The following is a 57,671-nucleotide window of genomic DNA, read 5'->3' on the forward strand; positions in this document are numbered from 1 at the left end:
GAACCGCCGTATACCGAACGGTACGTACGGTGGTGTGAGAGGTCGGTAGATAAAATAATTATCTACCTCCTACTCGATTATGTAAAAGTTATTTGATAGGAGTAATGTTTTTTCTTATTAAATCCATAAAAGTTTCTGGAGTGACAATAGTAACCTTAGGATTCTTATTTAACTTTTTTACAACTTTATTAAGATCATCTAAGCTTTTACTCCAAGCATGAACATAAACAAAGGTGTAACTATTAGGGTTATTAATACCAATTTCACCACGACTAATTCTATCATTAATGTTTTTAACAAGTTCATCTTCGCTTTCAATGCCATTCCAAAGTAAATCTCTACAGGATATTATGGGTTTATTATTTGAGTAAGTAATTTCTCCTTTATAATTATTATGTTTGTGATAATCGAGATAAAATAAGCCCTGAATATCATTCTTAGCAGTAAAGTTATCCCAAAGTTTAGTGTTATAGAAAGAAGAATCATCTAGGATTAATAAATATTTTTCATCTACATTTTTCATATAATTATTTAATCTATCTATATAAATTTTAAGTGCATTACTATCAAATTTACTGGGGTACATATATCCAGTTCCAGATGGAGGCACTAAAAAATAATCATTATAATATCCAGAAGAAGCATTTTCATAATATAATTTATAAACAGTAGGTGCTAGATAATATAATGATGGACTTAATGACCAACCTAAATTAAATTTCCCTCTATAAGAAGAACCATACCATTTAGGAGAACTATAATTTGTGCCAAGATTCCATTGTTGATTATCACCATCAGATATAATAAATGTTACATAATGGGTGTCTTTTTTTATGGGAGTGTTTTGTAATGCTTTTTGAGTAATTGGAACAGAAGGGAAAGCATTTAATACCGTTAAATTATAAGAATAATCTGCAGCTACAATACTAACGCCATATTTTGAAGCTGTACTTACATTTATAAATTCATCGGGGCCCCAACCGAGACAAGTTGAATCTTTTTCAGCAGATGAAAAAATTTTTTCTCTAAGAGAAAAATCCTTGATACTATCTTCATAAAATATTAAAGATTTTGTCATTATGCCATAATCTCTTAGTGCAGTATCTTTATCAGGAGATAGCTCTATTATTATTGAATGATTTAAACCCAAACTCCACAAGTTATCATAAGCCCAATATTTATCTGTGTTTCTTAAATCATCTTTTAGTTTAGTTATACCATGTTCTATTACTTTATCTTGGATGGTTTCATCAATTGCAATAGAATTAGTTAATGAAGCAAGGGAACAAGCATTGTTTATAGAAGGATCAGTTATGGATTTATTAGCATAAAGAATATATCCATAAACATAACTTTTAAACTTATCAAGTAACTCCCAAGGATTTGAAATGGTCTCGTAAAAAATTCCATAATTATTTTTTAAGTCATCTAACCAAATTTGATAATCAGGTTCAGAGGAATTAAGAGTGTATATTTGAGATGAAGAATTGCTATTAACTAAACCTTGTAGGGTAGCAATCATGGTTCTTTCAGCTGAAGTCATATTATCTTGAGAAATAACGTATAGGCTTGTTGGAGTTATTTCATTTTTTATGAAATTGGATTTGTTTTTATTTAAAGAACACATTGGAAAAGAACTAGAGGATAAAGTTTTTTTCCAATCACTCCATTTTAGTTTGTGGATATTATCATTTTCTTTACTATATTTATAGAAGTTTTTTAAGAAATTTATTCTTTCATCATTATAAAAAGATATAGTTTCCTTTTCATTAAAATTTGCTAAATGTAGCTGCCTTTTTATAATATCATCTATCATAACGTTTTTTGAGTTAGTAATAATATCATACATAATCATAAATGTAGTTGTTCTTCCTATACCTTCCTTGCAGTGAAAGTGAAACCATGAATTTTTAGGTTTTGAATTTACTGTATCTACAAAGAAATTAACCATATCATCTGTTGGTATTTTTCCATCAGTAACAGGAATACGAATATATGATAGTGATGAAGAATCAACAAGCTGATTTTCAGAAACCACTTTTGTCGGAGTTATGGTTATTTCAGGATGATTAAAAAATGAAATAGGTGTATCTAATTTTATATTACTTAATCTATTATTTTCGTCTAATATAACTTTTTCTTTTGATAATCCCATGTTAGCATTGTTATTATAATTAGCAAAGCTTATAGGAATTTCGTTGATGAATCCGTGAGATTCTTGTCTTAGATCAATAATTGTTATAGGAAGAGAAGTATCTATGGCATTAATGATTAATGGTAGATTATACTCTGAAAATTGGTGACTGCCAGAAATATTTAATGCACCTAAGCCCTTAAGATTAAAATCTTTATTGCTTTGAAAGCTTGTTAAATTTGAAGTTTTACGAAAATTTTGTGGCATATCATTATATTTTAAAGTATCTAAAATCAGATTTACATTGTTAGAATCTAAAGATAAACTGCATGCTTTTGTTAGTATAGTTTCTAACTTTAGATAGTTAAAGGTAATTAATAATATTAATAAAGAAGATATAAATAGTTTTGTTTTTTTCTTCAAGTATGGTCACCCCATCTACAATTTTTTGCTAAGTTAATAATGATAATACAGATATAATATTTACTTTTTGAACAACTTCTATACAAGAAGAAATTAATAAGCTTTACATATTAAAAATAACTTAATAAGCATGGTTGACATATCAACTATTTTTCAGTATATTAGTATGAGTGACATTTTCAGGACGATGCAGATGTTGTATATAGAAACATTTACTAGAAAAAGCAGAATAAATTAAAACAATAACTAAGGAGTTGAATATGAATAAAGAAACAAAAGAATTAGGCTATGAAAGTGTAGGAAGTTTATTGTTGAAGTTCTCAATACCTTCAATAATAGGAATGCTTGTTAATGCATTATATAGTATTGTAGATAGGTTTTTTGTTGGTAGGGGAGTTGGATCATTAGCCCTTTCTGGAGTTGCAGTAACATTCCCTATATCAAATGTTATTATGGCTTTTGGAATGCTTGTTGGAGTGGGTGCAGGGGCTGTAGTTTCAATAAAGCTTGGACAAAATAAACATAAGGAAGCTGAAAAGATTGTAGGTAATGCCCTAACTCTTGTAATTATTTTTTCAGTATTGATAACTATTTTTGGAATTATATTTTTAGAGCCAATCCTTAATATATTTGGTGCTAGTGCAGAGACTATGCCTGATGCGAAAAAATTTGCATTTATAATACTGTTAGGTGTAGTACTTCAAAATATAGGATTTGGTATGAACCCTATAATAAGATCAGAAGGTGATCCTAAAACTGCCATGAAAACAATGCTTATTGGAGCAGTACTTAACTTTTTAATAAATCCATTATTTATATTTGTGTTTAAATTAGGAGTGAGAGGATCAGCACTTGCAACAATATGCTCACAGGCTGTTTGTTCCGTATGGATATTATATTATTTTGTCAAAGGTAAGAGTTTATTAAAAGTTAAAAAGGAAAACTTGAAGTTATTTAAAGTTCATGTAAAAGAAATAATATCAATAGGGATGTCTCCTTTTGCAATGCAGATAGCTGCTAGTTTAATTACAATTACATTTAATAGAAGCCTTTCAAAATATGGCGGAGACATTGCTATAGGAGCTTTTTCTTTAATTAACAGTGTTAGTATGCTTATATTAATGCCTGTGTTCGGAATTAACCAAGGAGCTCAGCCAATAATAGGATATAATTATGGTGCTAAAAATTATGATAGAGTTAAACTTACATTAAAGTATGCATCAATTGCAGCTACTATAATTTGCTTATTTGGGTTTATTGTTGTTGAATTATTCCCAGCACAAATTATAAGTATTTTTAATGAAAGTGACGAAAGTCTTGTGGATATTGGTGCTAAGGGAATATCTATATTCCTTTCTATGCTTCCGGTAATTGGAGTGCAAGCTATATGTACAAATTATTTTCAAGCTATAGGAAAAGCAAAAATATCTATGTTTTTAAGTCTTTTGAGACAAGTTATTGTACTTTTACCACTTATACTGATCCTTCCTAAGTTTTTAAATTTAACTGGAGTTTGGATATCAGGACCAGCATCAGATTTTATTTCTGTAATTATTACAATTTTATTTATACTCCATGAAATGAGATTGCTTAATAAGGAAAAGAAGAATCTTGTAGAGGAATATGCAAAATAATTTTTATAAGGATAGGATAAGTTTAAAGTTATCTTATCCTTATTTTTATAAAAAAAATTGTCATAATTTTATTAAATCAAAGAAAATTGAAGAAAAGGAAAGAATATTATAAAAAAATAGACTTTAATTACAATATATATATAAATATAAAGGTAGCATATTAGGAAAAAGTTACATATAATATTATTAAAGTTAAGATAAAGTCGATGATAAGAGAGAGTAAATATTGGAGTTTAGTTTCCAGAGAACTTGGGATGGTGTGAACCAAGTACTGTAGCCTTTGTTGAATGGGTCTTTGAGACGACACTTGGAAAGTTTTAGTACAGGTGTACGGAGAGTCTACCGTTAAAAAGACAGGGTATCGATTAACTTCCGTACCTGATAAAGATGTGTAACATAGGTGGCATAGCGAAATTGTGGTATTTCGTCCTTTTGGATGAAATACCTTTTTTTATTTATAGTCACTTGTTATATAAATTTGGGTGGCAACACGAGTCACTTCGTCCCAATGTGTGGATGAAGTGGCTTTTTTTATTAAATTATAAGTAATTAGGGGGTTATGTATATGATTAGTACCACAGAATGCGATTTTAAAAAGAAAAAAGGTGATAGAAAAATATTTTCATTTATAAGTGAATATAGAGGAGATGAAATTACTCCTATCACTCTATTTAATGGATTAAAGGGCACTCGTAGATTTATTTTTGAAGGAGGAAGCAGGGAAGAACACTTTGGTAGATATTCTTTTTTAGGGGAAAATCCATATAAAGAAATTCAAGGAGAAACTCTAAAAGAAGTAAACGAGATAAAAAAAGAAGTTTCTTTAGAGTTTGATGAAAAGGGAAATCCTTTTACATTTAAAGGTGGAGCTATTGGATATATGGGGTATGATTCTATAGGCTTATATGAAAGAAAACTTAAGTTTGAAAATGATGATGATCTAAATGTTCCAACCATCAGGTTTAATTTTTATAAAAGATATATATGTTATGATCACTTAACTCATAAGGTTTATGTAGTAGATAGCATACTTAAAGATGATAATAGGAGTTTTCAAGAAATTAGAGAAGAACAAGATGAGTATTTTGAAAAAATTGCAAACAATTATTTTATAATAACAGAAAAAAGAGAACCTAAGAAGGATATAGAATTAAGATTTTCTGTAAGCAGAGAAGATCATAAGAAAAATATAGAGAAAGTTAAAGAATACATCAGAAAAGGAGATATTTTTCAAGTAGTTATATCAAGAAGAATGTATTGTGATACAGAAAAGTCACCACTTGAAATATACAGAAGACTTAGAGAAGAAAACCCTTCACCATATATGTTTTTAATAGATTATGAAGATTATCAAGTTATAGGCTCGTCTCCAGAAAGTTTAGTATCAGTAAGAGACAAGGTGGTTACCACCAATCCTATAGCTGGAACTAGAAAAAGAGGACTTACTTCTGAAGAGGACTTAGAGCTTGAAAAAGAATTAATAGAAGATGAAAAAGAAAGAGCAGAACATGTAATGTTAGTTGATTTAGGGCGTAATGATATAGGCAAGATAAGTAAAGTAGGAACAGTTGAAGTAAAAGATTTTATGAATATAGAAAGATTTTCCCATGTAATGCATATTACAACAAAGGTTGTTGGAGAACTTGAAGAAGGTAAAGATTGTTTTGATGCATTAGCATCATGTCTTCCAGCAGGAACTCTATCTGGAGCACCTAAGATTAGAGCTATGGAAATTATAGAAGAGCTTGAAAATAAAAAAAGAGGAATTTATGCAGGATCGGTTGGTTACTTTTCTTATGGTGGTGATATGGATATGTGTATAGCGATAAGAACCCTTGTTTTAAAAGATGGAATTGCCCACTTACAAGCTGGTGGTGGACTTGTATATGATTCAGTTCCAGAAAATGAATGTTTAGAAATTGAAAATAAGCTTATGGCACTAAAGGAGGCATTGAGATGATAGTTTTAATAGATAATTATGATTCATTTACCTTTAATCTTTATCAATATTTAAGTGAATTTACAGAAGTGAAAGTTTTTAGAAACGATGAAATTACAATAGAAGAAATAAAAAATCTTAAACCAGAGGGGATAGTAATATCACCAGGGCCTGGAAGACCAGAAGATGCTGGTATATCAATAGAGGTAATTAAAAATTTAGGTGTGGAGATTCCTGTTCTTGGAATATGTTTAGGGCATCAAGCTATTGCATCAGCCTTTGGAGGCGGAGTTGTTAGAGCTAAAAAGATATTTCATGGTAAAAGCTCAAAGATACAAATAAGGGGAAATGATATTTTTGAAGGAATTAGTAGAAAACTTGAAGTTATGAGATATCATTCGCTAGTTGTAGAGAAAGAAAGCTTGCCAGAAGAAATTGAGGTTATTGGAGAAACCGTAGATGATGAAGTGATTATGGCCATTAAGCATAAGAAATTACCTATATATGGCCTTCAATTTCATCCAGAATCTATATTTACGCCAAAAGGGAAAAGAATGTTAAAGAATTTCGTGGAGGGGATTTGTAATGAAAATTGATGAAGGGATTTTAAAGATTATAAATGGTGAAAATCTAACAGAAGAAGAAACAAGGGCTATAATAAATGAAATTATGAGAGGTGAAGCTAATTCAACTAAGGTTGGAGGATTTCTAATTGGGCTTAGAGTAAAAGGTGAGACTTCTGATGAAGTTTTAGGAGCAGTTAAGGCACTAAGAGATAATATGATAACTGTTGATATGGAAAATAGAGAACATCTAATAGATACTTGTGGAACTGGTGGAGATGGAGGTAAAACCTTCAATATATCAACAGCTGTAGCTATAGTTGCAGCTAGTGGAGGGGTAAAGGTAGCTAAACATGGAAATAGAGCAGTATCTAGTAAAAGCGGGAGTGCAGATGTATTAACTGAGCTTGGCATAAAGGTTGATTATACAAAAGATGAAAGTAAAAAGATTATAGAAGAAAAAGGAATGGCATTTTTATTTGCACCACAATATCATAAGGCTATGAAAAATGTTGCAAAGGAAAGAAAAGAATTGGCTACAAGAACATTATTTAATTTAATAGGACCATTAGCAAATCCAGCACCTATTACTGGGCAATTGCTTGGTGTTTATGATGGTAATTTAGTGAAAATGGCAGGTGAGGTTTTATTAAATTTAGGACTTGAAAGAGCTATGGTAGTTCACGGTGATGATGGATTAGATGAAATAACTACAACTACTACAACAACTGTATGTGAAGTAAATAATGGAGTGATAAAAGAATATAAAATAGATCCTGTTAGGTATGGAATAGAAAAGGTGGGAATTAAGGAAATAGAAGGTGGAAGTCCAAAAGAAAATTCGGAGATTATTATAAATATTTTAAAGGGTGAAAAAGGACCTAAAAGAGATATTGTAGTATTAAATGCAGCTGCAGCATTTTATGTAGCTAAGGTTACCAATTCAATAGAAGAAGGAATAGAACTTGCAAATAGCCTTCTCGATTCAGGTAAAGCTTTCGAAAAGCTAAGGGAAATACAAGTTTAGAGGAGGAAGGTTATGATATTAGATAAGATCTGCAGGGAAAAGTATAAGAGAGTTGAAGAGAGAAAAAAACTTATATTAATAGATAAGTTATATGAAAAAGCAGGTGAATTAATCTCAGCAGAAAACAATTTTAAAAATGTCTTGGGAGGAGATAACTTTTCTATTATAGGAGAATTTAAAAAAGCTTCTCCTTCTAAAGGGATAATAGTTCCAGACTTCGATATAGAAAAAATAGCTCATATTTATAGTGAATTTAAGATTGATGCTTATTCAGTGTTAACAGAAGAAGATTTTTTTATGGGATCAGATGAATATTTGAAAAAGGTTAAGGCATTAAGTGATAGACCCATACTTAGGAAAGATTTTATTATAGACTTTTATCAAATATATGAAGCAAAAATTTTAGGAGCATCAGGAATATTATTAATTGCAGCAGTTTTAGGAGAAAAGTTGAAAGAGTTTTATGAAGAATGTAGAAAGTTTAATTTATATCCTTTAGTTGAAGTTCATAATAGAGAAGAATTAGATCTTGCATTAGAGTGTAATAGTGAAATTGTTGGCATAAATAATAGAGATTTAAAGAACTTTAATACCACTTTAAAGACAACAGAAGATCTTATTAAACATGTCCCAAAGGGAAAAATAATAATTTCTGAAAGTGGCATGAAGACTATTAGCGATTTACAGAAAGTTAAAGATTTTGGAGCAAATGGGGCTTTAGTTGGAGAAATGTTTATGAGAAATATTCATGATGAAGAGTTTAAAGAAAGATTTAATATCTTTAAGGGTGAGTAAGATGAAGATAAAGATATGTGGAATAACGTCAGAAAAGGAAATAGAGTTTTTAAATGATTTACAGCCTGACTATATAGGATTTGTATTTGCAAAGAGCAAAAGGATTGTAAGTAAGGAAAAAAGCAAACTTCTATATGATAAGTTGGACAAAAAAATAAAGGCAGTAGGTGTGTTTAGAAATAATGAAATAGAGTATGTAAAAGATATATTAAAGTTAGTTCCTCTAAACGTTGTTCAACTACATGGAGATGAAGATGAAGATTTTCTTAGCAAGTTAAGAGAAGATTTTAAGGGGGAAATATGGAAAGGCGTTTGTATTAACGATGAGAATGATATTAAAGATATTAACAAAATAGAGGTTGATTCATTAGTGCTAGATGGAAGTAATCCTGGTGAAGGAAAGATATTTCCTTGGAAATATATGGATAATAAATTACTAGAAAAGAAATTATTCTTAGCAGGTGGAATTAATGAAGATAATGTACTAGCGGCTATAGAAGAGATAAATCCTTATGGAATAGACCTATCTTCTGGAGTTGAATCAATTATAGACGGAAAAAGAATTAAGGATGAAATAAAAGTTAAAAGATTAATAGATAAAGTGAGGGAAAGATATGAAAGGTAGATTTAATGAATTTGGAGGACAGTTTGTACCAGAAACTTTAATGAATGCTTTAAATGAATTAGAAGAAGAATTCAAAAAAGCTATAAAGGATGAAAAGTTTTTAGAGGAATATATGTATTATCTTAAGGATTATACAGGAAGACCAAGTCCACTATACTATGCTGAAAATATGACAGAGGATTTAGGTGGAGCAAAGATTTATTTGAAAAGAGAAGATTTAAATCATACTGGAGCTCATAAGATTAATAATACTATAGGGCAAATCCTTTTAGCAAAGAGAATGGGAAAGAAAAAGGTGATAGCTGAAACAGGCGCAGGACAACATGGTGTTGCAACTGCAACGGTTGCAGCTAAGTTCAAAATGGAATGTAAGATATTTATGGGAGAAGAGGATATAAGAAGACAAGCTTTGAATGTTAAGAAGATGGAACTTTTAGGCGCAGAAGTTATTTCAGTAAAAAGCGGGAATGGAACTTTAAAAGATTCTGTTAACGAGGCAATAAGATACTGGGTTTCTAATATAGAAGATACTTATTATATTATGGGAACAGTAGCAGGACCACATCCTTATCCTATAATGGTTAGAGATTTTCAAAGGATAATAGGAGACGAAGCCAAAAAGCAAATACTAGAAAAGGAAGGAAGACTTCCAGATTATATAGTAGCACCAGTTGGTGGTGGAAGTAATGCTATGGGAATATTCTATTCATTTATAGAAGATAAAGATGTAAAACTAATTGGTGTTGAAGGTGCTGGAAAAGGTATAGAAACAGGAGAACATGCAGCAGCTTTAACTGCAAAAGAAACTGGAGTATTACATGGGATGATGAGCTATGTACTAAAAGATGATGATGGACAAATTAAAGAAGCTTATTCTATTTCAGCAGGACTTGATTATCCATCAGTTGGGCCAGAACATGCCTATCTTTCTTCAATAAAAAGAGCTTATTATGATAGTGTAACTGATAGTGAAGCCGTTGATGCATTTTTATATTTAACAAAGATAGAAGGTATAGTTCCTGCTTTAGAATCATCTCATGGATTAGCATATGCAAAGAAATTAGCCCCTACCTTATCAAAGAATGAAATAATTATTGTAAATATTTCAGGTAGAGGGGATAAGGATATGGATACAATAATTAAGTATTTGGAGGATAGTCATGAATAGAATAGATTTAGTATTTGATAAATTAAAGAAAGAAAATAAGAAGGCATTAATACCATTTATATCTTGCAGTGATCCTTCATTAGAAGAGACTGTAGATAATGTATTAAAGTTAGAGAAATCAGGAGCTAGTATTATTGAAATAGGAATTCCTTTTAGTGATCCCCTAGCGGATGGACCTGTAATTCAAGATTCATATTGCAGAGCTTTAAGAAATGGTTTTAAGGTTAAGGAGATTTTTGCTTGTGGGAAAAGAGTTCGTGAAAAGAGTGAAGTTCCATTAGTAATAATGGTTTATTATAATTTAGTTTATGCTAGAGGAATTGATAAATTCTTAAAGGAAGCAAGCGAGGCTGGCTTTGATGGTTTGATAATTCCAGATATTCCTCTTGAGGAAAGAGGGGAGTTAAAAGAAAAATGTGAAGCTTTTGAAATATATTTAATACCGCTTGTAGCTCCAACTTCTAAGGAAAGAATAGAAAAGATAATTAAGGGAGCTAATGGATTTATATATTGTGTATCTTCTAATGGAACAACTGGCGAGAGAAGTGGGTTAAGTGAAGGCATCAGTGATTATTTAAATATGGTTCGTGCAAACACAGAGGCACCTATATGTTTAGGCTTTGGAATATCTTCAAGAGAGGTCGTAAAGGAAGTTAAGGATTATTGTGATGGGGTTATTATTGGAAGTGCTGTTGTTAGGAGGCTTGGTGAAAATAGAGAGCAGGCTTTCGAGTTTGTTCAAGATATAAGTGAAGAACTTTAATAGCGTATTCTAATATTGTAATATTCTTATATTCTTAAGAATATGCTGGTAAAATGCGTGCTTAAGAAGATTTAATGCAGTTTTGGTTCAGAGATAAACCTCCAAGAAAATCTAATGGACGATTTTCTTGGAGGTTTGTAGTTTGTATGTCCAGTAATGTTGTTTTCGTAGTAGTAGCAATACATTGTAAATTAAACCATAGTATCCTCAACATATATTGCCTTTGTAGTCCACCCCTTTTCAATTTTTGATTGAGCAATAGAAACTGCATTTGAAGCAATAAATTCCTAAACTGTAAACTTAATATTTTTGCTATTATAAGTGTATAACTAAAAATAAAAAAGCTTTATACAATTTTAGTGGACTGAATTAGTAAAGAGATATAAAATACAAATTATAGAAAATATATAAGGAGGAATTGCTAATGCAAAAAGTTCTAAAAGAGAGAAAAGATGTAGACCAAGCACTTACTTGGGATTTATCTGCTATTTATTCTACAGATGAAGAATTTCAATCAGCTGTAAAAGAGATGAAAGAGCTTTCTATGAAAATAGAAAAAGATTATAAAGGCAAATTGAATACAGCAAAGAAGATTAATGAATGCTTAGATGAACTAAGAAAATTATACAAGATTAAGGATCTTACAAATTCTTATGCAGAGCTTTCGGTTTCAGTTGATTATACCAATAATGAAAATCAGGATAAATATTCCAAAAATATCAATATAACATCAGATATTGAAAGCAAATTAAGTTTTATAGAAAGCGAAATCATCCAAGCTGATGATAAAGTTTTAGATGATGCAATAAATGCATCAAAAGAAAATAGTAATTATTTAAAGGATAAAAAAAGAGAAAAGGTATATGCACTTCACCCTGAAGTAGAAAGAGTATTAGCTGCTTTATCTGGAACTTTAGAAGCACCTTATAAAGTTTATGAGCAGGCTAAGCATGCAGATATGAACTTTAAGAGTTTCGCCGTAGATGGAAAGACATATCCTCTTGGATATGCACTTTTTGAAAATGAATATGAATATGAAAATGATACAAAGGTTAGAAGAGCTGCTTTCAAAGCCTTTTCAGATAAAATAAGACAATATCAATATACTACAGCAGCAGCTTATGGAGTTCAAGTACAGAAAGAAAAAAATATAGCTACATTAAGAGGTTTTGATTCTGTTATAGATAGTTTATTGTTTTCTCAAAAGGTTGATATAGACTTATACAACAGGCAGATAGATATTATAACTGAAAAACTAGCACCTCATATGAGAAAGTATGCAAAACTTCTCAAGAAAATACATAAACTTGATGAAATGACTTTTGCAGACTTGAAGATTGCAGTGGATCCAGAATATGATCCTAATGTGACAATTGAAGAATCTAAAAAATATATTGAGGGTGCTTTGGCTATATTAGGTGATGACTACTTAGAAATGGTCAAAAGAGCTTATAACGAAAGATGGATTGACTTTGCACAAAATAATGGAAAATCCACAGGAGGATTTTGCGCAAGTCCTTATGGAAGCAACTCCTTTATATTGTTATCATGGAGTGAAAAGATGGCAGAGGTATTTACCTTAGCTCATGAACTTGGTCATGCAGGTCACTTTAAATTATGTAACGAAAGTCAAAATATATTTGATGTAAATGTTTCTACATATTTCGTAGAAGCGCCATCTACTATGAATGAGCTTCTTATGGCAAATTATCTTTTACAGACTAATAAGGATAAAAGGTTTAGAAGATGGGTTTTATCTTCAATGATTAGTCATACTTATTATCATAATTTTGTAACTCACCTTTTAGAAGCAGCTTATCAAAGAGAGGTATATAGAATAATTGATAAAGGAGGAAGTGTTCAGGCTTCAACTCTTAGCAAAATAAAAAAAGAAGTCCTTGAAAAGTTCTGGGGAGATGATGTGAAGATGATTGATGGAGCAGAGTTAACTTGGATGAGGCAGCCTCATTATTATATGGGACTTTATTCTTATACTTATAGTGCAGGACTTACAATAGCAACAGAAGTGAGCAAGAGAATATTAAAAGAAGGCAAGACAGCTATAGATGATTGGAGAAAAGTACTTAAAGAAGGAGGAACAAAGACACCTATAGAACTTGCAAAAATGGCTGGAGTAGATATAACTACAGATAAGCCTCTTGTTGATACTGTTGATTATATTGGTAGTATAATTGATGAAATAATTAGGCTTACTGAAGAAATTGAAGCTTAACTTGTAATAATTTCATTTGTTTGATATAATCTTAAAGGTGAAAATTAGCATTTAGTCAGTTCGAAAGCCTCCTGACTTAAAACAAAACTACGGTTAAATAATTAAGAATGATAAAGATTTGAATTGATTTTTGTTAATAGAATCTTTTATTTTTGTTGAGTTTATTTATCGTAGGAGATATTTCCTACGATTTTTTTGTTGTAATGTTTTTGGAGAGCTTTATATATAATGTTGATTTTCTAATATCATCAATAAAATGGAGTGGTTTATTTGAATAATAATATGACAACACAGAGATTAGTTAAAACAGCTATTATAGCAGCAATTTATGCAATATTAACACTTGTACTAGCTCCCATAAGCTATGGAGCTATTCAAATTAGAATATCAGAAATAATGGTGTTATTAGCACTTTTTGATCCGTTTTATATAGGTGGTCTTACACTAGGATGTTTTATTGCAAATATTCTTGGTCCAAATGGATTAGTGGATGCTATATTTGGTACATTAGCAACATTTATTAGTGTTTATGCTATTTCGGCTACGGCAAGAAGGGTGAAAAATAAAGATATTTCTTTAGTAGTAGCATCGCTTTGGCCTACTGTTATTAATGGGCTAATAGTTGGAGGCATGCTTAACTATCTTTATCAAGTACCGCTTGTGTTTGCAATTGGTACAGTTGCAATTGGTGAATTTGTTGTGGTTACTATAGTTGGAGTGCCAATTACGAAAATCATACAAACTAAATATGATATCCCCTTAGGGAAGAATTTAAAATAGCAAATTTAAAAGATCATGATTTTAATTAATCTTAAAACTCACGAAAATCTAGATGTTGAACTTTCGTGAGTTTTATATTATGTAAATTATATAATAATAGTGGTATTGTAAATTTTAAAGGAATAAATAACAAAATAGAATTATAGAATAAAAGAAGGCATAGGAGGAAATTTGATGGCAAAGATAACTAGTAAAAGTAATGATTTTCTATTTTCAGCAAAGGACTCAACATCTTCAAAAATTTATTCTCTATTATTAGATTTAGTAAATGATAATAGAGAAGATTTAGCAAGACTTGTTAAAAAAGTAGATTACCTATTAGAATATACAAGTACTTGCATAAAACAAAAGGATTTTAAAGAGGCAAAGGATATAAGTGAAAATGTTAATGAACGATTAAATTTCCTTGAAGACGAAAATGTTGATACAGAATATCTTAGATATCTATATGATGGTATTAAGAAAAAGATAAAGTAGAAAAGCGTAACTAAAATTCTAGATATGCATAAAATAGATAGAAATAATGATTTCGGAGAGTTCCATGTATAGAGATGAAGATGGAAAATATAATAATACTGTTAAGAGGATGAATATTGTAAATACCTTTCGTAAACTTTGGGAACAACATGGATTTTGGACTAGATCATTTATTATAAGTACAGCAGAAGGAACAGGAGACTTAGAATTAGTAACTAATAGACTTTTTAGAAATCCTGCTGACTTTGCAGAGGTGCTTAAATTATTTTATGGGAAAGAGAAAGCTAATACTTTTAAAAATTTACTAGAACAACATTTACTTATTGCAGCGGACCTTGTGAATGCAGCAAAAGCAGAGAGTACAGAAACTGCTGATGAAACTAGAAAGAAGTGGTATAAAAATGCAAGGCAAATTGCATATTTTCTTGAAGATATTAATCCAGTTTGGAAAAAAGAAGATTGGCAAGCAATGTTATTTGAACATTTAAAACTAGTTGAAAGTGAAGCTGTTAATAGACTTGGAAAGCAATATGCTGAAGATATAAAGATATTTGATAGTATTGAGAATCAAGCTTTGCAAATGGCAGATGAAATGTCAGAAGGCATTATGAGACAATTTAAAATTTAAAGTATAGAAAAGCGAAAAAGTGAATTCATACGAGTTCACTTTTTTTTTACAGTGTTTTAATGCCTTCTTCGTGAATGTTTATGACGTCTACCACCATTAGGAGTCATGTTGTTATTCATCATAGGATTTTGATTATTCATATTTCCCATAAGCATGCTTAATAATGGATTCATACCATTCATGTTATTTTGTCCATTACCATTTTGCATAAGCATATCAATTAGAGGATTATTACCTGTATTATTAGGATTATTATTCATATTGTTTGGATTACTGTTCATATTTTGAAACATATTCATTAAAGATTCCATTTGATTATTTGAATTATTTTGTCCAGAATTATTATTCATGTTGCCCATTAGCATATTTAATAAACCATTGTTATTCATCATAGGATTTCCACCATTACTATTCATATTCCCCATTAACATATTAATTAGTGGATTACCACCCATTCTGCCATTGTTACCTCCCATCATGCTGGCTAGTAACATATTTATTAAAGGATTCATTTTTTCACCTCAATACGTATTGCTTGTACTATGCTATATTGTATTTAAATTGCAAGTAATTGGTGACTGTCTAAAAATATTATATTAAAACACTTATAATCCATTACTTGACAAGGGGGAAAAAGATTTTTATACTTTAAGTTAATAAAATTTCAATCTCAGCAATAAAATGATAGGGAGGTTAAAGGTATATGATAAAAATTAGACCTCATCATATAAATTGTATTTACTTTTATAAAGGACTTGGTTATAGTGAAAAATTTATAAAAGAAATGGACAAAATAGTAGGTTTATTAAAAAGTGAAGAAAATGTAGATGTTAAACTTGTTAATTGCTGTGATGATATATGTGAAAATTGCCCAAATAAACTTCAAGGTGAAATTTGTTTAACAAAGGATAAAGTTAACATGTTAGATAAATTAACCTTAAGGGAATATGGGCTTCAAATAAACTCCATTTACAGTTTTTCTTATATTGAGGAGAATATTTATAGAAATTATTCAAAAGAAAAATTTAAAAAGATATGTAAAGATTGTGAATGGTATAAAAATGGAACATGCATGTAAGATAGAAAGGGGAAAGTGTAAATGTCAGTGAAAATGTTACATACCTGTATAAGGGTTAAAAATTTAGAGGAATCATTAAAATTTTATGGAGAAGCTTTAGGGCTTATTCAAACAAGAAGAAAGGACTTTCCAGCACAAAAATTTACCTTAGTATATTTATCTAATGAAGTAAATGGATATGAAATAGAACTTACATATAATTATGATGTAGAAAGGCCATATGAATTAGGAAATGGTTTTAGCCATACTGCTATTGGGGTTAAAAACTTGGAAGAGATGAGAGAAAAACATAAAGCTTTAGGTTATGAAGTTACAGATTTAAAAGGATTACCAGGAGAAAAACCTCATTATTATTTTGTAACTGATCCAGATGGATATAAAGTTGAAGTAATAAGATGTGATGAGTAATTATAAAATGAGGTGCATTAGAGTTATTCTAAAGCATCTCATTTTATTTACCATTTAGGATTTACATTAACAGTTTTATAATACTTTTTATTTACACTATCTTGAAGTAAACAGCGTTTGCAAAAGCTATTCATATTATTCAAGGGTTAAAGATAGTACACTGCATTTAGGAATAATAAATTTTATTCCTTCATCAGTAATTGTATAGTCCTTAAAATCTATAGGATAAACCTTATTAGGATTTTCAAAAGTATTATGAGCTGTCATTTTTTCTGTAAGCAGTTTTCCTGAAACTTTTCTGAAAGGATAATCAAGTATATTAATATCAAGCGCATAATCATTTGATAAAGAACAATTTGACATAGTTAAATGTAATTTGTTATCTTTGTCTAGAGAAACTGACTTAGAGATACTTGGTAAGCTATATTCTTCTCCTTTGATATCATAATTTTTTATAAAGCTGTTAACCAATATGCTATCCTGATGATGCTTATACATATTAAATACATGGAAAGTAGGAGTTTTAATCATTCTATCACCTTCAGTAAGGATAACAGATTGTAATACGTTAACTACTTGAGCGATATTAGCCATAATTACTCTATCAGAATGTTCATTAAAGAGATTTAAATTTATAGATGCAACTATAGCATCACGCATTGTATTTTGTTGATATAGAAAGGCAGGGTTTGTACTTTCTTCTACATCATACCAAGTGCCCCATTCATCAACTACTAGTCCAATTTTTTTTTTTTTTTCTGGGTCATATCTATTCATAAGAGAACTATGATTTACTAATAATTCTTCCATCATGTAAGTCTTTTTAATAGTTGTATAATATTCTTCTTCGTAAAATTTTGTAGCACTACCTTTATTACTTCAATTAGGACCAGGGACTGTGTAATAATGTAGGCTTATTGCATCAAAATATTTATGAGCAATGGACATAACACTATCCATCCAATTATAATCAGGACCATTTGGACCACAGGCTATTTTAAATAACTTATTATCGCTATAATTTTTACAGTAACTTTGATAACGTCTATATTCATCAGCATAATATTCAGGTCGCATGTTTCCGCCGCAGCCCCAATTTTCATTCCCTATGCCAAAGTACTTTAGATTCCAAGGCTTTTCATTAGCATTCTTTTTTCTCTCATCAGCCATAGGAGATATTCCATCAAAAGTAATATATTCAATCCACTCGGACATTTCTTGAACAGTCCCACTTCCTAAGTTACCGTTTACATAAGGCTCGTAATGAAGTTGAGAACATAATTCGAAAAATTCATGAGTTCCAAAACTATTATCTTCAACTAATCCACCCCAATTTGTGTTTATCATTTTTTTTCGATGAACTTTTGGACCAATACCATCTTTCCAGTGATATTCATCAGCAAAACATCCACCAGGCCAACGAAGCACTGGAATTTGTATTTCTTTCAATGCATTTACTACATCATTTCTCATTCCTCTAGTATTTGGAATAGGAGAATCTTCACCTACAAATATACCATTATAAATACATCTTCCAAGATGTTCTGAAAAATGTCCGTATATTTCTTTATTAATTTTATTTTTTTATCTTTTGGATTAATAAACATATTTAACTTTTTTATTTTCTAAACCTCCTAAATATTATATTGTTTTGCATTTGTTTTTCTGTATTAATTTTAACATAATGCATTATTTATGTTAATTGTTTTTGGCTTGACGTATTTATATTTATTTTTTAGAAAAAGTTATTATAATAATATATAGTATTTTAAATATAAAAATGTTTGGAGAAATATACATATGTATGAATTGTTAAAAGAAACTGAAATAGAGTATGTCAGGTGTTTTTCTAAAGAAGAAAAGGAAGGTTTTGTGACAAAATTTAGTGATGAAAGTTTCCAAGATTCTTATGCAAATAATTTAACTATATTAAATAAGACTGTAGATGATAAGATTAAAGTTGAAATAATTAATAATGAAATATATAAGAGTAAAAAAGAGAAAAGAGATTTTTTGTTATTTGAGGTAGATGGGGAAATATCAAAGGAAGTTATCAAAAAATTAAATATAAGCCCTACTAGTATAGATAAACTAGATTATATGAAAATAGAAACAGCGGAATATATAAAAATAAATCAAAGGGGAGATTGTGTAGTAAAAGAAGTGAAAACTGATGAAGAGTACAGTGATATTATTAAAATTAACATTTTAGATTATGCTCCATTAGTAGGTAGAAGTTATTCTAGAAGGAGAATAAAAAGAAAAGTAGATGTTTATAAAGAGTCTAGTAATAATTTGTCATGCTTTATTTCTTATTTAGAAGATGAACCAGTTGGATCATGTGAATTATTATGGAATAAAGATGTAGCTAAAATAGAAGACTTTGGAGTTTTGAAAGAGTATCAAAACCAAGGTGTTGGGAAAAGTATATTGAGGAATATGTTAAAAAAATCATATGATGATGGTGTAAAAACCGCTTATGTGATTACTGAAAATAAAGGGAGAGCAAAAGAAATGTATAAAAAGTTGGGCTTTAAAAAGATAGGAGAAAAGACACAACTTATATTTTCCCTATAATGTATTAGGAGTGAATATAAAGAGAACCCTTAGATAGAAATCTAAAGGGTTCTTTAAAATATGAATAAGTTATTTTACATATTTTATTACATTTTCATTTTTTTCATGAGCTTTTCCTTCGATAGCGGCATAACCTAAAGCTGCTATGCCCCATACTATATGATTTTCAGGAATTTCAAAATCAGATAATAGTGCACGAACTGCTTTTTCATCGCAGATTGTTTTTAATTGATTAATCCAACAAGAACCTATTCCTAAAGAATTTGCCATTAAAAAAATATTTTCAAGAGCACAAGAACAATCAGCTAAACCGTTAGAATTATCTCTGTCGTTTGAAAGTAATATAATAGTTGGCGGATTGTACATGTTATAGCTTTTATCTCTACCTAAGGCTTCTCTTATAACTTTTGAAAGAGCTTCAATTTTATCTTTGTTTTGTATAACAGTAAACTGCCAACTTTGTTTGTTCATTCCACTAGGTGCATGAATACCTGCTTTTAAAATTAATTGTAAGCTATCATCTTCTATTTGTTCATCTTTAAAAGATCTAATACTTTTTCTAGTTAATATGTTGTTTAATACTTCGTTCATTTAAATCACTCCTTAAGTTTACTATATTATTATAATTTTACTACAGTGAAGAAATAAAATAAATAATTCTACAACTGAATTTTAAATAGTATACTAATTAATAATAGACATCTATTATGTTTCACAACATAGAATTTCCAATTATTTTAAATTGTGTGAATCTTATAAAAACCATTGGAATAATAATTTTATATGATAGAATAATCATAAGTAACAATGAAAGCTATAGAATAAAATTGTTTCAAGGACAAAGTAATTTAAATTGAGGTGTAGAAGTATGGAAACTTATGACGAGTTAAGTGATGAAAATATACTAGAAAAAGCCATATCTAAGGAAAGTTATTTAAAACTACTAGCTAGGCAATATCCAACTATTGCTGCAGCGTCTACAGAAATTATAAATTTAGAAGCAATTTTAAATTTACCAAAAGGTACAGAACATTTTTTAACTGATATACATGGAGAATATGAGCCTTTTATTCATGTGTTAAAAAATGGTTCTGGAGTTGTAAAAAGAAAAATTGATATGATTTTTGGAAATACCTTAATGGATAGCGAAAAGAAAAAACTTGCTACTTTAGTTTACTATCCTGAACAAAAATTAGAGCTTATCTTAAAAGAAGAAAAGAATATAAAGGATTGGTATAAAATTACTTTGTATAGATTAATTGAACTTTGCAGGCATGTTTCTTCTAAGTATACAAGATCTAAAGTAAGAAAAGCATTACCAAATGATTTTAGATATGTAATTGAAGAATTATTACATGAGCAAGTTGATGAAATTGATAAGCAAGAATATTATGATAGAATTATAACAACAATAATTGATATTGGAAGAGCTAGTGAGTTTATTATAGCACTTTCAAAACTTATACAAAGGTTAGTAATAGATAGGCTTCATATATTAGGAGATATATATGATAGAGGTCCAAGACCTGACATAATTATTGATACCCTTATGAATTATCACTCTGTAGATATACAATGGGGAAATCATGATATGTTATGGATGGGGGCAGCAGCAGGGGTAAGGACATCTATAGCAAATGTATTAAGAATATCTGCAAGGTATTCGAATTTAGATATTATAGAAGATATATATGGTATAAATTTATTGCCTCTTGCCACCTTTGCATTAAGGTATTATGAAAATGACCCATGTACTGAATTTATACCTAAGATTAATGAAGATAATATTTATAGTAATCATGAAGTAGAATTAATAGCTAAAATGCATAAAGCTATTACAATCCTTCAATTTAAGCTTGAGCATGAAATAATTAAAAGAAGACCAGAGTTTAAAATGGAAAATAGACTATTACTAGATAAGATTAACTATGAAGAAGGAACTGTTAGCCTAAGAGATAATGTATATGAACTAAAAGATAAGTATTTTCCAACAATAGATAAAAATAATCCATATAAGCTTACTGAAGAGGAAGAAGCTTTAATGGAAAAATTAGAATCTTCATTTATTAATAGTGAAAAATTGCAAAGACATATTACCTTTTTATTTGCAAAAGGTAGCATATATTTAAAATATAATTCAAATCTTTTGTTCCATGGATGTATTCCTATGAATAAAGATAAAACTTTTAAGTCTATGAAAATAAATGGAAAAGAGTATAAGGGAAGATTGCTTTTAGAGAAATTTGAATCTTTAGCTAGAGAAGGATATTTTAATAAAAGTGATGAAGTTAAGAAACAGTACGGAATGGATATGATGTGGTATTTATGGACAGGTTCTGTATCATCACTTTTTGGAAAAGAAGAGATGGCTACGTTTGAACGTTACTTTATAAAGGATCAAAAAACTCATAGAGAAGTTAAAAATTCATATTATAGATATAGGGATGATGAAGAAATGTGTAATATGATTTTTAAAGAATTTGGACTTGATAAAGATGAATCAATGATAATAAATGGACATATGCCAGTAAAAAATATGAAAGGTGAAAGCCCTGTAAAGGCAAATGGGAAGCTTTTAGTAATAGACGGGGGTTTTGCAAAAGATTATAGGAGAGATACTGGCATTGCAGGATATACCTTAATATATAATTCATATGGTATACAACTTGTTTCCCATGAGCCATTTGCTTCAACAGAGGATGCAATTGAAAAGGAAACTGATATCCTTTCATCTACCATGGTAGTAGAAAAGAAGTTAGAAAGAAAAAGAGTTGGAGATACGGATGTTGGAGAAGAACTAAAGAAACAAATAAATGATTTAAAATTATTACTTACTGCTTATAGAAGAGGATTAATAAATGAAATTCTATAAATTATATAGAATTAAAATATGGAAATTTCAGGGGAGTCATAAAATTGACTTCCCTGAAATTTTTATTAAGTTTAAATATTAAAATAGTTAAGAAAAACTTAACAAAATAAATATAAAATTAAAGATATTGGTATACAAGATAAGGAATTTATGTTAATATTAACTTGTAAACGTTAAATCTGCAGATATAGACGTTGTATAAAATTTGAAAATGGGGGGATTCAAGATGAAAAAATTTAAATTATTATGTCTTGGTGTAGTTGTTGCATTTGTTGCTGCTACAGCATCAAATACTACCGTTGCTAAAGCTGCAACTACAATAGTTGTAAGTAATGGTGGTACAACATTATCAAAAGCTTTATCAAGCGCAAAATCTGGAGATACAATTATAGTAAAGGGAACAGTAAAATCGGGATCTGTATCGGTTCCAGCTGGTGTAATAATTAAAGGTCAATCAAATGGAAAGATTGATTTCTCTGGAAATGGATCTGGTAGAGGATTAACGGTAAATAGTAATGGATCTACTATACAAGATTTAGAAATTTGCAATGCTGGAGATAATGGAATATATGTTCAAGGGTCAAAAAATAACTTTATTAGGTTAAATGTTCATAATAATAAAGATGCAGGTGTTCAAATATCAAATGGAGGAGCAAATAACTATTTGAGTTTTGTTCGTTCTCATCATAATGCAGATGCTAAAGGGGAAAATGCCGATGGATTTGCAATAAAGTTACATTCAGGGGCAGGAAATGTGTTAGAAGATTGTATTTCTGAATATAATTCAGATGATGGATATGATTTATATGCTGCTCATGGAGCTGTAAAATTTATAAGATGTCAAGCTAATTATAACGGAGAATGTGCTGGCATTAGAGGAGATGGAAATGGGTTTAAAGTTGGAGGTGTTGATAACAAGACTTCAGGAGTTAAGGCTCATTTAGATCCTTTAAATCATTATTTAGAAGGATGTACAGCAAAGGGTAACAAGGCAAATGGATTTGATAGAAATAATCAAAGTGGTGTAGTAACAATGAAGGGATGTACTTCAGATTCTAATGGTAAAAAGAATTATAGTTTCCCACTAACAGGAACTCCATCAGCTTTAGGTTACAAAGTAACTTTTGGAAAAGCTATAATTCAAAATAGTAAATCCATTAATGGTAAAAATGATATTTCTGGTGCTACATTAACAGGAAGATGTTTAGGTTTCTAATCTGATAGATCAATTAAAGATAAGCTATCTTATGGAAAAGATAGCTTATTTTTTTATAAAAAGCTATGTTAATCAAAAAAAGTATGGAAATCAAAAAAATTAAAATACTAGTATACAACATCATAAAAATGTGTTAATATATAAAATGTAAACGATATTATAAATTGATTTGCCAAATTGTTTGCATTTATCAATTTAGCAAAAATATTAATTAACTGGGGGAATTAAAATGAAAAAAGTAAAATTATTATGTCTAGGAGTAGTTCTATCATTTACAGCAGTTACTGCATCAATGGGGGTAACAGCTAAGGCAGCAACTACATACACGGTAAAGGCTACTGGGGGTATGACTTTAGCAGCTGCAGTAAATAAAGCAAGTGCTGGAGATACGATTGTAATTGATGGAGCTGTAACATCAGGAACTGTAAAAGTTACGAAATCAGGAATTACAATAAAGGGGATTAACAAAGCTAAAGTTGATTTTAAGCAAACTGCTGTTGGTCAAAAAGGGTTAGATTTTTCAGGAAGTAAAAATATAGTTCAAGATTTTGAAGTATGTAATGCTGGTGATAATGGTATATATGTTACAGGAACAGAAAATAAATTCTATAATTTAGAAGTGCATGATAATAAAGATGCTGGAGTTCAAATATCAAATGGAGGAGATAACACTTATTTGTATAGAGTTCACTCTTACTTAAATGCAGATGCTCCAAATGGAGAAAATGCAGATGGATTTGCAGTTAAATTACATTCTGGAAAAGGAATAGTTTTAGAAGAATGTGTTTCTGAAAATAATTCAGATGATGGATATGATCTATATGCTGCTCATGGAGCTGTAAAATTTATAAAATGTCAAGCTAATAATAACGGAAATGCTAAAGGATACAGCGGTGATGGAAATGGATTTAAACTAGGTGGAGTAGATAATAAAACTCCAGGAGTAGCTGCCCACATCGATAATTTAGATCATTATTTAGTTGGATGTACAGCAAAAGGCAATAAGAAAAATGGTTTTGATAGAAACAATCAAGGAGGCCATGTAACTATGGAAGGATGTACAGCTGATTCTAATAAAGGATTAAATTATAATTGGCCAGCAAAAGGTACTCCATCAGCAATCGGTCATGAAGTAACATTTGGTACAGCATACATTACTAAAGGTAGCGTATCAATAAATGGTAAAAGTAATCTTACTGGTGCAGTAGTAACTAGCAGTCCAACAGTTAAATAAGTTACATTATATGTAATTAGTGAAATAACATAATAACTAGTTATAAAAATGATGAATTCAGATTGAATTCATCATTTTTTGTTCAACAGAATATAAAAAGAAATAAAATATTTTTTAGAGTGACATGAAAATATATATTGACATATGCTGGTAACTATTGTATTATTGTATTAAGCACTTAATACAATAATACAAAGGAGTGATATGATGGCATGGGAATTTAATAATTCGGCACCTATATATCAGCAACTTATGGAGCAAATAAAGCTCAATATAATTTCAGAAGTCTATTCAGTAGGGGAAAAGCTTCCTTCAGTTAGAGATATGGCGAGTGAGGCAGCGGTTAATCCTAATACTATGCAAAAAGCTCTTACTGAATTAGAGAAGACAGGGCTCGTATATAGTCAAAGAACAGCAGGTAGATTTATTACGGAGGACAGGGAAATGATAAAGAATGCGCAAACTAATTTAGCAAAAGAACAAATTGAAAAATTTCTTTTATCTATGAAGAATATTGGCTTTACTGAAAAAGAAACTATTTCTATGATAGAAAAAGTTGCAAAGGAGATGAATTAATGGATAATCCAATTTTTGAATGTAAGGATTTGGTTAAAACTTATGGCGGTAAAAAAGCATTAAATGGGATTAATTTATCAGTTAATAGAGGAAGGATAGTTGGGTTGTTAGGGCCAAATGGTAGTGGAAAAAGTACTTTAATAAAGCTAGCAAATGGACTATTAACACCTAGTAGTGGAGAAATCTTAATCGGTGGTAAAGTTCCTGGAGTGGAAACTAAAAAGATAGTTTCGTACCTGCCAGAAAGGACTTATCTTAATGATTGGATGAGGGTATCAGATATTATAAACTTTTTTTCAGATTTTTATTTAGATTTTAATAAAGAAAAAGCATATGATATGTTAGGCAAATTGAAAATTGATGCTGGAGATAAACTTAAGACTATGTCAAAGGGAACTAAAGAAAAAGTTCAATTAATTTTAGTAATGAGTAGAGAAGCTGAACTTTACTTTTTAGATGAGCCAATAGCTGGGGTTGATCCAGCAGCTAGAGATTATATATTAAATACTATTATTAATAACTATAATGAAAATGCTACAGTTATCATATCTACACATATAATATCTGATATAGAAAAGATATTAGATGATGTAATTTTCTTATCATATGGAGATATATCATTGACTATGAGCGTTGACGAAATAAGAGAAGAAAAAGGTATGAGTGTTGATGCATTATTTAGGGAGGTATTTAGATGTTAAGAAAATTATTAAAATATGAGTTCAAAGCAACAGCTAGAATACTATTACCATTATATGGAGCCCTGATAATATTTTCTATAATAAATAAGTTTTTTATTGGCACTAATAATAATTACGAAAGGTTAAGTGGTTTAGGGCACATTCCAGCAGTAATTACTATGTTTGCCTATGTTGCAACTATGGTAGCAGTAATTGTTGTTACTTTCTTCATAATTATTCAAAGATTTTATAAGAACTTACTAGGCGATGAGGGGTATTTAATGAATACAATTCCTGTATCATTAAATAAAAACCTGATGAGTAAACTTATCGTAGCAATTGTATGGAATATAGTTAGTGTGGCGATAGCTATTATATCAATTGTAATCATGGCATATACGCCAGGTGATTTTAGTAATGTTTTTAGGGACATTGGCCAAATACTATATGTAGGTTTTAGTGAAATAGGGATAAACATGGTTACAATTCTTATAGAAATTATAATTATAATTCTTGTAGGTGTTGTAGAATCGACTTTAATGATATATGCATCTATATCATTAGGACATTTAGCGAACAGGAGAAAAATATTATCATCTTTTGGTGCTTTTATTGTGTTAAGTATGGTGATCAATAGCATTTTTGGAGCTGTATCATCTTTTATTAATATTGAAGGCGTTGTTAATATAACAACAACAAATTTAGCACCTATTCATAAGTTTTTATTATTTGGGATTGGATCAGAAATTTTACTTTCAATAATATTTTATGTAATTTGTCATTATGTTTTAAGAAACAAACTTAATTTGGAGTAATTTGAGAATAAGAAAACTTTATATATTTTAAAAGAGCCCTACATGATAGATTTTTAATTTTCTATCATGTAGAGCTCTTTTTTGCATAAATTACTGATATACAGGTAAGTTTGAAATGAAATGTAATTTTAGATATAAATATTAAAAGTATATATAGTTGTAAAATTTTATTTTACATAATATAATAAGTAGACAAGTTAAATGCGAATTAGTTGCATTTGAGATTTGCGCATATATAATGAAAAATTATGTTTTAAATATGACTTAGGCTAAAGAGTTATGTAAGTATATCTAAATTATAAATTAGTATCATATATATATTATAATTTAGATTTCATATTAGTAATGATTAGTTTTTTGAGTTTAGAATTTAATTGAGGAGTGGTATATTTGGATATAAAAATAGATATAGTTTCAGGCTTTTTAGGTGCAGGAAAAACAACATTAATAAAAAAATTGCTAGATAGTGATTTAAGAAAAGAAAAATTGGCTATTTTAGAAAATGAATTTGGAGAAGTATCTATAGATGGAGATCTTTTAAATGATACTAAAGTAGATATAAAAGAAATAAATTCAGGATGTATTTGCTGCTCGTTAGTAGGGGATTTTAAAGAGGCCATGCATGAAATTATAAAACAATATTCTCCAGAAAGGATAATAATTGAGCCGTCTGGGGTAGCAAAACTTTCGGATATAATTAAATCCTGTAAAAGCATATCTAAAAATAATAATATTTATATTAATAATATATTTACAGTGATAGATGTTATAAACTATGAAGCTTATATAAATAATTTTGGAGAGTTTTATAAAGACCAAATAAAAAACGCAAATACCATAATCCTTAGCAAAATAGAGAACAATGATGAAGAGCAAATTAAAAAAATTAGTAGATTAATTAGAAATATAAATAAAGAAAGTAGTATAATTACAGCTCCTTTAGATGAAATGGATGGTAATGATATATTGACGATTTCAAAAGAAGATATAAAGAAAAGTAATGAGAAAACATTATCTATAAAAAAGTCATTTAAAATAAGTGCAGTAAATAAGGTATCACATTCTCATAGCGCTGATAATATTTTTAATAACTGGGGAGTTGAGACGCAAAAATCTTTTTCAAAATCAACATTAGAAAAAATATTTAAAATTATAGTAAATGATAAAAGTTATGGGAATATTTTAAGAGGAAAAGGAATAGTTAAACTAGAAGAGGGAATCTGGGGAGAATTTCATTATACTCCAGGTAAGTTTAAGATTAATAAGGCAACAAAACAAAGAGTTGGAAAGATAGTTATTATTGGAGAAGGTGTAGATAAAAATAAATTAAATTTGTTATTTAATATAAATGGATAATTCAGAATAAAGGGGACAGGTATGAAGATTAAAGTTGATATACTGATGGGATTTCTCGGTTCAGGAAAAACTACATTAATAAAATCCTTTATAGAAAATGGTGGCTTAAGAGATGAAACTGTTGTTATTGTTCAATATGAATCTGGTAAGACAACTATTAAAGAAGAGAAATTCAATAACAAAATAATAATAATGCAAAGAAAAATAGATGAGCCTTTTAATAAGAATTGCTTAAGGGAGATAATATCAAAATATACTCCCGATAGAATTATTATTGAATACAATGGTATGGGTGATACAGAAAAATTTCTCGAAGGATTTAATGATCCTTATCTAGAAAAAATTTGTAAGATTAATAAAATTATTAGTACTTTAGATATGAAAACTGCAAATATGTATCTTATAAACATGGCAAATAAGATTAGAGAACATATCGTAAATAGTGACATAATAATATTTAATAATGCAAATAATATGAACAAGGACACTATCCAAAATATAAAAAGAAATATTAGGCAAATTAATGAAGTTGCAAAAATTTATGAGTTTCCAACTGTTGATATAGAGGAAAAATCAATAAGAAAGAAAAAGCTATGTTTGAACACAAGTGAAGAGAAAGTAGGTAGTAAAGAAATAATATTAGTTATTTTAGGGTTTATGATTTTATTTTGGCTTGGTTTATGCTTTCCTCTTGTAAGTGATTTTACTAATAGTTATTTAGATAAAAATTGGATTAACTCATTTAATAAAATATTTATGGGAATTCTAATTGAAACTTTACCTTTTTTACTTATTGGTGCCTTCTTATCATCTATGATTCAAATATGTGTTTCAGAAAATATTTTGGCAAAGATATTTCCACGTAATACTATCATGGCATCTATAGTAGCCGCCGTTTCAGGAATTTTATTTCCAGTATGTGATTGTGGAACTATTCCTGTAGCAAGGGGATTCTTAAAGAAAGGGCTGCCATTATCAGTAGCTGTTACATTTATGTTATCGGCACCTATAGTAAATCCTATCGCAATAATCTCTACGTTATATGCATTTCCAGATATGAAGTATATAGTGGTATATAGAGTGATTTTAGGAATTATAATTTCTATAATTGTTGGATTGATTATGAATAGATATTCAGCAAAGGATGTTGTTAATGATTATATAATTAATTGTCAATGTGAACTATGTAGTGGAGAATATACAACCAGCAAAAATATTTTTACAAAGATTAAAGGAGTTTTTTTACTTGCAGGGGATGAGTTTATAAATGTAAGCAAATATATGATTGTTGGAGCTCTTCTATCAGCTAGCATTCAAACTTTAATAGGACAAAAAGTAATAGCATTTGTTCCAGAAGGAAAAGTAGCATCATTAATTATTATGATGGTGTTTGCATTTGTATTTTCTGTATGTTCAACTTCAGATGCCTTTATTGCAAAAGGTTTCTTAAATGAATTTTCTAAAGGATCAGTTTTAGGTTTTTTAATAATTGGACCAATGATAGATATTAAAAATACTATGATGCTCCTTGGAAGCTTTAAAAAATCATTTGTAGTTAAATTATTGTCTTTAATAATTATTGTTTCCTTTATATTATTAATGTTAGTGCCTTTATAAAATAGATGGAGTTGATTTAAGAATGAAAAAAGTAAATTTAGAAATAATGTTAAAGCTATTTATTCTACTAGGATTTTCTACTTTTTATTTTATCCTTGTTAGAAGTGATATGATAACATTATATGTGCATCCAAGAATTATACCATTTGCTAAGTTCAGTATTGTAGCTATGATGTTTATAGTTTTATTTTTAGTATTTGACATATTAAAGGCTAGGACTGTAAAGAGAAAGATGAGAAATTATATTGTTTTCATAATTCCATTTGTTATGATGCTTGGGATGAAACCTAATAGTACTAATATGGGAGCTTCAAATAATTCAAAATTTATAGAGGATAAATCTGATAATGTAGATTCTGCACAAAATAATAATATTAGTAGTGCAGAGCCTAAAAATGGCAATGATAATAAGAAAATAAGTATAGATGAAAATGGGAAAATTACAGTTACAGATAGTAATTATATTAATTTTTTAACTGAGGTAGAAAATAATATTGATAGTTATATTAATAAAGAAATTGAAATAGTAGGCTTTGTGTATAAGGAAGATGGCATGAAATCAAATCAATTTGCATTGGTTCGTAATATGATGGTATGTTGTACGGCTGATATGCAAATGGTTGGATTATTATGTGATAATGCAGAACCTGTTAAATATGAGGTTGACACTTGGCTTAAAGTTAATGGAACACTGGAATTAGGCAAAAGGTTAGAGGAGAAGGTAGCTATTATTAAAGTAAAGAATATCGAAAAAGTTGATGCACCTAAAACACCTTATGTGTATCCTTATTAGTTGAATATTGGTAGGTTTAAAGAATATAATAGTTAAAAATAAAGGTTCATACTTTTTAAAGTATGAACCTTTGCGAGTAAATAGAAGTTTAGTTTTACCTATATCACTTGTTATGTGATTCTGATGCCCTAAATCTATTTAAAAGAATAGTAAATTACTTATTCTCTTGCTCACAATTCTAGTTTATCCAAAGAAAAATAAATTATTCATACAAATTTGAAAATAATATGTAATTTTATATAGAAGTAAATGAATAATATTAAAGAAATAAAAACGTGCTTTGATTATAATTATGTTTATTAGTTTAGTATGTAGACTATAGAATTGAGAAGTGGTAAGATATATTCAAAAGTAACATTAATTATGATAAATAGGGGGACATTATGAAAAAGATAGTATTCGGTGGAGGATGTTTTTGGGGCGTAGAAAAGTTTTTTGCTATGATACCAGGAGTTATAGATACAGAAGTAGGATATGCTAATGGAAAGACTGAAAATCCAACTTATGAGGAAGTATGTAAAAATGACACCTATTTTGTAGAAGTATGTTATATTACATACGATGAAAATGTAGTAAAATTAGATACATTATTAGATAAATTTTGGAGTGTAGTAGATCCAACAACAGTTGATAAGCAAGGAGAAGATGTAGGAACTCAATATAGAACAGGAATTTACTATTTAGATAAATTAGATCTTGATACCATTATAAAAAGTAAGAATAAAATACAAAATGAATATGATAAGCCAGTAGTTACAGAAGTTAAACCACTTGAGAAGTATTACTCGGCTGAGGAATATCATCAAGATTATTTAAAGAAAAATCCAAATGGCTATTGCCATATTAAATTTGATTAATATAAGAGTTGCAAGGAATTGCAACTTTTTTTATTGCAGGCAACTGTAAAAAATTAACTATTGGTAATAAACTTTGAATTATTAAGAAGAAACATAGTAGAAGATAAAATAATAAAGTAAATAGTAAGTATTGTTTTTATGATAAAAATATGTAAAAAAAGTTTAACACTACTATAAATTCAATTTTATATATAGTATTATAAAATGGTATATTTAATAAGATTACAGGGGGGTAAAAAATGTTATTTAAGAAAAAAAAATTCACTGCAGTAATTACTGTAGTGGCTTTGTGGGCAAGCTTTATTGGCCCAAGTCATGTGGTAAGAGCCTATGATAATTCAGCAAAAGATAAAAAAATAGCTGCCACTGATACAACAAAGGTACAAATATTATCTACTACAGATTTACATGGAAAGTTTAAAAATTATGATTACGCTACTAATTCCATAGCAGCAGGGGGATTAAACCAAGTTGCAGCTGTTGTTAAAGAGGAAAAGGCAAAAAATCCCAATACCATAGTCGTAGATAATGGCGATACTATACAAGGAAATTACAATCATTTATTCTTAAAAGAAGATTATTTGGAAAAAAATAAAGATCCTATGATCTTAGGGCTAAATACTATTGGTTATGATAGTTATTCTCTAGGAAATCATGAATTTAATTATGGCATGAGTATTTTACAGAAGGTAGCTAAGCAATCAGAAACAGGAGGAACACCTGTACTTTGTGCAAATCTATATAAAGATGGGCAAAGAGTATTTAAGCCATATACAATAAAAGATATTAATGGAATAAAAGTGGCAATTATAGGGGTTGTTACTAATAATATAACAAGATGGGATGGGGACAAGCTAAAAGGTTATGATCCTAGAAATCCTGCTGATGAAGTGAAGAAGGTTATTGATGAATTAAAGAGCAAAAATTTAGCAGACTTATTTATAGTTACTTCTCATATGGGGGTGAAAAATGAGTATGGTGGTGGAGATAGTGCTACTGATATAGCAAATGAAAATCCAGATGTATCTATGATAGTTGCTGGACATACTCATGTTAGCATAAAAGAACAAATAGTTAATGGTGTTTTAATAACACAACCTAAGAATGCTGGAGCAGAGGTTTCTAAAGTAGAATTAGAAGTTGAAAAAACAAGCACAGGCTGCAAGGTAGTAAATAGAAGTGCAAGTTTAATTCCTTTGTCAAAAGCATCAGAAGAAGATGAAGTATTAAATAAAGAGCTTGAAAAGTACCATCAGGAAGCTTTAGCAGATGGAAAGACTAAAATCGGAGAACTTAAAGGGGAAGATTTAGCTGAAAAAAATAGAGTTAAAGGAATCCCAGAATCTTTTGTAAGTGATCAAGGTGTAACTGACTTAATTAATGAAGTGCAGTTATACTATAGTAATAAACATCTTCAATCAATTGGAGTTGATGGAAACAAGGTTCATCATGTCTCAGGAGCAGCAATGCTTTCAGAAAGTTCTAATCTTAAGACAGGAACAATTGCAAAATCAGATTTAGCTAATATTTATAAGTTTGATAATAAATTATATACAATAAAAACAAATGGTAAGCAATTAAAGAAATATTTAGAGTGGACAGCTCAAATTTATAATACATTTAAAGAAGGAGATTTTAGTATATCTTTTAATCCTAAATTTGCATCATATTTATATGATACATTAAGCGGTGTTAAGTATGATATAAATATTTCAAAGCCTGCTAAAAGTAGAATTGAGAATTTAAAATTTCCAGATGGAAAACAAGTTGAGGACAATGATGAAATATATTTAACAGTAAATGATTATAGATATAATTCAAATCTTGCACCAATATTTGATAAGGGAGAATTTGAAAAAGTATATGAATCTACTAATGATCCTCTTTCAGATGTTAGAGATATGATAGCAACATATATTAGAGATGCTAAAAGTGGAGTTATATCAAGAAATGTAGATAATAACTGGAAGTTAACAGGAGTTAAATATAATGACCAATTAAGAAATGAAGTTATTAATCTAATTAATGATGGTACGTTAACTGCTAAAACTAATAATAATCTTATAACTGAACCATTAACATGGGATAGTGTTATAGATCAATTAAATACAAAAGGGTTAACAGATGAGGTTAATAAGTTAAAAGCACTAAATCCAAAAGTAATAGATGTATTAAGTTTTAATGATTTACATGGTAATGTACTTGAATCCGGAAAAAATATTGGTGCTGCAAAACTTGCAGGAGTTATTAATGAATATAGAGCTAAAGCAAATGATAGATATAGTGTAATTCCTGTTTCAGGTGGAGATTTATATCAAGGTACTGCAATTTCTAACCTTAAGCAAGGTGAGCCTGTAAATGAAATGTTAAAAGCTATTGGCTTAGAAGCTTCTGCTGTAGGTAATCATGAATTTGACTGGGGCCGAGAAAACTTAAAGAAATGGTCAGAAAAAGGGGGATTCCCTTTCTTAGCTGCAAATATGGTTTATAAGGATAATGGAAAAACAATTGAATCTGTTGAACCTTATAAGATAGTCGGAAGAAACGGAGTGAAAATAGCATTTATAGGTATTGCTACTCCAGAAACATTAACATCAACAAAGGCTGCCAATGTTGAAGGGATAGAGTTCTTAGATCCAGCAGAAACTTTGAAAAAATATATACCGATAGTTAAAGCAGAAGGTGCAGATGCAGTTGTTGCATTAACACATTGTGGTGCTAGTCAAAATAGTAAGACTGGTGAAATCACAGGAGAAGCTGCTGATATAGCAAACAAGGTTACTGGATTAGATGCAATAATTTCAGCTCATAGCCATACATTTGTTGATGGTAAGGTAAATAATATTCCAATTGTACAAGCTGGATATAATGGTAGAGGATTATCTAAATTAACATTTAAATTTGATGATAATAATAAAATGCTAAGTGTTGAGCATAATACACAAGTATTTAAAGGAATAGAATCTACACTTCCAGTTGATGAAAATGTTCAAAAGTTAATGAAAGAACAAGAAGAACAATTGAAACCTATATTTGGTCAAAAAGTTGCAACTTTACAAGATAGATTAAGCCATGACGATAAAAATTCAGCATTAACACCACTTGGAGTAACAGTTTCTGAAACTATGAGAAAGATAGGAAATACTCAAATTGCTATTAATAATGGTGGTGGTATAAGAAGAAGTCTTGAAAAAGGTGATGTTACTGTCGGTGATATGTATGAAATTTTACCTTTTGATAACACTATAGTAACTTTAAATCTTAAGGGATCTGATTTAATAAAAGTTATTGAACATGGTATTGATCCTAAAGATATTGCATGGGGGCAATTTGCAGGAATTAAAGTTTGGTACGATAAAGATACAAATAAGGTTACTTCTGTTAGACTAGCAGATGGTAGTAAATTAGATATGGATAAATATTATTCTGTTGCAATTAATGATTTTATGCTAACAGGTGGAGATGGATATGATTTTTCAGCAGCTAAGAATGTAGTGAATACTAATATAGTTATGAGAGAATCAATAGAAGATTCATGGAAGACTAATGGAATTCCAGTTTTAGATTATAATTTACTGATTTCTGGAGTTGATAATACTGCTGATAATAAGCAAAAAGACACTACAAATCCATTAGAAAATAAAGATGCAAAAGGAACTGATATAAATAATGAAGGTTCACCTAATGATTCTTCAGCTAGAATTGCAAAGACAGGAGATTACAAAGACATAGAAATATTTGCTTTTCTTGGTCTTATGTCAATTGCTGGAGCACTTGTAGTTGTTAACAGGAAGAAAAAAGTATTATAAAATAAATAGGCACATTAAAATAACTTCAAATTTAATGTGCCTATTTTCTTTGTTGTATTAGATTTAAATTAAGATATTTAGAATAAAAATAAAAGGTATAAAAATCATGAGACCTAAAAGATTATATAATGAAAAATACTTAATATATCTTGTGCTATTTTCTGAATAGTCTTTTGTGTAGAGTTTATATGAAATGAGACTTGCCATTGAAGCAATTAGTGTACCCATTCCACCTATATTAACTCCTAGGAGTAATTCTTTATAGTTGTTAGTAAAACTTGATAGGAGCATTGTACATGGTACATTACTAATAAACTGACTTAGAATGATGGAAGAAAAATAAGTGCTTGTCCCAGAATTCAAAAGTTTTGACATAAGCAGTTTAACAGTTTCTACCGATGAGATATTCCCTATAAAAATAAAGAAGAAAACAAAAGTTAAAAGCAGAGAATAATCAATTTCTTTAAATAATTTTTTATTAAAAATTAAAACTATAGAAATAGTAATAATAAAAGTGATTTTATAATCTATTATGTGAAATACCGAAGCTAAAATTATTATAAATAATATACTAAATATAATGGATGAAGCTTTATCCTTAATTTTAACTGAAGATAAATCGATAGTTAATTTATCTTTATTATTCTTTATTATCAATCCTATTAAAAAAGCTATTGATAGTAAAATCAAGTTAATTGTTATTAGAAAAAAGTTAATTGGAGATATATTGTAATAGGAGTAAATAAAAAGGTTTTGAGGATTTCCCATAGGCGTAAAAGCACTTCCAAGATTTGCAGCTAAAGTTTGGAATACAATAATTTTAATACTGCTAATATTAACTTTTTTACAAATTATTAAGGATAATGGTACAAAGGTAATTAACGCAACATCATTTGTTACAAGCATGGAAGCGAAAAAAGTTATAAAAGTAAGTGAAAATACAATACTTCTATAGCTTTTGCATTTAGTCAGCAGTTTTGTAGCAAAGTAATCTAAAATTTTAAGATTCTCAAAAGCTGCTACTATTATCATTAAATTAAATAAAAGTATAAGTACTTTAAAATCTATGTATTGGAGTTTAGGCATTGATACTATAGAGCTTAATAGAGCAAGTAGTGCAGCTATAGTAAGGACTACTTCTTTTTTTATGTAAGAAAATATATATTGCTTTTTAGGTATATTTAATACTAACTTCATGTTATTTCTCCTTGAATAAATAAATTAACTTAAAATCGTCCTGTATATTATAACAAAAAATTAATTTTTAAGTTAATATAAATATTTGTAATTGTATAACTAAATAGTATATAGTATATATTATGCTAGTTTATGACAGAAAGAGGGCAAAAAAGTGACGAAAGATATGACAAGTGGTAGTATACCAAAGCACTTAGTAACATTTGCAATACCTATGATTTTAGGTAATATGTTTCAACTTACATATAATGCAGTAGATGCAATTATAGTTGGACATTTTGTAGGGACAAGCTCTTTGGCAGCTGTAGGTGCAGCAAATCCTATTATGAATATCATCATTTTTTTTATAGTAGGCATATGCATGGGGACCTCAGTACTGATGAGCGAGTATTTTGGAGCTAACGATATAGGAAAGTTAAAGAGAGAAGTGTCTACATCCATGATTGTAGGGATGATTTTTACAATATTTATGAGTATAGCATGCTTTTTTTTAGCAGAACCTATTTTAGTGATAACTCAAACACCAAGTGAAATAATACCTGAAGCAAATATATATTTGAAGGTTATTTTTTCAGGATTGATATTTACTTTTTTGTATAATATATATTCATCAACTTTACGTAGTATGGGAGATTCTAAAACTCCAATTATATTTTTAATGATATCATCAGTATTAAATATTTTTTTAGCTATACTATTTGTGGTTGTTTTTAAGATGGGGGTAAAGGGAGCTGGGATAGCTACTGTAATTTCACAATTTGTATCTTGTGCTTTATGTATTGTATATGTATATATAAGAATGCCTATTTTACGATTCAAAAGATCAGAAATAGTGGTTGATAAAACACTTTTAAAGGATACTATAAATTATAGTTGGGTTACAGCACTTCAGCAAACTTGTCTTTATGTAGGAAAACTTTTAATTCAAGGATCAGTAAATAGGTTAGGAGTAAATAACATAGCTACATTTAATGCAGTTACAAGAATAGACGATTTTGTTTTAACTCCTGAGCAGAGCATAGCACATGCTACCACTACTTTTGTAGCTCAAAATAGAGGGGCTAAGAAAAGGGAACGTATAAGAAAAGGATTTTATGCAGGTATGATAATAGAAGCAATTTACTGGTTAATAGTTGCTGGACCTGTATATATGGGATCTGGCAGCTTAATGAAGCTATTTGTACCAGATAGCGGTGCTGAAGTTATTGGTCTTGGAGTGATATATTTAGAAAGTATGGCTATATTCTATATTTTGCCTGGGATGACAAATGGACTACAAGGTTATTTTAGAGGAATGGGAGATTTGAAAATTACGCTTGCTTCAACATTTATACAAATTGTTGTAAGAGTTATGTGTTCATATTTGCTCGCACCAAATTTTGGTATTGCAGGAATAGCTTTTAGCTGTTTAATAGGGTGGATTGCTATGCTTGCCTATGAAATTCCAGCATATTTTAGACACAAAAAGAACTTAAAGTTATATATAAAAAGAAGAAATTAAATTAGGAGGAATCATAGATGAAAAAGATTATTGCTATTATAATGGTGATGTTAATTGCATTAACATCAGTATCCTGTGGAAAGGATAAAAATGAAACTAAAAATGAAGAAACAATTGCAGAAAGCACAGAAAGTAATGACAATAATGAAGCGGCAGGGGGAAAAAGTGAAAAAAACAGTGGTTCTGATAGTAAAGAAACTAGTACAAATAATACGAAAGTAAATGGAAAGAAGAGTATATATAAAGAGAAGTTAGATAAAATACAAGAGGGACTTAAAGATTTGGATAGTCTCTATAAAGGAAATACAGCAGAGATGAAATCAGCAGCAAATCAAGAATATGAGAGATGGGATAAAGCTTTAAATGAAATCTATACTGAATTAAAGAAAGATTTATCAAAAAGTGATATGAGTAAACTTGAAAAAGAAGAATTACAGTGGATAAAAGATAAAGAAGATAAGGCTAAAAAAGCGGCTGCCGAGTTTAAAGGTGGAACAGCCGAAAATTTGACTTATACTGAGTCTTTAGTTCAATCAACTAAAGAAAGATGTTATGAGTTAGTAGAAAAATATATGAAATAACTTAATTAGCTATCGCTATTTAAATGATTTTTATAAGATTCACCCCAAACAGAAAGTGCATCAAGAACTGGGATAAACTCTTTTCCAAGGTTAGTTAAAGAATATTCAACCTTTGGTGGAACTTCAGGATATACTTCACGATGAACAAGGCCATAAGATTCTAAACTACGTAATTGTTTAGTAAGCATTGCCTGTGTTAAGTCAGGAATTTTTCTTTGAAGTTCACCAAAACGTAGAGTTCCTTGACTTAAATAGTATAGAACTATGATTGTCCACTTACCACCTAAAATTTTTTGAGCCGTTGTTATTGGGCATATCCCAAATAAATCTTTTGAATAATTCATAGTACTCTCCTTAATAGTATCAAAAAAGATACTGACTATTATAAAAAAACCTACTTGTTATTGAAATACTAGCATACTATAATTTGGTTGTAAAGTAATTATAATAGTATAGGATGGTGCAATATGGATAAAGTAATCAATTTCTTAAAAGAGAATTCTACGTTTTATTTTGCTACAGTGGAAGAAGGAGAACCAAGGGTTAGACCATTTGGATTTTTTATGGATTATGAAGGAAAGTTATATTTCGGAATGGGAGACCATAAAGCATCCTATAAGCAACTTTTAGAAAATCCAAATTTTGAAGTATCAACAACAAGTGCTAATGGGGAATGGATTAGAATTAAAGGTACGGCTGTATTTGATAAGAGTGAAAAGGCTTTGGAAGCTGCTTTTAATACTATGCCATCTTTAAGAAAAATTTATAATGAAGAAACTGGACTAAATATGGCTATATTTTATGTTGAAAATGGAGATGCTGAAATAGCTGGTTTCGACGGAAGCTTTGAAAAAATTAAATTCTAGCATAAAAACTGTCTCAAAATTTTGAGGCAGTTTTTTATGTTATAAATAATATTTATAGAGTCATAATAAAAATATATTTCTAGATAGTAATATTTAGAATTATAATTTTATTATGATTATTAGGAAAGGAAATTATCTAAAATTTTAGATAATAAGGGCGAAGATAATGAATTTAAAAGGACAAGAATTATTAAGAAATCCATTTTTGAATAAGGGAACAGCATTTACTGAAGAAGAAAGAAAAAAATATGATTTGACTGGTCTTTTACCAGAGGCTGTAAGAAGTATAGATGAACAAGAAAAGTTAGTGTATGAAAGAACTAAATCTTTTGCTAATGATTTAGATAAGCATCTTTATTTGATGAATATATACGATACAAATCGTACACTATTTTATTATGTTGTAGGCAAGCATGTTACAGAATTTCTACCAATAATTTATACACCTACAATAGGAGATGCGGTAATAAATTATTCAAAGAAATACGATACTCCTAAAGATGCTGTATTTCTTTCTATAAATAAAATAGAAGACATTAAAAAATCTATAGTGTCAGCAATTTCAGATTTAGATGAAATAAAACTAATAGTAGTAACTGACGGTGAAGGAGTTCTAGGTATAGGAGATTGGGGAGTGCAAGGTGTTGACATATCCATAGGAAAGCTTGCAGTTTATACTGTGGCTGCTGGAATTAATCCTAAAAATGTATTGCCTGTAGTAATAGATGCAGGAACAAATAATGAAGAGTTATTAAATGATCCTCTATATTTAGGAAATAAGCATAAAAGAGTTACAGGAGAAAAATATGATAGATTCATAGATGAATTTGTAAAAGTTTCTTTAGAATTATTCCCAGAAGCACTTATTCATTGGGAAGATTTTGGACGTGGAAATGCTAGAAGAATACTTGAAAAATACAGATCACATATATGTACATTTAATGATGATATACAGGGAACAGGGGTAATGATGGTTTCAGCTTTAAATGCTGTAGCAAAGGTTACTGAAATACCAGTTAAAGATCATAGAATAGTAGTTTTTGGTGGAGGAACAGCAGGTATAGGGGTTTCAGATCAAATTCTATTAGAAAAGATAAAGAGCGGTTTATCAGAAGAAGAGGCAAAGAAACATTTTTATATTGTAGATCGCTATGGATTAGTAACTGAAGATATGAAAGAACTTACAGAGGGACAAAAGAAATACGCAAGAAAAAGTGATGAATTTAAAAAGCCATTAAAGAATCTTGAAGAGGTAATTAAGGAAGTAAAACCAACAGTTCTTATTGGTACATCTGGGGTTCCAGGGGCATTTACTGAAGAAGTGGTTAAGAGTATGGCTAAATTTAATGATAGACCGGCTATTATGCCAATTTCAAATCCTACAAAGCTTTGTGAAGCTAAGGCAGAAGATATAATTAGGTGGAGTGAAGGTAGAGCATTAGTAGTAACAGGAAGTCCATCTAAGCCAGTTGAATATAATGGGGTAACTTATAATATTGGGCAGGCAAATAATGCTCTTTTGTATCCAGGACTAGGTTTTGGAATAATAGTTGCAAAATCTAAGATAGTTACAGATAATATGTTATCAGCAGCAGCACATGGTATAGCATCACTACAAGATTTATCTAAAATGGGAGCTTCAATTTTACCACCAGTAAATAAGCTTAAAGAAGCTTCAAAACTTGTAGCTATGGCAGTTGTAAATGAAGCTATTAGTGATGGTGTAAATAGAAGAGCCATAGAAAATGTAGAAGAAGCAGTAGAAAAAGAAATTTGGGAACCAATATATAAGTAGAATTGCCAACTTTTCGTAAATGGTGTATTCTAAACTTTAAAGGAGTAGTATATTTATGAATTTAAAGGATATAGAATATTTTCATTATTTATGTAAATATAAGAATTTTACTAGAACAGCAGAAAAGTTATATGTATCTCAACCTTCTATAACAATAGCTTTAAAGAGGCTTGAAAAGGAGTTAGATGCTAAGCTTGTTATTAGGGACAATTCTGAAAAGCAAATCTCTTTAACAGAGGCTGGAAAGATTTTAGAAAAGCATGTTAATAACATATTAAATGAGGTTAAAGAGACAAAGGTGGAAATAGGAAAAATAAGTGGAAGTAACATTAAACTTGGGGTTCCTCCTATGATAGGTGCATATTTCTTTCCTAATATAATGGAAGAAATTGTTAAAAGTCAGTTAGCAAATAATATTGAATTAATAGAGACTGGATCTCTTGCTATGATAGATAAGGTTTTATCTAATGATGTTGATATGGCATTTATTGGATCTCTTGCACCTTTAAAAGATAGTGATTTAGAAGCTACAATATTAAAAGTAGATAAATTTGTTGTATGCATGAGTAAAAATCACAGGCTAGCTACCAGTGAGGAAATTAACTTCGAAGATTTAGTAGAAGAACAGTTTATAGCACTTGGAAATGAGTATTTACATAATGAAGTGTTAAAAAGGTTATGCTATAAACATGGTGTTTCTACGGACAAGTTTTATTATACTGATGAAATTCAAACAGCTAAATCTCTGATATCATCAGGCCTTGGAATAGGAATTATGATAGAGATGGCTGTGAAAGATATGACTAGTATAAAAAAAGTGAAGTTACAAAACTCTATTAAATTTTATATTTCCCTTGCTTTTAAAAAGAAGCATTATACGACAGTAAAAGAAGAAAAAATAAAAAATATAATTATAAATTGTAAGAATTGCTTAGGTTAGTTAATTTCCAACGTAGGCAATTCTTTTTATTTTGAATAGAGTTAATTTAATGGAATAACTTGTAAAATGATAAGGAAATATATTGAAGATTAAAATGAAATAATGTAAAATTGTAGTATACAAGTTCTGGATTTAAAGAATAAAAGGAAAAAGGTGGGGAATATGAAAAAGAAGAATAGGATTGGAAAGCAACTTTTAGTATGTTTTTTGATTGTTATAATTGCTCCTTTAATATCATCAGGAATTATAGCTATAGAAAAATCAAAAAATATGCAGGAAGAGAGCTTAAAACTAACAAGCGCTCAAACACTTGGAGAAAGTAAAAATGGATTCAAATTATATTTGAAAAACTTAACTCAACAGATGGATGCATTAACTCGTAAAGATGAGTTTAAACATGTTGAAGATGACAAGGCAAATGATAAAACAGTTGAATCAATACAAAATTCTCTTGTTGCCGCTACTAAAACAACAGATGGAGCTATTAGAGCATATTATGCAACAGAAGGTGGAAAATTAATAAATATTAAGTTAGTTCAACAAGGAGAAAAGGTAAATAGCGAAAATAGTATGGATGTAGGAATTGATTCAAAATCTGAAGCTTGGTATGAAAGAGCTATAAAAGCCAATGGAAGAGATAAGGTATTTGCTACATTTTCAGATCCAAGAAAAGATAAACAAACAGGAGATATAATAATTACTATATCACAAAAGGTTAAATCATCTGACAATACAGTGGGAGTTGTTGCTATAGATGTAAAGTTTAGCAAGATTGAAGAATTTATTCAACATATAGGATTATTAGATACAGGATTTGCAGTACTAGCAGATGATAAAGGGAAGATTTTAGTTAATAATGACAAAAATAAGTTTGTGGATGAGGATATAAGCGGTTTGCCATTTTGGGAAAATGCAAAGTCCGAAGATGAAGGTAGTTATGAGTTTGAAGCTAATGGTGAAAAGGTATATATAACTGAAAAAACTGATGAAATTACTGGTTGGAAGCTTATTGGCTTAGTAGGTCATGGAGAAATTGCTAAAGAAACTTTTTCATTTATTTTAAACAGTGTAGTAACAATAGTAATTGCAGGTTGTCTAGGAATAGCTATGGCTGCATTCGTATCAATCTATTTAATGAAGGAAATAAATAAAATAGATAAAGGACTTAGAAAAGTAGCTTATGGTGATTTTACGGAAAAAATAAATGTAACAGCTAAAAATGAATTTGGTGACTTAGGTAACAATTTTAATGCTATGGTTGATGGAATTTCAACATTAGTAAGAAATGTTGAGAAATCAACAGGAGATTTACTTGAAGCATCAAATAATATAACCTTAATGTCTGAAGAAACTGCAGAATCTGCTACAAATGTTGCCAAAGCTATAGAAGAAGTAGCTACAGGAGCAACAAGGCAGGCGGAAAATACAGAGGAAGCAAATTTGCAAGTAGATAATCTAGCTAAAGGTTTAGAAGAAACTACAAATCATACAAATAAGATAAATGAGATGTCTAGTGGAACTCAAAGACTTAGTAATAAAGGAATAGAAATACTTGATGAATTAGTAAATAAAGCAATAAAGACTAAGGAAAATGCTGAAAAATCTACTAATATAGTAGGTGAGATGTCAAAAAGCATTGAAAAGATTAACTATATATCAAATGTTATTGCTGAAATAACTGAGCAAACCAATCTTTTATCTCTTAACGCAAGTATAGAAGCGGCAAGGGCTGGTGAGGCAGGTAAAGGGTTTGCAGTAGTTGCTGAGGAAATAAGAGAGCTTGCAGAACAATCGAAGAATTCTACAGATGAAATAAAAAAGATAGTAGAAGAAATTAATACTAAGGCAACTTTAGCAGAAGGTGCTATGAAAGAAAGTACGGATATGTTAATTGAGCAAGATGAAGCTGTTGAACATACTAAAGTTATATTTAAAGACATACTAAATTCTGTTACATCATTAATAGATGGTATAAGAAATATAGCTTCCTTAAACAATGAAATGTACGAAAATAAAAATGCAGTAATTGAAAAGATGGAAAATATCTCTGTAGTGTCAGAAGAAACTGCCTCAGTATCAGAAGAAGTAACTGCATCTGCAGAAGAAGTTAATGCTACAATGGAAGAGTTAACAAGCTATGCAGAAACATTAAAAGAAATGGCTAATAAACTTTCAGAAGAAATTGGACAGTTCAAATTATTCGATAAAAATTAATTATATAGATAGGTAAATTTAGATTAGTAGATAAAACTTGTTCTATTTTGATAATAGGACAAGTTTTTTTATAAAGTTTTAGATAAATTCAATTTATACGTTTACACATAAAGTAAATTATGTTATAGTTTAGTTGTGAAAGCGCTTGCACTAAAATATTAAAAAATGGTAACGATTCCGCAAATGAGAACTTTGTGAGAATTAGTGAAATTTTGAATGGGGGTACTATTTAGTATGAAAGGAATTGTTAAAAAATTTCCTATAGTGGTGCTAGTATTTGCAATTTTAATTACAACAATATTTGATAGTAATTTTGTCATTAGAAACAAAGTATTTGCAGGAACTAATGAGGTAAATATATATGTAGAGAAACCTGAAGATTGGGAAAATATTTGGATATGGTATGATTCTGATTTAAGCACTAGTAAATGGGATACATCAGAACTTTCAAAATCTCCAGGGGAATTAGAAGAGTATAGAACAGGATGGTACAAGAAAACTTTAAATTCAAAAGATGTTCAATTCTTATTTAATAACGGAACCTGGAGTAAAAAATTAAGCAATTCCGGAAACGATTTCAGAACACAGAAGGATATATGGATCAAAAAAGATGGAAGTGTTAGTTTTATTGATCCATTAACTACGGATAATGTTAAGACTTCAGTAAAAGTCCATTTTAAGAGTACATGGGGACAAAGTAAAATATATTATTGGAATGCATCCCCAGGATCATTAAAAAGTGGTTGGCCTGGAGATGAAATGAGTTCTGAAGGTAATGACTGGTACGGTTATGAATTAAAAGGAGTTGATAGTACTAATTTAATATTTAATAATGGAAAAAATCAAACAGCTGATTTAAGTAGAACAAAAGGAGAATGGTGGTATAAAGATAATAATTGGTATGAAAGTAATCCGGAAGTAGACCCAAACCCAGATCCCAAACCAGATCCCGGTCCAGGACCAAAACCAAATCCTGATTCTGACAATAGAACAGATTTTAGAGATGAGACAATATATTTTGTAATGACATCTAGATTCTATGATGGTGATAAGAGCAATAATACACATTGTTGGGACGATGGAAAGGCAGGTAATCCAGATTCTGATCCTGCATGGCGAGGTGACTTTAAAGGATTAATAGAAAAGCTTGATTATATAAAGGCTTTAGGATTTACAGCTATATGGATTAGTCCAGTAGTAGAAAATGCTAGTGGATATGATTATCATGGATATCATGCCATTAATTTTAGTAAAGTTGATAGCCGTTATGAATCAGATGGAGCAAGTTATCAAGATTTAATTAATTCAGCACATAGTAAAGGAATGAAAGTCATTCAAGATATTGTATTGAATCATACAAGTAATTTTGGAGAGGAAAATTTATTTCCGCTATTTGCAAAAAATAAACTTCTTAAAGATACAGCTTCAAATTTAAAAAAGTTAGATATTGATAAAAAACTTCCAAGTAATTACGATTCTTTAAACCCTGATCAGCAGTATCAGGCAAGAATTTCTGCTATGAAGGAAGATAAGAATGATACCAACAATATTTATCATCATGAAAAAAGCTTGGATTGGGAAGGATATACAGTTCAAACAGGTCAAATTGCAGGGGACTGTGTTGATTTGAATACGGAAAATCCAATAGTTAGTAAATATTTAATCGATTCTTATGACAAGTATATCGATATGGGGGTAGATGCCTTTAGAATAGACACAGCGAAGCATATTTCTAGGCTCACATTAAATAAGGAGTTTATTCCAGCTTTTAAAGAAAGAGGTGGCGACAATTTCTTTATGTTTGGAGAGATTGCAACTCGATATAGACAAGTATGGAATAATAACATTCCAGCTGTTTCCACACCATTTTACACATGGAAGGAATCAAAGGAATATTCATGGACTACTAACTTTAAAGATAGGATGAATAGTACTTTGCAGAATTGGAATGATAATAAACAAGTTAGCAATCAGCCAACTAGTGATAATCATTTGTTAAATGGAAATACTTATCATACTCCAAATAATAATATAAGATCAGGGTTAGATGTAATTGATTTTCCGATGCATTGGAATTTTAATAATGCACATGATGCTTATAATACAGCTTTAGATGGAGATAAGTGGTACAGTGATGCAACATGGAATGTTACTTATGTAGATTCACATGATTATGCTCCTGATGGGGCACCAGAAAATCAAAGGTTTGCTGGATCACAGGATACATGGGCTGAAAATTTAAATTTAATGTTCACTTTTAGAGGAATACCAACAATTTATTATGGAAGTGAAATCGAATTTATGAAGGGAGCTCCTATTGATGTGGGTCCAAATGCGCCATTAAGTAAAACTGGTAGAGCATATTATGGAGATAAAATTGAAGGTGATGTAAAAGTGGATGATTTTGCACAGTATTCTTCGGCTACTGGTGCAATGAAAGATACATTGAATTATCCTTTAGCAAAGCATATACAAAGACTAAATTTACTAAGAAGAAAGATACCAGCTTTGAGAAAAGGAGAATATTCTATAGATGGTGTTAATGGAAGTATGGCATTTAAGAGACGTTATACTAATAACAGTCAGGGAATAGATAGTTTTGCATTAGTTTCAATTACTGATGGAGCAACCTTTAACAATATACCAAATGGAAGGTATGTTGATGCTATCACTGGAGAAACTAAAAATGTAACAAATGGAACTTTAGTTACCCCTAGCGTTGGAAAGGGCAATATGAGAGTTTTTGTTTTAGATTTGGAAAACAATGGGGCTCCAGGCAAGGTTGGTGAAAATGGAAGTTATCTAAAATAGTTATTATAAACTGCATGTTTTATTAAAATATGCAGTTTTATTTTTATGGTATGTTAGCATGGGAAAAGTACTGGAAGTATGAAAAGACACAAAAAATAATTATTTAGTTATACTGGGTTTTATAATGAAAAAAAGTGTATAATATATAGAAAGATAAGTTTGCAGAATATTACTTTGAGAGGTATATATGAATAAAATATTAAATAAGCAGATAAAAAAATTAAATAAGGAAGAAAAAAAGATTTTAGATAAAAAAGAAAATAAATTAATTAAAGAAAAGATAAACCCATTAGTTGAAAAGGTAGAGGCTAAGATACCAAAAAAATTAAAATCAACCTTAGATGTTGCTTTTTATAATGGGTTTAAAATAGTTTTAAATAAGGGAACTAAGTATATAGAAAAGATGTATGATAAGGAAAAAATACAACTAGAACATGATATTAATAATTATTCAATGCAAAAGAGAATTAATAAGAAATCTATAAAGTTAATAGATAAGAAAGCAAGGAAAAGTAATTTACTTAATTCAACTATTTCAACATTGGAAGGTGGAACTCTAGGAATATTAGGTATAGGATTACCTGACATTCCACTATTCATCGTTATGATATTAAAGACAATATATGAAATTTCTCTAAGTTATGGATTTAATTACGAAAGAGAAGAAGAGAAGGTATATATTTTAAATTTAATTACGGTGGCTTTATTAAAGGGAGAATTAAAAGACGAATATAATAGTAAACTAGATGAATTAGCTAAGAAGATAGACCTTGATTTGAATATAAATTACATTATGGATGATGAGATTAAAAAGGCTTCTGATAGCCTTTCACAAGGAATGGTAACAGCTAAATTTATTCAAGGGATTCCTTTAGTTGGGGCTATAGGCGGTGTAACTAACTATGTGGTTATAAATAAAATTAGTAAGTTTGCAGCATTGAAATATAAAAAGAGATATCTAAGCAAAATATTAAATGAATAGAAAGAAAAGGTATGTGTAAATGTAGGATGCACATACCTTTTTTGTTATGAGTTATTTCAAATTTTCTTTTAAGCTTTATATTGAGAAAAATATATACTATAATATGGTATATATAATAAAAAAGTACATAATAAACATAAAAAGGATGAAAATTGCGAAACCTGGGGGGTTTTAAGGGGGAAAAAATGAACAAACAAAGCACAAGAGTAGAGAAGAAACTATTAGAAGAGAAAGAAGCCATGGGGGGCATCGACAAAGTAAAAAGGTTAATTATTAATGAAGAATGTGTTTTTAAAACTAAGATTGAAAATATTAATGAAATCCAGAAGTCTGTTTTTGAAGATGTTTATGTGATGGCGGCAGAAATACTAGAAAGAATTATTGATCATGAAAAACATAAGGAGCAAGATTTTCTTGAAAATTATGATTATAATAATATAATTGCATTTCTAGGAAACCAGGGTTCAGGAAAAACTACAGCTATGAAAAGTTTTAGGAATAGTTTAAATGAAGATATTTTGAAAGATATAAATATTGATGAATATAAAAAGATAAAGAATAATAATTTTCACATTATCAGCGTTATAGATGCTAGATGTATAATAGGTGAGAAATCTATATTGGAAATAATAGTATGTAGTATGTATAAAACGTTTAAGGAAAAAAAGGTTGAAAATAACTTAGATGAAATGATAGATCTAGATAATCATTTTCAAGAGGTTTATAATGACATTTCTTTAATTAAAGGAATAAGAAGAGGGGAAGAAACTGAACTTAAAATTATAATGGAGGTGTCCTCAGCTATTTCAATAAAAGAACATATAGCAAATTTGATTGAAAGGTATGTAAAATATATGAATAGACATACTGAAAATAATAATTTTCTAGTAATTTCAATTGATAATTTAGAGGAAAATCTAACTGCCATGAAGAAAGTTTTGGAAGATATTAGAAAGTATTTTTTTATTCCAAGAGTAATTGTTTTAGTTACCTTAAATTCTAATAAAGAGGTGGAAAATAATATAGGACTCTTTTTAGAAGATGTAATTCCCTTTGATAGAAGGGTTTATATGCCAAGTATAAATTTACAAAATTTAAAGTTAAAAATAGATAGAAAATATTTTAAAAATATATTTGATATGGAGGGAGAAACGGCTCAGCAGAATTTAATAAACATATTATTTAGGAAGCTTAGCTATATAATTTTTACACAAAAACATTATAAAGTTATTATACCTAATAACCTAAATAAGATAATAGATTTAGTTATCTTTTTAAATTCCATTAAAGATGAATATACCTATGAGAAAAAGTTGAAAATTACTACTATATATTATGAAGAAAAAATAATTAAGTATATAAATGAAGAAAATCATAGAAAATTTTTAAAGACAATATTAAAAAGTGAGTTTAATAACTTGAAGAGAGAATCTTTAATATATATTAATGAGCTATTATACAGAAAGAAAAATGACTTAAATATTCATAAGGCTTTATGGGAAAATATTTTATTTATTAAGCAAAATAAGTTATTAATAGAAGAAGGTAGGATTAATTTAGGGGATATAATAACATGGATAAAAAATTATGAAAATTTAATAGAATCAGATAAAGAAAGAAAGTTTATTGAAATATTTAAAAGCATTTATACATTGAGACTTTTAGAGATGTATTATATTTATCCAGAAAAACTTTTAAATAATACAGGTTTTGATTTTATTGGAAACTATTTTTCCCTTCAGTTAAATAAAAAAAGTAAAGAGATTTCAAGAATGATTTCAGTGGATGAAAGTTATTCATTAGAAGAATTCAAAGATTGCTTTAGATATATAGACAGTTATCTTTTATCAGTATTATTACATCCAATGATTGATTCGAATATAATGTATTTAAGATTGGTAAAAAGTGAAAATAAAGAGTTTATTACAACTGAGGATATTAATAAATTTAATAACTATGAATTTAATTATTTAAATGTAATAGGGTATAGTTTATATAAAAATCAAGTTGCAAATAAACTGGAGGAAGATTCTATTATTGAAGAAGAGTTTAATAATAAAATATATAGTAACCAAGTTAATTTAGACTTTCAATTATTATTTGTAATTAATTTAGATTCATGGCTGAAAATTTTAAAAATATTAGATAAAAAATATAGTGATTTTACAAAGACTAAAATGGAATTTATAGTCCATTCAATTAGCATAATTAATAATATATTTAAAAGTTGCAATCATAAATTCAAGTTTTGTAATTATAAAAATTTAATTGGGGAAGAGGTTATTAGAGAAATTTGCAAGCTATATGAATTGTTTGAAAAGGTTTGTTACGCACATAATAATTATTAATTTTTTAAACTGTGGCATATTAAGAAACTAGCCACAGTTTATTTTTGTTATTAATCTAATTGCATATGTTTGAAAAATATAGTATCTGCTTGGTATAATGGTACTTGAAGTTAAATTGAGGTGAGAAGATGATTTTTTCAACTTTAGAATTAAATAAAAATGAACCTATATATACACAACTTGAGAGGCATATATTGGAGGGGATAAGAAAGGGAGAGCTTACTAAAGGTAGCAAACTTCCTTCTACAAGAGAAGCAAGTAAATTTCTAAATGTTAGCAGAAACTCAGTGATTGCTGCCTATGAAGAACTTGAAGGTAGAGCTGTAATAACCACCAAAAGAGGTAAGGGAACTTTTGTATCTATAGATGGACATAAAGAAAGTTTTGACTATGATATAGATTGGAACAAAAAAGTAAATTTTTATGGAAATACATTAAGAAACTTAGATATTATTAAAAGTGAATTAAGTTATGAAAAAGGAATGATTTCTTTTAAGTCAATAGCACCGGAAGAAGATTTATTTAATGTGGATGATTTTAAGAGGGCACTTTTGGATGCATGGAATTTTGAACAAGAAAATCTATTAAATTATGGATATGCTAAAGGATATAAGCCCCTTATAGATTATTTTACTCACTATATGGAAAGTAAGGGCGTAAGTACGTATAATAAAGATATTTTAATAACTAATGGCTTTACAGAAGCTTTTGATATAATATTGTCATCACTAACTAAAGAAGGTGATGTAATTCTTTGTGAAGAGCCAACTCATAATACGGCTCTTAAAATTATAAAATCACATAAGTTAAAGATAGTACAAATTCCTATGGATAAGGATGGTATAAAATTAAAAGAATTAGAAGAAGCTATTAAAAAATATTCACCAAGCTTTGGATATTTTATTCCAAGCTATAACAATCCGACAGGAATTGTTACAAAGGGTGAAAGGCGTAAGGAATTAATGAGATTATGCAGAGAATATAAAGTGCCAATAATAGAAGATGGGTTTAATGAAGAATTATTATATTCCAGTTCTCCAGCCAAACCTTTAGCAGCCCTAGGGGGAGAGGGAAATGGAGTTATTTATATAGGTAGTCTTTCAAAGATTCTTTTCCCGGGACTTAGAATAGGGTGGATTCTTGGAGATTTAAATTTAATTGACACTTTGGAAAGTGTTAAAAGAGGTAGGACAATTCATTCATCATTTTTAGATCAAAGTGCATTTTATTATTATTTGAAAAGTGGAGCATTTAATAGATACCTTAGAAATGTAAGAAAGTTTTATAAGGATAAGTATAACCTTGTAATGGAGAGTATTGAAAAATATATAGATTATGATTATGTTACTGGAGAAGGTGGGCTTCATGTATTTATTAAGTTAAAGAATTCATTAGATGCCCGTAAACTTTTAGATATATGTTATAAAAGAGGTGTAATATTTATGTCAGGGGATATTTTCTTTGAAAATGGTCAGGGGAAAGATTCTCTAAGAATAGGTTTTGGTAGGGTAAAAGATGAGGATATAGTAAAAGGTATTAAGATTATTGGTGAAGGAATAAGAGAATTAAGTTAAATATGGTATATAATATAATAATAGAAGTAAAGGAAAAGAGGTATAAAGGTGAGTACAGAAAAATTATTTTATGAAGACCAATATATACAGGAGTTTAGGGCAAATATTATAGAAGTAAAAGAAAAAGATGATAAATTTTTAGTTCTTTTAGATAAAACAGCATTTTTCCCAGGTGGTGGTGGTCAAGCTGCTGATACAGGAACTATTGAAGATGCTCATGTATTAGATGTTATAGAAGAAGGAGATAAGATTTATCATCTTATTGATAAAAAACTAGATAATACAAGTGTTTCTTGTTCTATTGATTGGGAAAAAAGATTAGATGGAATGCAACAACATCTAGGTCAACATGTATTATCAGGATGTTTTTTTAGCATTTTTAATGCTAATACAGCAGGTATTCATTTAGGAAAAGATATAAGTTATGTTGATATAGTTGGTTTTATGGAAGAAGAGCAAATAAGAAAAGCAGAAAGAGTAGCTAATGAAGTAATAGGTGAAAAACATGAAGTTACTTTTATGATGACAAGTAGAAAAGAAGCAAAATCCATGGGGCTTAGAAGAGATTTAGCAACTAACGATGAAACTATAAGAGTTGTAAAAATACAAGATTTAGATATTAATGCTTGTTGTGGAGTTCATCCTAACAATACATTGGAACTTCAAATGATTAAGATAAAGGGTTGTGAAAAACATAAAGGAAATACTAGAATTTACTTTTTGGCAGGGAAAAGAGCAGTTCATGAATTATTAGATAGAGATGCTATATTAGATGAACTTTCTAAAATCCTAAGTACAGGGGCAGATGAAGCTGTAAAGAGTTTAAATGCCTTAAAAAATAGTTTAAGCGAGGCAAGAGAAGAAAATAAAAAGATAAAGGCTTCATTATCAGAATTTGAGGTCAAAGAACTTATCAATGATGGGGAGAAGTATGGAGATGTATCTGTCATTAAAAAGATTTACAGTAATGAAGATATGAAGTATTTAAACAAACTTGCTGAAAAGCTTGTAGCTAATGATAGTGTTGTTGTTCTATTTGCTACAAAAAATAGTGATAGTGCTAATCTTTTATTTAGTGCATCTAAAAATCTTCAAACAGTTAATGTTGGAAGTTTATTAAAAGATGCTATTTCATTAATAGATGGAAGAGGCGGAGGAAGTAAAACTTTAGCTCAAGGCGGCGGAAAGAATATAGGAAATCTTGACAATGCTATGGATTACGCATTAAGAAAAGTGAAGGAGCTTCTTTAGGCTAAGAAAGGAATTTCTATGACAATGGATATTATGAAATTTTTACATAACGATACCTCAGGTTTAAATGAGGAAGAAAAAGTTCAAGTTGAAAATTTTACTGAGAATCTTAAGGAAAAACTTATAGAGGAATTAGTTGAATTTGAAGGAAATCAATTAATTAAAAAATTAGATAAAAGCAAAGAAGAATTTCTAGATAGCTTAGGTAGCATTTTAATTAATGGAACTAAGGGATATAATAAAATGCCTATGGATCTTTTAATTAATATATATTTAGAAAAAAAGAATAATGAAGATTTTATAAATTTAATTGAAAATATTCAGGAATAAATACAAGCTGTTAAATAATACAATTATATTAGAAGAATAAGTTTTTATTGTACAAATACTGGAAGATAATTGGAATATTTTCATCCTATTTTAACAAATTTTTAAATTAATGTTTCATGTATATACCACATATGGTATAATATCAACGAAATATAGGAAGGTGGTTAGAGCAAATGAGACACATTAAAACTGTTAACAAAACTAACATAAAGAACAGCTTATGTAAGCCAGGTTGTAAAGAATGCGCTAATTCATGTCAATCAGCTTGCAAAACTTCTTGTACAGTAGCAAACTTAGAGTGCGAAAACTAAGACATTGAAAAAATCTCGTGACATTAAGTCACGAGATTTAAATCTATGTTTCAATTTTTAACCATTTGGAGGTAGCAGAGATATGGCACGAATACATAAGTTTAAGCAAGGAGGAAACTATTATGTTCTAGATGTAAACTCTGGAGCAGTTCATATAGTTGACGAACTTGTTTATGATATATTAGAGGATCAAGGAATAAAAACTAAAATAGAGATTTTACATGCTCTTAAGGATAAATATAAAGAAGAAGACATTTCTGAAGCTTATGATGAAATTCAAGAATTAGCTGAAGATGGAGTTATTTATTCTAAGGATCAATATGAGGAAATAGCTCATAGTTCAATGGATGATAGAGATTATATTAAAGCTATTTGCTTAAATGTAATACATGGTTGTAACTTAAGATGTAAATATTGTTTTGCTGATGAAGGTGAATATCATGGACACAAAGGAGTTATGAGCCTAGAAACAGCTAAAAAGGCTATAGACTACGTTATTAAGAGAAGTGGTCCTAGAAAAAATATTGAAATAGATCTATTTGGTGGAGAACCAACTATGATCATGGACACTCTTAAGGACGTAATAAAGTATGCAAGAGATAATGAAAAGAAGTGGGGGAAAAATGTTAGATTTACCATGACTACAAATGCTACACTTCTTACTGATGAAATGATGGACTTTATGGATAAGGAAATGGGTAATATAATCCTTTCTTTAGATGGAAGAAAAGAAGTAAATGATAATGTAAGAATAAAAGCAGATGGAAGCGGTTCTTATAATGATATACTTCCAAATATTAAGAAGATGATTTCAAAGAGAACTAAAGGTAAGACATATTATGTAAGAGGAACTTTCACTAGAGCTAACACAGATTTCTATGAAGATGTAGTTTCTATGCTTAATGAAGGTTTTAGAGAAATATCAATAGAACCAGTTGTTCTTGAAGACAAGCATACACTTTCTTTAAGAGAAGAAGATCTTCCTACTATTTTTGAAAACTATGACAAGCTTTATGAAGATATGAGAAAGAGAAGAAAAGAAGGAAAAGATGAATTTAACTTCTATCACTTTAATATAGATCTTCAAGGTGGACCATGTGTTTATAAGAGAATATCAGGTTGTGGAGCTGGATTTGAATATGTAGCTATTACTCCTCAAGGTGAAGTTTATCCTTGTCATCAATTTGTTGGTAGAGAAGAATTTAAACTTGGGGATATATATGAAGATACATTTAATTCAGAACTTTCTAAGAGCTTTAAAAAGGCTCACATATATAACAAACCTAAGTGTAAGAAGTGTTGGGCAAGATTCTACTGTAGTGGTGGATGTCAAGCTAATAATGTAGCTTTCAATGGTGATATGAATGAACCATATGAAATTGGATGTAAGATGCAAAAGAAGAGAATTGAATGTGCAATTGCTCTTAAGGCAGAAGCTCTAGGAGAAGAATAATATGAAAGAATATATATTAGAAAATGGTATTAAGCTAATATATATTAAGGGAACTTCAGAACTTACATCAATTTCTATAGGCCTTGAAGCAGGAGCTAGTCAAGATGGTAAGCTGCTTGGATTAGCACATGCAACAGAGCATATGATTTACAAGGGCACTAAAATGAGAAGTGAAGCTATGATAAATGAAGAGTTTAGTAAGCTTTTTGGATTTTATAATGCAATGACAAACTATCCTTATGTTATTTATTATGGAACTCTTTTGGGAGAGGATTTTTATAAAGGAACTCAGTTGTTTTCTGATCTTTTAATAAATGCAACCTTCCCAAAGGAAGGCTTCAAGGAAGAAATGGATGTAATAATAGAAGAGTTAAATGAATGGGATGAGGAGCTTGACCAATATTGTGAGGACAGGCTCCTTTATAATTCTTATGAAAGTAATAGATTGAAGTACCCTATAATAGGAACTAGAGAAAGCTTAAATAATATTACACTTAAGGATATAAGAAATTTTTACAATAAATTTTATTCTCCTAAAAATACTTCTATAGCAGTAGTTACAGCATTGGAATTTAATGATGTTAAGGACATAATTAAGGAATGTTTTGAGAGCTGGGTAGGAGAAGAGGTAAATACAGCTTTAGAATCTCTAGAAGAGCCAAAGTCAGGGATATTTAAAGAGGAAAGAGATAATAATAGTTGCAAAGTACAAATGAATTTTTCTATAGCTAATTTAAATGAATTGGAAATAAAAGCTTTTAGGATATTTAATGAATATTTTGCAGAAGGTATAAATTCATTACTTTTTGATAGGCTAAGGACGAAAAATGGATTAGTTTATGATGTCTTAAGTAGAATTAGCAATGAGAAATATATTAGATTTTATAAGATTACATTTACTACATCGAAAGATAAAATAGAAAAATCATTATCTATAGTTAAAGAAGCTATTAATGATATAAAGATACTAAGTGATAAAGAGATTCAGGAGCTTATTAAGAGAATAAGAATAAAGAAGTTATTTAAGGAAGAACAAAGTATACAATTAGCTAAGGAAGTAGCTACTTATAGTGCTATGTTTAAGGATTATAAGGTATACGATAATATGCTAGAAGGTATGGAAAATATAAAAGGTGATTTTATTTTTCAGGTAGCTAAAAAGGTTCTTGAAAAATCATCTATAGAAATAATAAGTTGAGGTAGATTATGAAGGGTAGATTACCATTATTACAAGCTTTACTAGATTATCATAAAGAAGAAAATATAATATATTCTATGCCAGGAAATAAATCTGGAGAAGGCTTTAGAAGAGATAAAGTAGGAGAGATATTTGCTGATAATTTAGGATATTTAGATATAACAGAAGTTGATCCTTTAGATAACCTTCATCACCCTGAAGGTGTAATAAGGGAATCTCAAGAGCTTTTAGCAAAAACTTATGGTGTAGAAAAAGCTTACTTTTTAGTTAATGGTACAACAGGAGGAAATCTTGCAGCTATTTTTGCATCTTTTAATGAAGGTGATGAAGTGCTTGTGGAGAGGAACTGTCATAGGTCCATTTACAATGGACTGATACTTAGAAAATTAAAAGTAATCTATATAGAGCCTAGTGGAATGAATGAATATGGATTATTTCTTCCACCTGATAAGGGCAATATATATAAAGCTTTAAATAAGGCTGAAAATCCTAAAGGAATAATATTAACTTATCCTAATTACTATGGAATAACTTATGATTTAAAGGATGTTCTAATAGATTTAAAAGAAAAGGGATTAAAGGTAATAGTAGATGAAGCTCATGGAGCTCACTTTGGCATTTCAAAAAAGCTTCCTATGAATATAGCTAAGTTTGCTGATTTTACTATAGTAAGTGCTCATAAGACTTTGCCAGCATTAACTGGAGGTTCTTTCTTACTTTCAAATCATATAGATAGCGATATTGAGTTTTATATAAGTGCTTTTATGACTACTTCACCTTCTTATTTAATAATGGCATCATTAGATTATGCAAGATATTATTTAGATAACTTTGGTGAAGATGATTATAATGATTTAATTACACTTACAGAAATGATGAAAGAAAAAATTAATAGTTTAAATAAGGTTAAAATAATTTCTAAGGAAGATTTACCTAAAGGTTATGATATAGATTTAAGTAGATATGTAATGACAGTTCCGAAAGGATATTGTGGAAGTAAGCTATTAGATTATCTAAGGAAGAATAACATTCAAGGAGAAATGAGTTTTAGCCTTGGAGTTGTTTTAATATTATCCTTTTCAAAGGCTGAAAAAAATCTAATAAAACTTTATGAAGTTATTTCAAAATTAGATATGAATTTAATAGAAGATAATAGTGAAGTTTTATATTACAAATCAATAACGCCTAAAAAGATATTTGAACCTTTTGAAGTGTTTAATTGTCCTAAAGAAGAGGTTAAGA

General features: G+C 29.2%; 47 protein-coding genes, 1 pseudogene and 1 other annotated feature (1 of these 49 running past the window's edge). Of the genes and pseudogenes, 42 read left to right on the top strand and 6 right to left on the bottom strand.

All coding sequences use genetic code 11. The annotated features are described in order from the left end of the window. Positions 1-88 precede the first annotated feature (88 nt). Complete coding sequence (locus FAY47_RS12575) at positions 89-2,557, bottom strand: GxGYxYP domain-containing protein (protein ID WP_143317133.1); 2,469 nt, start codon at positions 2,555-2,557, stop codon at positions 89-91. 260 nt (positions 2,558-2,817) lie between these two features. Between FAY47_RS12575 and FAY47_RS12580 the strand changes: the two genes are divergently transcribed. The 12 genes from FAY47_RS12580 to FAY47_RS12640 all read left to right on the top strand — a co-directional run bounded on the left by FAY47_RS12580 (position 2,818) and on the right by FAY47_RS12640 (position 15,189). Further along, positions 2,818-4,191 carry an MATE family efflux transporter gene (locus FAY47_RS12580; protein WP_143317134.1) on the top strand — a complete coding sequence of 458 codons (1,374 nt, stop codon included), beginning with the start codon at positions 2,818-2,820 and terminating at the stop codon, positions 4,189-4,191. Between the two features lie 197 nt (positions 4,192-4,388). Further along, positions 4,389-4,702 (top strand) — a binding site (T-box leader). Positions 4,703-4,756: 54 nt separating this feature from the next. Next, the gene (gene trpE / locus FAY47_RS12585) at positions 4,757-6,151 is read left to right on the top strand and encodes an anthranilate synthase component I (protein WP_143317136.1); all 1,395 of its coding nucleotides are present in this window, start codon (positions 4,757-4,759) and stop codon (positions 6,149-6,151) included. Continuing rightward, a complete protein-coding gene (locus FAY47_RS12590; RefSeq protein WP_143317138.1) occupies positions 6,148-6,726 on the top strand; it encodes an aminodeoxychorismate/anthranilate synthase component II in 579 nt (192 codons plus the stop codon). Before trpE ends, FAY47_RS12590 begins: the two co-directional genes overlap by 4 nt. After that, positions 6,716-7,720, top strand: coding sequence for an anthranilate phosphoribosyltransferase (gene trpD / locus FAY47_RS12595; RefSeq protein ID WP_143317140.1), 1,005 nt, complete (start codon positions 6,716-6,718; stop codon positions 7,718-7,720). Before FAY47_RS12590 ends, trpD begins: the two co-directional genes overlap by 11 nt. Positions 7,721-7,732: 12 nt before the next feature. Beyond that, positions 7,733-8,515, top strand: a complete 783-nt coding sequence (gene trpC / locus FAY47_RS12600) for an indole-3-glycerol phosphate synthase TrpC (protein ID WP_143317142.1) — start codon at positions 7,733-7,735, stop codon at positions 8,513-8,515. A 1-nt stretch (position 8,516) separates the two neighbouring features. Then, positions 8,517-9,140, top strand: a complete 624-nt coding sequence (locus FAY47_RS12605; protein WP_185966823.1) for a phosphoribosylanthranilate isomerase — start codon at positions 8,517-8,519, stop codon at positions 9,138-9,140. Next, positions 9,130-10,308, top strand: coding sequence for a tryptophan synthase subunit beta (gene trpB, locus FAY47_RS12610; protein WP_143317146.1), 1,179 nt, complete (start codon positions 9,130-9,132; stop codon positions 10,306-10,308). Before FAY47_RS12605 ends, trpB begins: the two co-directional genes overlap by 11 nt. Further along, positions 10,301-11,071: a tryptophan synthase subunit alpha gene (trpA, locus tag FAY47_RS12615; RefSeq protein WP_143317148.1), complete on the top strand. Its 771-nt coding sequence runs from the start codon at positions 10,301-10,303 to the stop codon at positions 11,069-11,071. The genes trpB and trpA overlap by 8 nt, the downstream gene beginning before the upstream one ends. A gap of 424 nt (positions 11,072-11,495) precedes the next feature. Then, a complete protein-coding gene (pepF, locus tag FAY47_RS12625; protein WP_143317150.1) occupies positions 11,496-13,304 on the top strand; it encodes an oligoendopeptidase F in 1,809 nt (602 codons plus the stop codon). A 270-nt stretch (positions 13,305-13,574) separates the two neighbouring features. Beyond that, positions 13,575-14,084 carry a QueT transporter family protein gene (locus FAY47_RS12630; protein ID WP_143317152.1) on the top strand — a complete coding sequence of 170 codons (510 nt, stop codon included), beginning with the start codon at positions 13,575-13,577 and terminating at the stop codon, positions 14,082-14,084. 174 nt (positions 14,085-14,258) lie between these two features. Beyond that, positions 14,259-14,561, top strand: a complete 303-nt coding sequence (locus tag FAY47_RS12635) for a hypothetical protein (RefSeq protein ID WP_143317154.1) — start codon at positions 14,259-14,261, stop codon at positions 14,559-14,561. A gap of 64 nt (positions 14,562-14,625) precedes the next feature. Further along, on the top strand, positions 14,626-15,189 hold the full coding sequence (locus FAY47_RS12640) for an acetylglutamate kinase (protein WP_243129617.1): 564 nt from the start codon (positions 14,626-14,628) through the stop codon (positions 15,187-15,189). A 56-nt stretch (positions 15,190-15,245) separates the two neighbouring features. Here FAY47_RS12640 and FAY47_RS12645 read toward each other — a convergent pair whose 3' ends face one another. Next, complete coding sequence (locus FAY47_RS12645) at positions 15,246-15,701, bottom strand: RNA-binding protein (RefSeq protein ID WP_143317156.1); 456 nt, start codon at positions 15,699-15,701, stop codon at positions 15,246-15,248. Positions 15,702-15,892: 191 nt separating this feature from the next. Here FAY47_RS12645 and FAY47_RS12650 point away from each other — a divergent pair, with 191 nt between their 5' ends. Both FAY47_RS12650 and FAY47_RS12655 read left to right on the top strand, forming a co-directional pair. Continuing rightward, positions 15,893-16,267, top strand: coding sequence for a DUF1284 domain-containing protein (locus FAY47_RS12650; RefSeq protein WP_143317158.1), 375 nt, complete (start codon positions 15,893-15,895; stop codon positions 16,265-16,267). Between the two features lie 21 nt (positions 16,268-16,288). After that, positions 16,289-16,675, top strand: coding sequence for a VOC family protein (locus FAY47_RS12655; protein WP_143317160.1), 387 nt, complete (start codon positions 16,289-16,291; stop codon positions 16,673-16,675). A 135-nt stretch (positions 16,676-16,810) separates the two neighbouring features. On the opposite strand, the pseudogene FAY47_RS12660 reads toward FAY47_RS12655, so the two are convergent. Beyond that, positions 16,811-18,250, bottom strand: a pseudogene (locus tag FAY47_RS12660) (alpha-L-arabinofuranosidase C-terminal domain-containing protein). Positions 18,251-18,475: 225 nt separating this feature from the next. On the opposite strand from FAY47_RS12660, the gene FAY47_RS12665 reads away from it, so the two are divergent. Then, the gene (locus tag FAY47_RS12665; protein WP_143317162.1) at positions 18,476-19,252 is read left to right on the top strand and encodes a GNAT family N-acetyltransferase; all 777 of its coding nucleotides are present in this window, start codon (positions 18,476-18,478) and stop codon (positions 19,250-19,252) included. A 69-nt stretch (positions 19,253-19,321) separates the two neighbouring features. Here FAY47_RS12665 and FAY47_RS12670 read toward each other — a convergent pair whose 3' ends face one another. Next, positions 19,322-19,843, bottom strand: a complete 522-nt coding sequence (locus tag FAY47_RS12670) for a nitroreductase family protein (RefSeq protein ID WP_143317164.1) — start codon at positions 19,841-19,843, stop codon at positions 19,322-19,324. 277 nt (positions 19,844-20,120) lie between these two features. Here FAY47_RS12670 and FAY47_RS12675 point away from each other — a divergent pair, with 277 nt between their 5' ends. The 11 genes from FAY47_RS12675 (at position 20,121) to FAY47_RS12725 (ending at position 35,077) form a co-directional block, all read left to right on the top strand. Next, positions 20,121-22,124 carry a fructose-1,6-bisphosphatase gene (locus tag FAY47_RS12675; RefSeq protein ID WP_143317165.1) on the top strand — a complete coding sequence of 668 codons (2,004 nt, stop codon included), beginning with the start codon at positions 20,121-20,123 and terminating at the stop codon, positions 22,122-22,124. A 226-nt stretch (positions 22,125-22,350) separates the two neighbouring features. Continuing rightward, positions 22,351-23,340, top strand: coding sequence for a right-handed parallel beta-helix repeat-containing protein (locus FAY47_RS12680; RefSeq protein ID WP_143317167.1), 990 nt, complete (start codon positions 22,351-22,353; stop codon positions 23,338-23,340). Between the two features lie 229 nt (positions 23,341-23,569). Continuing rightward, the gene (locus tag FAY47_RS12685; RefSeq protein ID WP_143317169.1) at positions 23,570-24,574 is read left to right on the top strand and encodes a right-handed parallel beta-helix repeat-containing protein; all 1,005 of its coding nucleotides are present in this window, start codon (positions 23,570-23,572) and stop codon (positions 24,572-24,574) included. Positions 24,575-24,781: 207 nt separating this feature from the next. Then, the gene (locus tag FAY47_RS12690) at positions 24,782-25,150 is read left to right on the top strand and encodes a GntR family transcriptional regulator (protein ID WP_143317171.1); all 369 of its coding nucleotides are present in this window, start codon (positions 24,782-24,784) and stop codon (positions 25,148-25,150) included. Next, positions 25,150-25,851 (top strand): ABC transporter ATP-binding protein, encoded by a 702-nt coding sequence (locus FAY47_RS12695; protein ID WP_143317173.1) that lies wholly within the window; start codon positions 25,150-25,152, stop codon positions 25,849-25,851. Before FAY47_RS12690 ends, FAY47_RS12695 begins: the two co-directional genes overlap by 1 nt. Then, positions 25,845-26,645 (top strand): ABC transporter permease, encoded by an 801-nt coding sequence (locus FAY47_RS12700; protein WP_143317175.1) that lies wholly within the window; start codon positions 25,845-25,847, stop codon positions 26,643-26,645. Before FAY47_RS12695 ends, FAY47_RS12700 begins: the two co-directional genes overlap by 7 nt. Positions 26,646-27,035: 390 nt before the next feature. Continuing rightward, positions 27,036-28,001 carry a GTP-binding protein gene (locus tag FAY47_RS12705; protein WP_185966824.1) on the top strand — a complete coding sequence of 322 codons (966 nt, stop codon included), beginning with the start codon at positions 27,036-27,038 and terminating at the stop codon, positions 27,999-28,001. Positions 28,002-28,022: 21 nt separating this feature from the next. After that, entirely contained in the window at positions 28,023-29,618 is a 1,596-nt protein-coding gene (locus FAY47_RS12710; RefSeq protein WP_143317179.1) for a permease, read from the top strand. A gap of 22 nt (positions 29,619-29,640) precedes the next feature. Further along, positions 29,641-30,411 (top strand): TIGR03943 family protein, encoded by a 771-nt coding sequence (locus FAY47_RS12715; RefSeq protein ID WP_143317181.1) that lies wholly within the window; start codon positions 29,641-29,643, stop codon positions 30,409-30,411. Positions 30,412-30,794: 383 nt separating this feature from the next. Continuing rightward, positions 30,795-31,268, top strand: a complete 474-nt coding sequence (msrA, locus tag FAY47_RS12720; protein ID WP_143317183.1) for a peptide-methionine (S)-S-oxide reductase MsrA — start codon at positions 30,795-30,797, stop codon at positions 31,266-31,268. A gap of 239 nt (positions 31,269-31,507) precedes the next feature. Then, positions 31,508-35,077: a 5'-nucleotidase C-terminal domain-containing protein gene (locus FAY47_RS12725; protein ID WP_143317185.1), complete on the top strand. Its 3,570-nt coding sequence runs from the start codon at positions 31,508-31,510 to the stop codon at positions 35,075-35,077. Between the two features lie 63 nt (positions 35,078-35,140). On the opposite strand, the gene FAY47_RS12730 is transcribed toward FAY47_RS12725, so the two are convergent. Next, the gene (locus FAY47_RS12730) at positions 35,141-36,274 is read right to left on the bottom strand and encodes an SLC13 family permease (RefSeq protein ID WP_143317187.1); all 1,134 of its coding nucleotides are present in this window, start codon (positions 36,272-36,274) and stop codon (positions 35,141-35,143) included. Between the two features lie 154 nt (positions 36,275-36,428). Between FAY47_RS12730 and FAY47_RS12735 the strand changes: the two genes are divergently transcribed. Next, positions 36,429-37,775: an MATE family efflux transporter gene (locus FAY47_RS12735; RefSeq protein ID WP_143317189.1), complete on the top strand. Its 1,347-nt coding sequence runs from the start codon at positions 36,429-36,431 to the stop codon at positions 37,773-37,775. Positions 37,776-37,792: 17 nt separating this feature from the next. Next, positions 37,793-38,356: a lysozyme inhibitor LprI family protein gene (locus FAY47_RS12740; protein WP_143317190.1), complete on the top strand. Its 564-nt coding sequence runs from the start codon at positions 37,793-37,795 to the stop codon at positions 38,354-38,356. A gap of 5 nt (positions 38,357-38,361) precedes the next feature. Here FAY47_RS12740 and FAY47_RS12745 read toward each other — a convergent pair whose 3' ends face one another. After that, positions 38,362-38,700, bottom strand: a complete 339-nt coding sequence (locus FAY47_RS12745) for a helix-turn-helix domain-containing protein (RefSeq protein ID WP_143317192.1) — start codon at positions 38,698-38,700, stop codon at positions 38,362-38,364. Positions 38,701-38,823: 123 nt separating this feature from the next. Here FAY47_RS12745 and FAY47_RS12750 point away from each other — a divergent pair, with 123 nt between their 5' ends. From FAY47_RS12750 to FAY47_RS12815, 14 genes are all read left to right on the top strand, one after another. After that, positions 38,824-39,222, top strand: coding sequence for a pyridoxamine 5'-phosphate oxidase family protein (locus FAY47_RS12750; protein ID WP_143317194.1), 399 nt, complete (start codon positions 38,824-38,826; stop codon positions 39,220-39,222). A gap of 163 nt (positions 39,223-39,385) precedes the next feature. Then, complete coding sequence (locus FAY47_RS12755; RefSeq protein ID WP_143317196.1) at positions 39,386-41,017, top strand: NAD-dependent malic enzyme; 1,632 nt, start codon at positions 39,386-39,388, stop codon at positions 41,015-41,017. A gap of 55 nt (positions 41,018-41,072) precedes the next feature. After that, positions 41,073-41,957 carry a LysR family transcriptional regulator gene (locus tag FAY47_RS12760; RefSeq protein WP_143317198.1) on the top strand — a complete coding sequence of 295 codons (885 nt, stop codon included), beginning with the start codon at positions 41,073-41,075 and terminating at the stop codon, positions 41,955-41,957. Positions 41,958-42,119: 162 nt separating this feature from the next. Then, the gene (locus tag FAY47_RS12765; protein ID WP_143317200.1) at positions 42,120-44,171 is read left to right on the top strand and encodes a methyl-accepting chemotaxis protein; all 2,052 of its coding nucleotides are present in this window, start codon (positions 42,120-42,122) and stop codon (positions 44,169-44,171) included. Positions 44,172-44,405: 234 nt separating this feature from the next. Continuing rightward, positions 44,406-46,982, top strand: a complete 2,577-nt coding sequence (locus FAY47_RS12770) for an alpha-amylase family glycosyl hydrolase (protein ID WP_185966826.1) — start codon at positions 44,406-44,408, stop codon at positions 46,980-46,982. A 187-nt stretch (positions 46,983-47,169) separates the two neighbouring features. Then, positions 47,170-47,964 carry an EcsC family protein gene (locus tag FAY47_RS12775; protein ID WP_143317204.1) on the top strand — a complete coding sequence of 265 codons (795 nt, stop codon included), beginning with the start codon at positions 47,170-47,172 and terminating at the stop codon, positions 47,962-47,964. Positions 47,965-48,149: 185 nt separating this feature from the next. After that, positions 48,150-50,312: a hypothetical protein gene (locus FAY47_RS12780; protein ID WP_143317206.1), complete on the top strand. Its 2,163-nt coding sequence runs from the start codon at positions 48,150-48,152 to the stop codon at positions 50,310-50,312. 128 nt (positions 50,313-50,440) lie between these two features. Further along, positions 50,441-51,886, top strand: coding sequence for a PLP-dependent aminotransferase family protein (locus tag FAY47_RS12785; RefSeq protein ID WP_143317208.1), 1,446 nt, complete (start codon positions 50,441-50,443; stop codon positions 51,884-51,886). A 48-nt stretch (positions 51,887-51,934) separates the two neighbouring features. Beyond that, positions 51,935-53,137 carry a DHHA1 domain-containing protein gene (locus FAY47_RS12790; RefSeq protein ID WP_143317210.1) on the top strand — a complete coding sequence of 401 codons (1,203 nt, stop codon included), beginning with the start codon at positions 51,935-51,937 and terminating at the stop codon, positions 53,135-53,137. 33 nt (positions 53,138-53,170) lie between these two features. After that, positions 53,171-53,467 (top strand): hypothetical protein, encoded by a 297-nt coding sequence (locus FAY47_RS12795; RefSeq protein ID WP_207706242.1) that lies wholly within the window; start codon positions 53,171-53,173, stop codon positions 53,465-53,467. 173 nt (positions 53,468-53,640) lie between these two features. Further along, entirely contained in the window at positions 53,641-53,778 is a 138-nt protein-coding gene (gene scfA, locus FAY47_RS12800) for a six-cysteine ranthipeptide SCIFF (RefSeq protein WP_143317214.1), read from the top strand. Positions 53,779-53,860: 82 nt separating this feature from the next. Next, positions 53,861-55,231, top strand: a complete 1,371-nt coding sequence (gene scfB, locus FAY47_RS12805) for a thioether cross-link-forming SCIFF peptide maturase (RefSeq protein ID WP_143317216.1) — start codon at positions 53,861-53,863, stop codon at positions 55,229-55,231. A 1-nt stretch (position 55,232) separates the two neighbouring features. Further along, positions 55,233-56,429 carry a pitrilysin family protein gene (locus FAY47_RS12810; protein ID WP_143317218.1) on the top strand — a complete coding sequence of 399 codons (1,197 nt, stop codon included), beginning with the start codon at positions 55,233-55,235 and terminating at the stop codon, positions 56,427-56,429. Positions 56,430-56,437: 8 nt separating this feature from the next. Next, a protein-coding gene (locus FAY47_RS12815) for an aminotransferase class I/II-fold pyridoxal phosphate-dependent enzyme (protein WP_143317220.1) crosses the window boundary here: on the top strand, positions 56,438-57,671 show its 5' portion. 200 nt of this gene lie beyond the right edge of the window; 1,234 of the gene's 1,434 nt are visible here — the first part of the coding sequence; its start codon is at positions 56,438-56,440; the stop codon falls past the right edge of the window.

Source organism: Clostridium sp. HBUAS56017, assembly GCF_007115085.1.
In the GTDB taxonomy this organism is placed as follows: Bacteria; Bacillota; Clostridia; order Clostridiales; family Clostridiaceae; genus Clostridium; species Clostridium cibarium.

Bases quoted from the DNA above. Each gene is read 5' to 3' on its own strand.
- FAY47_RS12710 (WP_143317179.1), top strand. From the start codon at position 28,023: ATGAAGATTAAAGTTGATATACTGATGGGATTTCTCGGTTCAGGAAAA.
- trpA (WP_143317148.1), top strand. From the start codon at position 10,301: ATGAATAGAATAGATTTAGTATTTGATAAATTAAAGAAAGAAAATAAG.
- FAY47_RS12640 (WP_243129617.1), top strand. From the start codon at position 14,626: ATGTATAGAGATGAAGATGGAAAATATAATAATACTGTTAAGAGGATG.
- FAY47_RS12695 (WP_143317173.1), top strand. From the start codon at position 25,150: ATGGATAATCCAATTTTTGAATGTAAGGATTTGGTTAAAACTTATGGC.
- FAY47_RS12685 (WP_143317169.1), top strand. From the start codon at position 23,570: ATGAAAAAAGTAAAATTATTATGTCTAGGAGTAGTTCTATCATTTACA.
- FAY47_RS12645 (WP_143317156.1), bottom strand. From the start codon at position 15,701: ATGAATCCTTTAATAAATATGTTACTAGCCAGCATGATGGGAGGTAAC.
- FAY47_RS12655 (WP_143317160.1), top strand. From the start codon at position 16,289: ATGTCAGTGAAAATGTTACATACCTGTATAAGGGTTAAAAATTTAGAG.
- FAY47_RS12730 (WP_143317187.1), bottom strand. From the start codon at position 36,274: ATGAAGTTAGTATTAAATATACCTAAAAAGCAATATATATTTTCTTAC.
- trpC (WP_143317142.1), top strand. From the start codon at position 7,733: ATGATATTAGATAAGATCTGCAGGGAAAAGTATAAGAGAGTTGAAGAG.
- FAY47_RS12770 (WP_185966826.1), top strand. From the start codon at position 44,406: ATGAAAGGAATTGTTAAAAAATTTCCTATAGTGGTGCTAGTATTTGCA.
- pepF (WP_143317150.1), top strand. From the start codon at position 11,496: ATGCAAAAAGTTCTAAAAGAGAGAAAAGATGTAGACCAAGCACTTACT.
- FAY47_RS12650 (WP_143317158.1), top strand. From the start codon at position 15,893: ATGATAAAAATTAGACCTCATCATATAAATTGTATTTACTTTTATAAA.
- FAY47_RS12740 (WP_143317190.1), top strand. From the start codon at position 37,793: ATGAAAAAGATTATTGCTATTATAATGGTGATGTTAATTGCATTAACA.
- FAY47_RS12605 (WP_185966823.1), top strand. From the start codon at position 8,517: ATGAAGATAAAGATATGTGGAATAACGTCAGAAAAGGAAATAGAGTTT.
- FAY47_RS12765 (WP_143317200.1), top strand. From the start codon at position 42,120: ATGAAAAAGAAGAATAGGATTGGAAAGCAACTTTTAGTATGTTTTTTG.
- FAY47_RS12795 (WP_207706242.1), top strand. From the start codon at position 53,171: ATGAAATTTTTACATAACGATACCTCAGGTTTAAATGAGGAAGAAAAA.
- FAY47_RS12780 (WP_143317206.1), top strand. From the start codon at position 48,150: ATGAACAAACAAAGCACAAGAGTAGAGAAGAAACTATTAGAAGAGAAA.
- FAY47_RS12785 (WP_143317208.1), top strand. From the start codon at position 50,441: ATGATTTTTTCAACTTTAGAATTAAATAAAAATGAACCTATATATACA.
- FAY47_RS12775 (WP_143317204.1), top strand. From the start codon at position 47,170: ATGAATAAAATATTAAATAAGCAGATAAAAAAATTAAATAAGGAAGAA.
- FAY47_RS12750 (WP_143317194.1), top strand. From the start codon at position 38,824: ATGGATAAAGTAATCAATTTCTTAAAAGAGAATTCTACGTTTTATTTT.
- FAY47_RS12760 (WP_143317198.1), top strand. From the start codon at position 41,073: ATGAATTTAAAGGATATAGAATATTTTCATTATTTATGTAAATATAAG.
- FAY47_RS12675 (WP_143317165.1), top strand. From the start codon at position 20,121: ATGGAAACTTATGACGAGTTAAGTGATGAAAATATACTAGAAAAAGCC.
- FAY47_RS12690 (WP_143317171.1), top strand. From the start codon at position 24,782: ATGGCATGGGAATTTAATAATTCGGCACCTATATATCAGCAACTTATG.
- FAY47_RS12810 (WP_143317218.1), top strand. From the start codon at position 55,233: ATGAAAGAATATATATTAGAAAATGGTATTAAGCTAATATATATTAAG.
- FAY47_RS12745 (WP_143317192.1), bottom strand. From the start codon at position 38,700: ATGAATTATTCAAAAGATTTATTTGGGATATGCCCAATAACAACGGCT.
- FAY47_RS12580 (WP_143317134.1), top strand. From the start codon at position 2,818: ATGAATAAAGAAACAAAAGAATTAGGCTATGAAAGTGTAGGAAGTTTA.
- FAY47_RS12635 (WP_143317154.1), top strand. From the start codon at position 14,259: ATGGCAAAGATAACTAGTAAAAGTAATGATTTTCTATTTTCAGCAAAG.
- scfB (WP_143317216.1), top strand. From the start codon at position 53,861: ATGGCACGAATACATAAGTTTAAGCAAGGAGGAAACTATTATGTTCTA.
- trpD (WP_143317140.1), top strand. From the start codon at position 6,716: ATGAAAATTGATGAAGGGATTTTAAAGATTATAAATGGTGAAAATCTA.
- FAY47_RS12665 (WP_143317162.1), top strand. From the start codon at position 18,476: ATGTATGAATTGTTAAAAGAAACTGAAATAGAGTATGTCAGGTGTTTT.
- FAY47_RS12725 (WP_143317185.1), top strand. From the start codon at position 31,508: ATGTTATTTAAGAAAAAAAAATTCACTGCAGTAATTACTGTAGTGGCT.
- trpB (WP_143317146.1), top strand. From the start codon at position 9,130: ATGAAAGGTAGATTTAATGAATTTGGAGGACAGTTTGTACCAGAAACT.
- msrA (WP_143317183.1), top strand. From the start codon at position 30,795: ATGAAAAAGATAGTATTCGGTGGAGGATGTTTTTGGGGCGTAGAAAAG.
- FAY47_RS12670 (WP_143317164.1), bottom strand. From the start codon at position 19,843: ATGAACGAAGTATTAAACAACATATTAACTAGAAAAAGTATTAGATCT.
- trpE (WP_143317136.1), top strand. From the start codon at position 4,757: ATGATTAGTACCACAGAATGCGATTTTAAAAAGAAAAAAGGTGATAGA.
- FAY47_RS12700 (WP_143317175.1), top strand. From the start codon at position 25,845: ATGTTAAGAAAATTATTAAAATATGAGTTCAAAGCAACAGCTAGAATA.
- FAY47_RS12715 (WP_143317181.1), top strand. From the start codon at position 29,641: ATGAAAAAAGTAAATTTAGAAATAATGTTAAAGCTATTTATTCTACTA.
- scfA (WP_143317214.1), top strand. From the start codon at position 53,641: ATGAGACACATTAAAACTGTTAACAAAACTAACATAAAGAACAGCTTA.
- FAY47_RS12590 (WP_143317138.1), top strand. From the start codon at position 6,148: ATGATAGTTTTAATAGATAATTATGATTCATTTACCTTTAATCTTTAT.
- FAY47_RS12680 (WP_143317167.1), top strand. From the start codon at position 22,351: ATGAAAAAATTTAAATTATTATGTCTTGGTGTAGTTGTTGCATTTGTT.